The 56,915-nt window shown below is 63.5% G+C and carries 46 protein-coding genes, 3 tRNA genes and 1 pseudogene (1 of these 50 running past the window's edge); 32 read left to right on the top strand and 18 right to left on the bottom strand.

Annotation, left to right across the window (positions count from 1 at the left end; translation table 11 throughout):
- The 8 genes from ACIQ3Q_RS08660 to ACIQ3Q_RS08625 form a co-directional block, all read right to left on the bottom strand.
- Positions 1-3,306 carry the 5' portion of a hypothetical protein gene (locus ACIQ3Q_RS08660; protein ID WP_396268675.1) on the bottom strand. Its footprint begins 489 nt before the window's first position, so the window shows 3,306 of its 3,795 coding nt (coding positions 1-3,306); its start codon is at positions 3,304-3,306; the stop codon falls past the left edge of the window.
- 319 nt (positions 3,307-3,625) lie between these two features.
- On the bottom strand, positions 3,626-4,435 hold the full coding sequence (locus tag ACIQ3Q_RS08655; protein ID WP_396268673.1) for a 3-keto-5-aminohexanoate cleavage protein: 810 nt from the start codon (positions 4,433-4,435) through the stop codon (positions 3,626-3,628).
- Positions 4,436-4,495: 60 nt separating this feature from the next.
- Positions 4,496-4,903, bottom strand: coding sequence for a hotdog domain-containing protein (locus ACIQ3Q_RS08650; RefSeq protein WP_396268672.1), 408 nt, complete (start codon positions 4,901-4,903; stop codon positions 4,496-4,498).
- Positions 4,896-5,663 (bottom strand): OAM dimerization domain-containing protein, encoded by a 768-nt coding sequence (locus ACIQ3Q_RS08645; protein WP_396268671.1) that lies wholly within the window; start codon positions 5,661-5,663, stop codon positions 4,896-4,898. Before ACIQ3Q_RS08645 ends, ACIQ3Q_RS08650 begins: the two co-directional genes overlap by 8 nt.
- The gene (locus ACIQ3Q_RS08640; protein ID WP_396268669.1) at positions 5,656-7,212 is read right to left on the bottom strand and encodes a lysine 5,6-aminomutase subunit alpha; all 1,557 of its coding nucleotides are present in this window, start codon (positions 7,210-7,212) and stop codon (positions 5,656-5,658) included. Before ACIQ3Q_RS08640 ends, ACIQ3Q_RS08645 begins: the two co-directional genes overlap by 8 nt.
- Positions 7,209-8,273: a hypothetical protein gene (locus ACIQ3Q_RS08635; RefSeq protein ID WP_396268667.1), complete on the bottom strand. Its 1,065-nt coding sequence runs from the start codon at positions 8,271-8,273 to the stop codon at positions 7,209-7,211. The genes ACIQ3Q_RS08640 and ACIQ3Q_RS08635 overlap by 4 nt, the downstream gene beginning before the upstream one ends.
- Positions 8,266-9,315 (bottom strand): zinc-binding dehydrogenase, encoded by a 1,050-nt coding sequence (locus ACIQ3Q_RS08630; RefSeq protein WP_396268665.1) that lies wholly within the window; start codon positions 9,313-9,315, stop codon positions 8,266-8,268. Before ACIQ3Q_RS08630 ends, ACIQ3Q_RS08635 begins: the two co-directional genes overlap by 8 nt.
- Before the next feature lie 8 nt (positions 9,316-9,323).
- Positions 9,324-10,508, bottom strand: coding sequence for a KamA family radical SAM protein (locus ACIQ3Q_RS08625; protein ID WP_396268664.1), 1,185 nt, complete (start codon positions 10,506-10,508; stop codon positions 9,324-9,326).
- Positions 10,509-10,658: 150 nt separating this feature from the next.
- Here ACIQ3Q_RS08625 and ACIQ3Q_RS08620 point away from each other — a divergent pair, with 150 nt between their 5' ends.
- From ACIQ3Q_RS08620 to ACIQ3Q_RS08580, 9 genes are all read left to right on the top strand, one after another.
- Entirely contained in the window at positions 10,659-11,117 is a 459-nt protein-coding gene (locus tag ACIQ3Q_RS08620) for an Lrp/AsnC family transcriptional regulator (protein ID WP_396268663.1), read from the top strand.
- Between the two features lie 281 nt (positions 11,118-11,398).
- The gene (locus tag ACIQ3Q_RS08615; protein ID WP_396268661.1) at positions 11,399-12,415 is read left to right on the top strand and encodes a branched-chain amino acid ABC transporter permease; all 1,017 of its coding nucleotides are present in this window, start codon (positions 11,399-11,401) and stop codon (positions 12,413-12,415) included.
- Positions 12,416-12,684: 269 nt separating this feature from the next.
- Positions 12,685-13,956: an efflux RND transporter periplasmic adaptor subunit gene (locus tag ACIQ3Q_RS08610; protein ID WP_396268659.1), complete on the top strand. Its 1,272-nt coding sequence runs from the start codon at positions 12,685-12,687 to the stop codon at positions 13,954-13,956.
- 25 nt (positions 13,957-13,981) lie between these two features.
- On the top strand, positions 13,982-14,683 hold the full coding sequence (locus ACIQ3Q_RS08605; RefSeq protein ID WP_396268658.1) for an ABC transporter ATP-binding protein: 702 nt from the start codon (positions 13,982-13,984) through the stop codon (positions 14,681-14,683).
- A complete protein-coding gene (locus ACIQ3Q_RS08600; protein ID WP_396268657.1) occupies positions 14,683-15,987 on the top strand; it encodes a TolC family outer membrane protein in 1,305 nt (434 codons plus the stop codon). The genes ACIQ3Q_RS08605 and ACIQ3Q_RS08600 overlap by 1 nt, the downstream gene beginning before the upstream one ends.
- Complete coding sequence (locus ACIQ3Q_RS08595) at positions 15,987-17,294, top strand: ABC transporter permease (protein ID WP_396268655.1); 1,308 nt, start codon at positions 15,987-15,989, stop codon at positions 17,292-17,294. The genes ACIQ3Q_RS08600 and ACIQ3Q_RS08595 overlap by 1 nt, the downstream gene beginning before the upstream one ends.
- Positions 17,295-17,318: 24 nt before the next feature.
- Positions 17,319-18,539: an ABC transporter permease gene (locus ACIQ3Q_RS08590; RefSeq protein WP_396268654.1), complete on the top strand. Its 1,221-nt coding sequence runs from the start codon at positions 17,319-17,321 to the stop codon at positions 18,537-18,539.
- Between the two features lie 51 nt (positions 18,540-18,590).
- Positions 18,591-19,955 (top strand): sigma-54-dependent transcriptional regulator, encoded by a 1,365-nt coding sequence (locus ACIQ3Q_RS08585; RefSeq protein WP_396268652.1) that lies wholly within the window; start codon positions 18,591-18,593, stop codon positions 19,953-19,955.
- Entirely contained in the window at positions 19,933-21,363 is a 1,431-nt protein-coding gene (locus tag ACIQ3Q_RS08580; protein WP_396268651.1) for a sensor histidine kinase, read from the top strand. Before ACIQ3Q_RS08585 ends, ACIQ3Q_RS08580 begins: the two co-directional genes overlap by 23 nt.
- A 51-nt stretch (positions 21,364-21,414) precedes the next feature.
- Here the strand turns inward: ACIQ3Q_RS08580 and ACIQ3Q_RS08575 are convergent, their stop codons facing one another.
- The 4 genes from ACIQ3Q_RS08575 to ACIQ3Q_RS08560 form a co-directional block, all read right to left on the bottom strand.
- Positions 21,415-22,755, bottom strand: a complete 1,341-nt coding sequence (locus tag ACIQ3Q_RS08575; protein WP_396268650.1) for a glutamine synthetase family protein — start codon at positions 22,753-22,755, stop codon at positions 21,415-21,417.
- Positions 22,756-22,847: 92 nt separating this feature from the next.
- Complete coding sequence (locus ACIQ3Q_RS08570; protein WP_396268649.1) at positions 22,848-24,017, bottom strand: FAD-dependent oxidoreductase; 1,170 nt, start codon at positions 24,015-24,017, stop codon at positions 22,848-22,850.
- Positions 24,018-24,071: 54 nt separating this feature from the next.
- Positions 24,072-27,632, bottom strand: coding sequence for an indolepyruvate ferredoxin oxidoreductase family protein (locus tag ACIQ3Q_RS08565; RefSeq protein ID WP_396268647.1), 3,561 nt, complete (start codon positions 27,630-27,632; stop codon positions 24,072-24,074).
- A gap of 235 nt (positions 27,633-27,867) precedes the next feature.
- Positions 27,868-30,036: an EAL domain-containing protein gene (locus ACIQ3Q_RS08560; RefSeq protein ID WP_396268646.1), complete on the bottom strand. Its 2,169-nt coding sequence runs from the start codon at positions 30,034-30,036 to the stop codon at positions 27,868-27,870.
- Between the two features lie 241 nt (positions 30,037-30,277).
- On the opposite strand from ACIQ3Q_RS08560, the gene ACIQ3Q_RS08555 reads away from it, so the two are divergent.
- Both ACIQ3Q_RS08555 and ACIQ3Q_RS08550 read left to right on the top strand, forming a co-directional pair.
- A complete protein-coding gene (locus ACIQ3Q_RS08555) occupies positions 30,278-30,820 on the top strand; it encodes an Lrp/AsnC family transcriptional regulator (protein ID WP_396268644.1) in 543 nt (180 codons plus the stop codon).
- 107 nt (positions 30,821-30,927) lie between these two features.
- The gene (locus tag ACIQ3Q_RS08550; RefSeq protein ID WP_396268642.1) at positions 30,928-31,479 is read left to right on the top strand and encodes a hypothetical protein; all 552 of its coding nucleotides are present in this window, start codon (positions 30,928-30,930) and stop codon (positions 31,477-31,479) included.
- A 7-nt stretch (positions 31,480-31,486) separates the two neighbouring features.
- Here the strand turns inward: ACIQ3Q_RS08550 and ACIQ3Q_RS08545 are convergent, their stop codons facing one another.
- Complete coding sequence (locus ACIQ3Q_RS08545; protein ID WP_396268640.1) at positions 31,487-32,674, bottom strand: murein transglycosylase A; 1,188 nt, start codon at positions 32,672-32,674, stop codon at positions 31,487-31,489.
- On the opposite strand from ACIQ3Q_RS08545, the gene ACIQ3Q_RS08540 reads away from it, so the two are divergent.
- The gene (locus ACIQ3Q_RS08540; protein ID WP_396268639.1) at positions 32,673-32,831 is read left to right on the top strand and encodes a hypothetical protein; all 159 of its coding nucleotides are present in this window, start codon (positions 32,673-32,675) and stop codon (positions 32,829-32,831) included. The genes ACIQ3Q_RS08545 and ACIQ3Q_RS08540 overlap by 2 nt on opposite strands.
- Here ACIQ3Q_RS08540 and ACIQ3Q_RS08535 read toward each other — a convergent pair.
- A complete protein-coding gene (locus ACIQ3Q_RS08535) occupies positions 32,815-34,779 on the bottom strand; it encodes a site-specific recombinase (RefSeq protein WP_396268637.1) in 1,965 nt (654 codons plus the stop codon). The genes ACIQ3Q_RS08540 and ACIQ3Q_RS08535 overlap by 17 nt on opposite strands.
- Positions 34,779-35,153, bottom strand: coding sequence for a Co2+/Mg2+ efflux protein ApaG (gene apaG / locus ACIQ3Q_RS08530; protein WP_396268635.1), 375 nt, complete (start codon positions 35,151-35,153; stop codon positions 34,779-34,781). Before apaG ends, ACIQ3Q_RS08535 begins: the two co-directional genes overlap by 1 nt.
- Before the next feature lie 71 nt (positions 35,154-35,224).
- Here apaG and rpe point away from each other — a divergent pair, with 71 nt between their 5' ends.
- The 9 genes from rpe (at position 35,225) to gph (ending at position 46,807) form a co-directional block, all read left to right on the top strand.
- Positions 35,225-35,905: a ribulose-phosphate 3-epimerase gene (rpe, locus tag ACIQ3Q_RS08525; protein ID WP_396268634.1), complete on the top strand. Its 681-nt coding sequence runs from the start codon at positions 35,225-35,227 to the stop codon at positions 35,903-35,905.
- Positions 35,906-36,122: 217 nt separating this feature from the next.
- Positions 36,123-39,527, top strand: coding sequence for a type I restriction-modification system endonuclease (gene hsdR / locus ACIQ3Q_RS08520; RefSeq protein ID WP_396268632.1), 3,405 nt, complete (start codon positions 36,123-36,125; stop codon positions 39,525-39,527).
- Between the two features lie 18 nt (positions 39,528-39,545).
- Positions 39,546-41,144, top strand: coding sequence for an N-6 DNA methylase (locus ACIQ3Q_RS08515; protein ID WP_396268631.1), 1,599 nt, complete (start codon positions 39,546-39,548; stop codon positions 41,142-41,144).
- Positions 41,141-42,202: a YhcG family protein gene (locus tag ACIQ3Q_RS08510; RefSeq protein ID WP_396268630.1), complete on the top strand. Its 1,062-nt coding sequence runs from the start codon at positions 41,141-41,143 to the stop codon at positions 42,200-42,202. The genes ACIQ3Q_RS08515 and ACIQ3Q_RS08510 overlap by 4 nt, the downstream gene beginning before the upstream one ends.
- Positions 42,195-43,565 (top strand): restriction endonuclease subunit S, encoded by a 1,371-nt coding sequence (locus ACIQ3Q_RS08505; protein ID WP_396268629.1) that lies wholly within the window; start codon positions 42,195-42,197, stop codon positions 43,563-43,565. Before ACIQ3Q_RS08510 ends, ACIQ3Q_RS08505 begins: the two co-directional genes overlap by 8 nt.
- Positions 43,555-44,100, top strand: a complete 546-nt coding sequence (locus tag ACIQ3Q_RS08500) for a hypothetical protein (RefSeq protein ID WP_396268628.1) — start codon at positions 43,555-43,557, stop codon at positions 44,098-44,100. Before ACIQ3Q_RS08505 ends, ACIQ3Q_RS08500 begins: the two co-directional genes overlap by 11 nt.
- The gene (locus ACIQ3Q_RS08495; RefSeq protein WP_396268626.1) at positions 44,097-45,071 is read left to right on the top strand and encodes a DUF5655 domain-containing protein; all 975 of its coding nucleotides are present in this window, start codon (positions 44,097-44,099) and stop codon (positions 45,069-45,071) included. The genes ACIQ3Q_RS08500 and ACIQ3Q_RS08495 overlap by 4 nt, the downstream gene beginning before the upstream one ends.
- Before the next feature lies 1 nt (position 45,072).
- A complete protein-coding gene (locus tag ACIQ3Q_RS08490) occupies positions 45,073-46,107 on the top strand; it encodes a DUF4145 domain-containing protein (protein ID WP_396268624.1) in 1,035 nt (344 codons plus the stop codon).
- Positions 46,108-46,138: 31 nt separating this feature from the next.
- Entirely contained in the window at positions 46,139-46,807 is a 669-nt protein-coding gene (gene gph, locus ACIQ3Q_RS08485; protein ID WP_396268622.1) for a phosphoglycolate phosphatase, read from the top strand.
- A 187-nt stretch (positions 46,808-46,994) separates the two neighbouring features.
- Here the strand turns inward: gph and ACIQ3Q_RS08480 are convergent, their stop codons facing one another.
- On the bottom strand, positions 46,995-47,522 hold the full coding sequence (locus tag ACIQ3Q_RS08480; RefSeq protein ID WP_396268620.1) for a hypothetical protein: 528 nt from the start codon (positions 47,520-47,522) through the stop codon (positions 46,995-46,997).
- A gap of 298 nt (positions 47,523-47,820) precedes the next feature.
- Positions 47,821-48,588, bottom strand: coding sequence for a hypothetical protein (locus tag ACIQ3Q_RS08475; RefSeq protein ID WP_396268619.1), 768 nt, complete (start codon positions 48,586-48,588; stop codon positions 47,821-47,823).
- Between the two features lie 122 nt (positions 48,589-48,710).
- Between ACIQ3Q_RS08475 and ACIQ3Q_RS08470 the strand changes: the two are divergent.
- Positions 48,711-48,923: pseudogene (locus tag ACIQ3Q_RS08470) on the top strand (HAD hydrolase-like protein); the annotation flags it as partial.
- A 3-nt stretch (positions 48,924-48,926) separates the two neighbouring features.
- Here ACIQ3Q_RS08470 and ACIQ3Q_RS08465 read toward each other — a convergent pair.
- Positions 48,927-49,766, bottom strand: a complete 840-nt coding sequence (locus ACIQ3Q_RS08465) for an energy transducer TonB (RefSeq protein ID WP_396268618.1) — start codon at positions 49,764-49,766, stop codon at positions 48,927-48,929.
- Between the two features lie 491 nt (positions 49,767-50,257).
- Between ACIQ3Q_RS08465 and trpE the strand changes: the two genes are divergently transcribed.
- From trpE to ACIQ3Q_RS08415, 10 genes are all read left to right on the top strand, one after another.
- Entirely contained in the window at positions 50,258-51,733 is a 1,476-nt protein-coding gene (gene trpE, locus ACIQ3Q_RS08460; protein WP_396268617.1) for an anthranilate synthase component I, read from the top strand.
- Between the two features lie 23 nt (positions 51,734-51,756).
- A complete protein-coding gene (locus ACIQ3Q_RS08455) occupies positions 51,757-52,347 on the top strand; it encodes an aminodeoxychorismate/anthranilate synthase component II (RefSeq protein WP_396268615.1) in 591 nt (196 codons plus the stop codon).
- Positions 52,344-53,420, top strand: a complete 1,077-nt coding sequence (gene ltaE, locus ACIQ3Q_RS08450) for a low-specificity L-threonine aldolase (RefSeq protein ID WP_396268613.1) — start codon at positions 52,344-52,346, stop codon at positions 53,418-53,420. The genes ACIQ3Q_RS08455 and ltaE overlap by 4 nt, the downstream gene beginning before the upstream one ends.
- A gap of 21 nt (positions 53,421-53,441) precedes the next feature.
- Positions 53,442-54,479 carry an anthranilate phosphoribosyltransferase gene (gene trpD, locus ACIQ3Q_RS08445; RefSeq protein ID WP_396268611.1) on the top strand — a complete coding sequence of 346 codons (1,038 nt, stop codon included), beginning with the start codon at positions 53,442-53,444 and terminating at the stop codon, positions 54,477-54,479.
- An 11-nt stretch (positions 54,480-54,490) separates the two neighbouring features.
- Positions 54,491-55,288 carry an indole-3-glycerol phosphate synthase TrpC gene (gene trpC / locus ACIQ3Q_RS08440; RefSeq protein WP_396268609.1) on the top strand — a complete coding sequence of 266 codons (798 nt, stop codon included), beginning with the start codon at positions 54,491-54,493 and terminating at the stop codon, positions 55,286-55,288.
- A gap of 7 nt (positions 55,289-55,295) precedes the next feature.
- Positions 55,296-56,054 (top strand): uracil-DNA glycosylase, encoded by a 759-nt coding sequence (locus ACIQ3Q_RS08435; RefSeq protein WP_396268608.1) that lies wholly within the window; start codon positions 55,296-55,298, stop codon positions 56,052-56,054.
- A 52-nt stretch (positions 56,055-56,106) separates the two neighbouring features.
- Positions 56,107-56,191 (top strand) — tRNA-Tyr (locus tag ACIQ3Q_RS08430).
- Positions 56,192-56,267: 76 nt separating this feature from the next.
- Positions 56,268-56,341, top strand: a tRNA-Gly gene (locus ACIQ3Q_RS08425).
- A gap of 98 nt (positions 56,342-56,439) precedes the next feature.
- Positions 56,440-56,514 (top strand) — tRNA-Thr (locus tag ACIQ3Q_RS08420).
- Positions 56,515-56,584: 70 nt separating this feature from the next.
- Positions 56,585-56,915 (top strand): GTP-binding protein (locus tag ACIQ3Q_RS08415; protein WP_396268606.1); only part of this gene is annotated, 331 nt, incomplete at its 3' end.

The following is a 56,915-nucleotide window of genomic DNA, read 5'->3' as shown; positions in this document are numbered from 1 at the left end:
TAGCACCGCAATGGGGTGTACTTCAAGCAAAGCACGAATCAAGTCTGTATGGTCGAACGCACAGACGCGATTCGCGAAGAGGTCGCTGACCAACTGCCGGGCAAACTGTTGAGCCGCCACCTCTCCGTCCGCGCCTTGCAGCGTCCGTCGGATCAGGTCGGACAGTTCATACCCTGAATTGAAAGTGAACTGGCTCCTGTCCAACCTCACTCTGCTTAGCAAATGGCGCGCTGCATCAAGCAGAGCGGGATGCAGTAGTTCATGATCTGGTTGCGTGCTCCAAACACGCATTGACAGAATTTTTAACGCGACATGCGTCCCCGGCTGATCAGTGGCGATCGCAATCAGGAACGCGCGCAGAGCTTGCGGATCGACCGACTTGGAAGCATGGCCGATGGACGTCAACTGAATGGCCGACACAGTGCCCGCTGCCCAGGCCGCATGCAGTCGATTCAGCGCCTGTGCATCAAGCGAGACCCCGAGCTGCAGTTCCACCAGGCTTTCAGCGAGCGAAGTATCTTGCCATGCTAGGTCCAGAAGCTTGGATGCCAGAGCCCGGTCACCTTTGTCCAGTTCGGAAAGAAAACCTTTCAGCACGCTGGGATCGAGCTCAGTCGCCGGCAGCAACTTAAAGCCTGCCAGCAAGCATCGCCAAAGGTCTTCAGCGTTGACCGAGCCCTGTGCTAGGCCCTGGCCCAACGGGTAGGCCCAAACACCGCCCTGATGCATCACTGCAATGAGCCGGTCGACCAGCGCAGTGTCATTCGCGACGGCTGCGCCGAGCTCCTTCGCGGCTTCAGCACGTCGCTCGTAAGCACTAGTCGCAGTTGGCGACACGCTGCCCAACTCAAGGTCCATGCTCCAGTCCGTCGCTTGCAGCACCGCCAAGATCTGCTGTTCAAGTCCCGCCGGACGCAAGGCAGACTCCAGACTAACGATTCGGTCGTCGGCATGGCCCTCCGCCTTCTTCTGCTCAAAGCGCAGGATGCGGCGGCAGGCCAGCCACCCCTCCAGCCAGAACTCGTCGGCCGCGACGCGCCGCGCCAGCGCGTCGACCTGTTCGTGCATCCCTGCGCGACTCCACAACCCCTGCATATGGCGGCCAAGCGCAGACCGCATCGCATCGCGGTGGTCAACGAGCCGACTTTCGCACATTTGCATCACGGCAGAGAACCAGGCGCAGATTTCGTCCGGAGTGCGTGCTTCATAGCCATAGTCCCGCGACCTGGCGCCAAACTCATAAGTGATACTGGAATGAAAGTTTGACGTGGCCAGCAACTGATTGATGGCGGCGTATCCCATAGCGTGGCTTGGGCTGTCGGCGGCATCCAACAGCGAGTGGACGAGCGCTAGCCGCTGTGCAAGCGTGGCGTGAGTGCCCGAGCCCAGAATCTGGAATAGCGACACCCATTGCGCCTTGGCCGGATTTTGTTGCGGCGTCGCTGCCCCTGAGACGGCGACCTGATAGAGCATCGCAGCGCAGCGCTCGAACATCTCCGCCTCATAGGCGAGCGACCGAATCACCTGCACGAACTCACGCCACACGCCAGGCGAGCTCGCACGCTCCAGCGCTTGCACTGCGCCCATCTGATCGACCGAGGCAATATTGGCGAACATCTGGCGTCCGCGCTCGTCCAGTAATGACAAATCACCGAGCAGCCCACCCGGCGCTAACCAGCGTGCTGCGATCTCTAAAGCCTGGGGATGGGTGCCAATCATCGACAGTCGTCGCGACAACGAACGAAGCAACCTCGGCGATCCGCCGAGGCCTTGCGGGCCATCAATCCACGTGGCTGGAATTTCGTCCAACGCCCAACTGGCCAGCCGATTGGTGATCGCGTGCGGCAATACCGCCCGATAGGGGCCACGTCGCTGCAGCAAATCACGGGAAACTAGTTGGCTGCATGCCATGATCAATTGGCGGGGCGTTTGTTCGGCCAGTTTTCCCAGCGCCTCAAGCTCTGCGACATCCGGCTCTGTGTCGACATTGAATGAGTACACCAAGGACAAGAACTTCGCGGCCTGCAGCAATTGCTTATCGACCGCATGGCGCTGCCAGAACAGGCGCTGGAACAACTCTTCGTCCGTGAGGCTCGTGATCTCCCCAAAGCGGTGTGCCACGTCGGCCAGGACGATGGCGATGCGCGCATTCCCGCCAGCCGCTACGGTGATGCGACGAGCATCGACGCCGCTGAGATCAGGAAAGCGTCGCCGCAGCAAGGTATCGATCAGCTCCTCCGACGCCGGCTCTAAATCCAACACCTCGGTGCCCTCGGGTTGGTCCTCGCGCACGTCGTACTCGATGGTCAGCAAACTGACCGCCGAGCCCGACACCGCGCAGAGTTCCGCCAGTTGGCGATGCAGGGCCGACGTGCAGTTGTCGACGATCAGCACCGCGCGCTGCGCTGAGGCAATCAGGTTGGTGGCAATGGCCACTGGCTGGGGGCTGGGGCCATCGTTCATGTTGGTGTAAAGCGCTAGCGCGGGGTCCAGGGATTTGGCCGTTACCGCATGTTCGAACAGCGCCTGCGCGAACCTCGTCTTGCCAACGCCAGATAGACCGACAAGGCGGACGGCCTTGCCCGGTTGGGCGAGAACCTCACAAGCCCAATTCAGTGCCGCAGCGGTCGACACGATCTCGTTGCCTTGTCGCGCCCGCAGCGCCTCGTCCAAGATGAACCTTTGCGCTTGCTCCGGTGCGCCGGTCCAGGCACCCCAGGGACGCCAGCCGGTGATCGCCCGTCCCGCCCTCTCCCGCGCCCAAACGACGACACCAGGAAAAGCATTGACCCAGGTCGCCAGGCGACGACGATCGTAGAAATCGAGATGCAGTTCCTGTCCGCCTGCGAGATCGTCAACAGCCTCGCGCATGGCCTGCCTGCGGTCACTCAATCCAGTATGGGAAGTGGTGCCGCTTGAGCTGACGATGACGTAGGCACCCTGGACAGCGGCAAGGTCGGCGATGACTGAGCGCAACGCGCCGCCCGGCCTCATCTCCTCCTTGACAGCCTTAGCCGCCATGTCGGGCTTCTTCACCTGAAACCCAGTCACGCGACGAGGGACGAACCCCTCGGCCCACGCCACAGCGGCGGGCAATGCGACGTGGACGTCAACCCCTCCATCTTTGCTCGTTTGGCTGCCACCCCATGTGACCGCAGCCGGCGACTCGCCCGCGCGCCGCACCTCAGCCTCGCAGAGGCGCGCCACCAATTCACGCAGGTCGGTGTCGTTGAGTGCGAAGATGTCTTCAGGGGTGATTTCGAGCACGGTTGTGTTGGCAAGTGGTGGTAGCTTACCTAGCATCATAGAAGCCGTAGGCCATTGCCTGCTGCTGGCCGAACGGATCGTTGCTGATACCTAGCACTCTCGATGCAATGCACCTCACGATGGATCTGGGGTGCGCGACCACATCAGGAGAGCTACGCGACGCCGGCCACGGGGCGTCGTCTAAAACGGTGCCCCAGCGAGTGACAGTCGATTGGCTAATGTTTGGTGATGCAGATCGGGTGAGGCTATGGCCAGCGAATGACCGCTGTTTCGCGAACAGTGTCGTTCACGCGAAGAAGCCCAATGTCTCAGATCAGCCTATTGCCGACATTCACAATGAATGAGGTTTGCTAAACCTTTAGAGCCGCAACAAGCGCCGTGCTTCGGCGGGGCTGGCCAGCGGGCGCTCCAGCTCTTGGGCGATGCGCGCCACGCGCGCCACCATCTGCGCATTGCTCTGGGCCAGCTCGCCCTTGCGGTAGTAGACATTGTCTTCAAAGCCCACGCGCACATGGCCGCCCAACACAATGGCCAAGGTGTTCAGCGGCAGTTGCGCCGCGCCAATGGCGGCCACTGTCCAGGTGGCGTCCGGGGGCAACTGAGCCCGCAAGAACATCAGTGACTCTGGCGTGCCGGCCATGCCGCCCGGAATGCCCAGCACCAGGTCAAAGTGGGCCGGGCTGGGCAGCAGGCCCTTTTTGAGCCAGCGCAGCGCGGTGCTGAGCATGCCGCTGTCAAAGATCTCCAGCTCCGGCCGCACGCCATGCTCGGCCATGACGCGGGCAAACTCGGTGATGTCGTTGGGCGCATTCAGGAAGACATCGTCACCAAAGTTGACGCTGCCCATGGAGAGCGTGGCCATCTCGGGCTTGAGGGTGACGGGGGCCAAACGCTCGGCCGCTGTCATGCCCACCGCGCCGCCGGTGGAGACCTGCACGATGACATCGCTGCGGGCTTTGACCTCGGCGATGATCTCGCGATAGACCTCGCGGTCTTGCGTGGGCGTGCCGTCGGCCAAGCGGCCATGCACATGCACCATGGCGGCCCCCGCCTCGGCGCACTCGGCCGCCGCAATGCCGATCTCACGCGGCGTTAGCGGCAGGGCAGGTTGCTGCGCTCGGGTGACTTCGGCCCCCGTCAGTGCCGCTGTGATGATCAGCTTGTCCATCCAAATGCCCCTGGTTTTCTCTGTGTCTCAGTGCCTCTGTGGCGGTATCCGTCTTCCGGCTCAACGCGCCAGACGCTGAAACCCCACCGGCACCACACAGGTGCCCGAGGCGCGGCACACCACCACGGGCGGGTCCAGCACATCGGCGGCAGACACTTGGCCCGGCACTTGCGCTGCGCTGATGACCTTGCGCGCTTCAAACTCCATCTTGCGCGAGCTCTTGCCCATCTGCGTGATGCGGCCGTGGGCCTCGATGAAATCACCGGCCATCACGGGGGCCAAGAACTCGACTTTGTCGTAGGCCACGAACAGGCCTTCATCGCCGTCGCTGCGGATCAGCAGCTCGGTGGCCACATCGCCAAACAACTGCAGCATCTTGGCGCCATCGACCAGGTTGCCCGCATAGTGGGCATCGTGCGAGCCCAGGCGCAGGCGGATCATGCTGGTGATGGTGGAGGTGTCAGACATGGGCAGGCCCTTTGAAGCGTTGAATCCACTCGTGGATGGCAAAAGAGGCGACATCCTCGGCATAGGTCTTGGTGCCAAAACCGGCGTCGTAACCCAGTTCTTTGGCCAGCTCATGGCTGATGCGGGGGCCGCCCACAATCAAGACGATTTTGTCGCGCAGGCCTTCGGCCTCCAAGATGTCGGCCAGGCGGGTCAGGTTGTCGAGGTGGATGTTCTTTTGCGTCACCACCTGAGAGACCAGAATCACATCGGCTTTCTCTTCAATGGCACGCGCCACCAGCACCTCAGAGTCCACCTGCGCGCCCAGGTTCAGGGCGCGGATTTCGTGATAGCTCTCCAGCCCTTTGTGGCCGTTATAGCCCTTCATGTTCATGATGGCGTCGATGCCGACGGTGTGGGCGTCGGTCTCGATAGTGGCGCCGATCACCACCATGCGCCGGCCCATGTGCTGCGCGATCTTGGCATTGATGCCGTCTTTGTCCAGCACCTCAAACTCAGGCTTGGCCACCTGCAAGCCGGAGAGATCGACCTGGTATTTGCATTGCCCATAGACCACGAAGAAGCTGAAGCCCTGGCCCATGCTCTCGGCATGCACCACGGCGGGCTCTTCCAGGCCCATTTGCAAGGCCAGGCGTTTGGCGCCTTCCTTGGCAGTTTCGTCCAAACTCACCGGCAAGGTGAAGGAGAGTTGAACCCGGCCATCCCCCAGCGTGTCGCCGTAGGGCTTGACCCATTGCTCTGGCAGTTTGATCTCAGACATGGTGTGCGGCGCCGCCTTGCATGCGGGCAGGGAAGGGGTTGTAGTACTCAGCGGTCTTGGTAATCACACCGTCCAGGCCTTTGCCGCCGGTGGGGGTGCGGGAGATGTCAGCAAAGGTGCCTTCGCCAATGGCGGCAGCCAGGCCGATGCTTTCAATGCGGGCCAAGATGGCTTCGGTCTCGGCCAGCACCGCTTGGGCGCGGCGCTCAATCTGGCCACCGGGCTTGACCTGCAATTCGCTGTGCAAGTCCTTCATGGTGCCAAACACATACTTGGCATTCTGGATGGCCAAAAAGCGGTCTTGAATGAAGGGCGTGTGAATGGCCTCGGTCATCATGCCCAGCAGGTGGATGTGCTGGCCTGTCACCGTGCTGATCACGTTGAACAAGGTGTCCTGCACCTGGCCTTTGAAGATATTGCCCGTCATGTGCTTGGTGGGCGGCATGTACTTCAGCGAAGCCTCTGGGAAGACCTGGCGCACCAGTTGCGCATGGGCCAATTCCCACAAAAAGCCGTTCTCCAACTCGGGGTTGATTTCAAACGCGTGGCCCAGGCCCATCTGGTCGGGCTTCAGGCCTGAGAGATAGGCAAACTGCTCGTTGATGAGCTGCGAGGCCAGCACGGTGTGGGCGGCTTCCACGGCGTCCGCCGTGGTCAGGTAGTTGTCTTCGCCGGTGTTGATGATGATGCCGGCATAGGCGTTCACCATGCGCGAGAAGAACTGGTCGATGAAGGTCCGCTTCATATTGATGTCGCGGAAGATGATGCCGTACATGGAGTCGTTGAGCATCATGTCCAGCCGCTCCATCGCGCCCATGGCGGCGATCTCGGGCATGCACAGGCCGGAGCAGTAATTGGTCAGCCGGATATAGCGGCCGATGCGCTGCCCCACTTCGTCCAAGGCGGTGCGCATCAGGCGGAAGTTTTCTTGCGTGGCAAAGGTGCCGCCAAAGCCTTCGGTGGTGGCGCCGTAGGGCACGTAATCGAGCAGGCTTTGGCCAGTGGAGCGGATCACGGCAATGATGTCCGCGCCTTGCTCGGCCGCTGCGCGGGCTTGCGCCACATCTTCATAGATGTTGCCGGTGGCCACAATCAAATACAGCCAGGGCGTGGGCGCATCGCCTTGGGTGCTCAAGAACTGCTGGCGCTGGCCGCGCTGGCCCGCAATGTGCTGGCACATGCGGTCGGCCAAGGCGTCGGCCTGCTGGCGTGCGGCGCTCAGGTCAGAGGGCATTCGCAAGGTGAGTTGTCCGGTGGCCACGCCCTCGGCTACTTGCTGGGCGCTGAGCTGGTGCTGTTGCATGGCCGCGCCCACGATCAGGCCCGCACCATGGGCCAGCAGGCCTTGAGCTTGCAGGTGCTCGACCACGCGGTTGGGCAGGGGCACTTCGTTCTCGTCGATACCATCAATGCCCATCAGGCGCAGGGTGGCGCGCTCCACCGTGGTGGTGGTGAAGGCTGACATCTCGTCATAGACCTGGCGCGCAATGCGCCGGGCCGAGCCCCTGGCGCGGTCAATTTGCGCCGTGTCTAACTGCAAGGGGTTCATGCTGAAACTCCGTCAAATTCAAGCAGCACATCGCTGACGCACAGGCCGGGAAAGGCGTGCTGAGCAGTGGCTAAAAAGTCGTCGGCCTGGAAGCTGCCGCCGTAAGGTGAAAATGGGTTGACAGTCAGGCCCATCAAACGGATGGCGCGGTGAGCCAGAAGCTGCGCGCCCAGGCGTTGCAGTTGAGCCAGGTCGCCCGCCTCCACAAACAGCTTGGTGCCGTCTGCCACGATCACGCTGAGGCCGGGGTTGGCTTGAGCCAAGCTCAGCAAAGCGGCCCACAGTGAGCGCCCCACCGCACCGCTGACCGCCACCAGCGCCACGGCCCGGCCCTGGGCTTGGGACAGCAGCGTGGTGCCGGCATTGAGCGTGGCAATCGGTGCTTGAAACACGGTCTCGCCCGCTGGGCCCCACAGGCCCACGCCGCCGTCTTCAAACACCATGGCGCAGCGCTGCTGCATCTCGGCGGGTGCAGCGGCCAAGTTCAGAATAGCGAGGCGGTCACGCGTTTTGCGCAGCACATCGCCCATGCCGCCGCCCAAGGCCGCGCCCGTGGCCAGGACTACCCCATCGGCGATGGCCGGTGAGGCATGGTGGCTGCGGCCCAAGGCGCCGTCCAGCATCACGCGGTCGGCGCCGCACTGCTGCAGCAGGGCAATGGCGGTGCGTTGATCCGCGCTGCGCGAAGCACCGGCAATTTCCATCTCGCCTTGCTCAAGCACTTGCACCAGCAGGATCTCGCCCATGGGGCTGGAGATGTCGGTGCTGCCCAGATAGCGGGTCTTGACCTTGGCGCGTTGCAGCGTGGTGCGTGCGGTGGCCACCAAGCTGCCCGGCCACACCATCACGGGTGGCTTGGGCACTTGGAAGACTTGGTCGCGGTCTTCGCCATCGCGGCCAATGCTGGTGACGCCCGCGGTGCAGCCGGCTTGCGCCGCAGCCGCCAAGACATGGTTCAGCGCCACCGTCTTGCCGGTGTTCTTGGTCATGCCCATGAAGGCGACGGTACGAACGTCGGCCTCGGTGATGCAGCGCCACAGCGCCGATGAGGTCTCAGACATACAACTCTTCAAACAGGCTGCGTAAGGTGGCGCTTTCGCGCAGCAGGCCCAGCGCATGGTCGGCGTGGCCGGTGGCATAGCCATTGCCCACAATCATCTGCACATCTTTGCCCACGCCTTCCGCGCCCAGGGCGGCGGCGGTGAAGCTGGTGGCCATGGAGAAGAAGTAAATGGTGCCGTGCTGGCGCGTGGCCAAGATGCTGCCCATCTCGGTGTTGGGGATGTTGACGCAGTTGATCACCACATCGGCCAGGCGACCTTGGGTGACGCCAGCTACCGCTTCCATCAAGCCCAGCGCATCGCGGGCATCGACCTGCAAAGTGTGGTCGGCCCAGCCAAGCTGGCGCATGCGCGCGCAGTCTTTCTCGAAGGGCGAGACACCGATGACGCAGCCGGTGGGGCCTGCGCGCTTTTTGGCTTCGTAGACGCACAGCGTGCCGGACTTGCCGCCGCCGCCAATCACCACCACGGTTTGGCCGGGCTGCACCAGGCGGGCGGTTTGTGCGGGGGCACCGGCCACGTCCATAACCGCCAAAGCCAGCTTCTCGTCGATGTCGGCAGGCAGCTTGGCATAGAGCCCGGTTTCAAACAACACGGCCTGACCTTGGATGTCGATCTGGTCTTTGTCCAGGTGGATCTTGACGATCTGGTCAATGCGCAGCGGTGTCAGTGACAGCGACACCAGGGTGGCGATCTTGTCGCCCACCTTCAGATCGATCTTGTCGCGCAAGGCCTCGCCCACTTGGGCGACGGTGCCGATCAGCATGCCGCCCGAGCCCGTCACCGGGTTGTGGTGCTTGCCGCGTGTCTCCACAATGCCCAGCACGATCTTGGCCACGCGGTCCACCTCACCGCCGGCCTCTTGCTTGATCTGGGTGAAGCTGGCGGCATCAATATTGAGCGCCAACACATCAATGAGGATCTCGTTGTCAAAGATCGGCAGGGTGTTGTCGATCTTCCAGGCGCCCTGTGGCATCACGCCTTGGGGCTCCAGCACGCGGTGCGTGCCGTAGGGCGACCCTTTTTTGCTGACTGCTTGCATAGGCGTCTTCAGTTGCTGATGCTGGGCAGGCTGAAGTCCTGGCCCAGGCCTGGCATTTCGACGGTTTTGCCGGCGTAGTTACGGCACTTCACGGTGGTGCCGCTGCCGTCAGGCAGAGGCTCTTCACGCACATAGCTGGGGATGATGGGCAGCTTGCCCAGCCCACCCAAGCCGTCCACGATGAAAGTGGGCACGGCCGGGCCACTGATCCAGCCGCGCAGGCCTTCGTAGAGCTCGATCATGCGGTGATGCGGCACGATGAAGTGGTGGGCGCCTTCGACCATGTCGGTCGAATACACATAGTAGGGCCGAACCCCCATTTCAATGGACTGCAAGAACAGTTCACGCATCACCTCGACATCGTCATTCACACCCTTGAGGCAGACGGTCTGCAGGCCCATCATGATGCCGGCCTTTTGCAGCAGCTTGACGCGCTGGCGCAGCAGCGGGGTGATCTCTTTGGGGTGATTGATGTGGATGTTGACCATTTGCACACGGTGCTTTTCCAGCACGGCGCACAACTCGGGCGTCACCCGCGTAGGCAGTTGCACCACCATGCGCGAGCCCATGCGCAAGAAGCGCACATGCGGGGCGCGGCGGCGCAGCTCGCCCAAGATGTAATCCAAGCGCTCGTCAGAGAAGGTCAGGGGGTCGCCACCCGACAGCAGCACATCCTGAATTTGGGTGTTGCCCGCGATGTAGTCGATGGAGGCTTCAATCTCGTCCTTGGCCACCGAGCCTTCAGGCTGCGACACCATGCGCTTGCGGGTGCAGAAACGGCAGAGCGTGGCGCAGGTGTTGGAGACCAAGAAAAGCACCCGGCGCGGATAGCGGTGAACGACGCTGGTGCCAGGCACAGTGTCGCCTTCTTCGCCCAACTGGTCGAGCATGGTCGCAAACTGAGGCTTGGTTTCCTCCGAGAACGTGGGCATGTACTGCATACGCACCGGGCACTTGGGGTCGTCGCGGTCCATCAGCTTGGCCATATAGGGCGTGACCGCCACGGCAAACTTGCTGTAGACCGTCTCGTCCACGTTCTCGACGTTGTTCAACACCCCCATCAGCTCCGAGTGGTGGGTGTAGCGCCGGGCAAACTGCTTTTGCCATTCTTCGCTCTCCGGGTCATAGGCTTGCAGCGCCTCATAGGTCAGCAGCTTCTTGGGGGAAGTAGCGAAATCGACTTTTTGCAGCATGGTGAGCCTCGACCAAAAAAGAGTGTGCGCAACCCTGCCGCTCGCAGGGTGATGTGCCGTCAGTGTAGAAATCCAAGGCGCCGAATAAAACTGGCAAAGTGAATGATTCAAGTGCCAGAATTCAGTCACTTTGACTGACAGTCATCCACAATGAAAAAAGCGCCTTCCATCGCCCAAATGGACGCCCTGGATCACCAGTTGATCGAGCTGCTCAAGGTCAACGCCCGCCTGCCCTTGGCCAGCATCGCCAAGGCCTTGGGTTGCGCCCGCAGCACGGCACAGTTGCGCCTCAAGGCGCTGGAGGCAACGGGGGTGATCACCGGCTACACCGTCAGCGTGGCCAGCACCCGCGGCAGCAATGTGATCCGCGCCATGGTGCTGATGTCCATCGACACGCAAAACGAGGCCGACGTGATCAAGGCCCTGTCCAAGCGCCACGAAATCACCAAGCTCTACACCGTCAGCGGCCGCTACGACCTCTGCGCCCTGCTGCTCACCGAGTCCACCCAAGAGCTGGACGCCGTGATCGACAAGATCCGCATGGTCAAGGGGGTGCGAGACACCTTCTCGACCATTTTCTTAACGGCGAAGTTGGACAGGCCGGAGTGATGTCTCACGGACACAATGCCTGCTACAAGATATCCCGCTAGCCCGTCCACCCTCCCCAAGTCAGACAGTCCTGCGATCTGGAACAAAAGCGTCGCACCCGGTTTTTCATTACAAAGGTCATCCGCGTGAAGCGTCCTCTTCAGGCTCATCGGCATCAGTCAGTGCATGACCAGCACCAACGCAGGGCGGTGTGTGGCGGAGTCGCTTTCTGGCAAAAACTCTTGTTGGGGGCGGCGCTGTTTGTTCTTCCTTTGCTCTTGCAATCCTGGGGACACCATTGGGTGCGCATCGCAGACATGTGCTTGCTCTACCTTTTGCTGGCCCTCGGCATGAACCTCATCGTCGGCTATGCCGGTCTGCTAGAACTGGGCTTCGTAGGGTTCTACGCGATGGGGGCCTATGTCGTAGCCTTGCTCTCATCGCCGCATCTGTCCGACACCTTCGCGGGCTTGCTGCTTTGGTTTCCTCTGGGCCTGCATGCCCCGCCGTGGCTCACATTGCCTCTGGGCATCGGGCTGGCCGCCCTGCTGGGTATGGCCTTCGGAGGCCCGACCTTAAAGTTGCGCGGCGACTACTTGGCCATTGTGACCTTGGCGTTCGGCGAGATTGTTCGCCTGTTGCTGGTCAACCTGGGTGACGCACCCCTTAACCTCACGAACGGGGCTCGCGGCGTTGGACCCATGGACCCCTTGCGCATCGCAGGGTGGCCTCTGGATCAATCCATGCAGCTGGGTCCACTGACACTGGCGCCTGTGACCCTGCACTTTTACGTGTTCGCCGTTTGCGTCGTTTTGGTGTTGGTGCTGTGTCGCCGCCTTGAACAATCTCGCTGGGGGCGGGCGTGGCAAGCGATTCGGGATGACGAGGTGGCCGCCGAGGCCATGGGATTGCCAGTCAGTCGTCTCAAGCTCTTGGCTTTCGCGCTGGGTGCCGGCATTGGCGGGTTGGCAGGCGGGCTGTTTGCTTCGTTCCAGGGCTTTGTGTCACCAGAAGCGTTCAGTCTGCAAGAGTCTGTCTTCATCGTGGCCATGGTGGTTTTTGGAGGAATGGGCCACTTGTCCGGGGTCCTGCTGGGGGCCTTGATACTGACGGCACTCCCGGAAGTATTACGTTATGTGGTGGGGCCCTTGCAAAGCATGACAGAGGGTCGCTTGGATGCCGGGATGGTGAGACCCCTGATGATCGCCATCGTGATGATCGTCACCATGCGCCTGCGCCCTCATGGTCTTTGGCCCAAACCTGACTGGCGAGGCGGTGTCACACCTGAGGCAACAAGAACTGCCGCTCTCACGCGCTGATCTCGCGCAGGGTGCTGTCGTGGGCCACACAGAAAGCTGTGTGCCAAGTCGGCGGCTCAAAAGCTCAAACCAGGGCAATGCCCCTCTGCGCACTGTCCGCGACCACGTCGGCCACTGTCTGCGCTTGTCCGCGGACAATTGGATTGCTCATGCCGCAACGGCTAAGTTATTGTCGGATAAGGAATTTTTGCATTCACTGGGATGGGCGCACATCTTGCTTTGGATGAGCAGTCCCGCGCCTAGCGGATTTGCCAGCGAGTCCTATTCCCATGATGAGAGACACCTCTGCACAAGACCGCCCCCTACCGCCAGCACCGCACCGCCTAAGACGGCTACTGCCTTGGCTTGCTGCATCGGCGGCCCTGGGTTTGTTGGTGTGGGCCGCACCAACGGTGCGCCAGCAACTCGGTGCAGACGCCTCCTTCAGTCGCCAGCGCCTCAGCCTGGCCACGGTGGAGCAGGGTCCGCTGGTGCGCGATGTCGCGGGCGAGGGCAAGGTGGTGGCCGCTGTCAGCCCCACTCTGTATGCGGCCAATGCCGGTACGGTGAGCCTGAAAGTTCAGGCGGGCGATGCGGTGAAGAAGGGTCAGGTCTTGCTGACCCTTGCCAGCCCCGAGCTGCAAGCGAGACTGGCCCAGGAGCGCTCCAATGCCGATGGCTTGAAGAGCGAATCCCTGCGCGCCGAAGCCGGCATACGGCAAAGCCAAGCTCAAGCGCAAAGCGCGCTGGACACGGCCGCCATTGCCTACAAATCAGCGCAGAACGATCTGAACCGTCAGGCCCAGGCTTTTGCGGCCGGTGCCACGGCCAAAGCCCAGGTCGACCAAGCCAGCGATGCCCTGGCCCGTGCTGAGGTAGCTTTGAAGCAGGCTCAGTCCCTGCAAGGCCTGCAGCTCGAAGCCACCCGTTTTGAGCTGCAAGCCAAGCGCCAAGCTTTTGAGCGCCAGCAGCTGATGGTCAAGGATCTGGAACGCCAGTTGGACGAGCTGCAACTGCGCTCGCCGGTGGACGGCCAGGTTGGCCAGCTCTTTGTCAGCGACCGCATGAGCGTGGCCAAGGACGGCAAGCTGCTTTCTGTCATCGACCTCTCGGCCTTGGAGGTGCAGATGCAGGTGGCTGAAAGCTTTGCCCGCGAGTTGCAGGCCGGCATGCCTGGCGAGATCACGGGTAACGGCAAGCAATGGGCCGGGCGGGTCAGCTCCATCTCGCCCGAGGTGGTGAACAACGAGGTGGCCGCCCGCCTGCGCTTTGATGGCGCGCTGCCGGAGCAGCTGCGCCAGAACCAACGCCTGTCGGTGCGGGTGCTGCTGGACCGTCGCGAGAGCGTGCTCACCGTGGCGCGCGGCAGCTTCATCGAAGAGGGCGGCGGTCACAGCGCGTACGTGCTGCAAGACGGCCAAGCGGTCAAACGCGCCATCCGTCTGGGCGCACAAAGCCTAAGCAAGGTCGAGGTGCTGTCGGGCCTCAAACCCGGCGACCAGGTGGTGGTCTCGGGGGCGGACGCTTTCCGCGGTGCTGAGCGCGTGACGATTGCTGACTAGTTTACAAACTCAACGGAGTGTTTCCATGCTGAAGATGACATCCTTGGCCAAGGTTTACCGCACCGAGATGGTGGAAACCTATGCCCTGCGCGACTTCAATCTGACGGTCAAGGCGGGCGAGTTCGTGGCCGTCACCGGCCCTTCGGGCTCGGGCAAGACCACGTTTTTGACCATTGCCGGCTTGCTGGAGGCCTTCAGCGCGGGCAGCTATCTGCTGGACGGGGTGGACGTCAGCCAGATGGATGATGATCGCCGCTCGCGCATCCGCAACGAGAAGATCGGCTTCATCTTCCAGGCCTTCAATCTGATCCCGGATCTGAACGTGCTGGACAACATCGAGGTGCCGCTCAGATATCGCGGCATGCCAACGGCCGAGCGCAAAAAGCGCGCCGCCGAGGCCCTGGCCCGCGTCGGTCTGTCGGCCCGCGCCAAGCACTACCCGGCCGAGTTGTCGGGCGGCCAGCAGCAGCGCGTGGCCATCGCCCGCGCCCTGGCCGGCAGCCCCAAACTCCTGCTGGCGGATGAGCCCACCGGCAATCTGGACAGCCAGATGGCCCGCAGCGTGATGGACCTGCTGGAGGAGTTGCACCGCGAGGGTGCCACCATCGTGATGGTCACCCACGACCCTCAGCTGGCTGCGCGCGCCCAGCGCAATGTGCATGTGATAGACGGCCAAGTGGTAGACATGGCCGCCGAGCTGCCCGGCTTCAAGCTGGAGGTGGCGTGATGCGCATCGCGGTCTTCGCTTTGCTCGGTCTGAGCCTGGCCTGGCCTGGCCACAGTGCGGCCGAAGATCTGTTGCAGGTCTATACCCGCGCCCGCAGCAGCGATCCGGTGCTGGGCCAGGTGCAGGCCGCCCGCGGCGTCCAGGAGGAGCAGGCACTGCAGGCCCGCGCCGCCTTGTTGCCGCAGTGGCGGGCCGAGGCCACGCAAAGCCGCCTGAGTCCTGACGGCAGCCAGCGGCTTGATCTGGCCAGCCGCTTGAGCCAGGTCTTGCTGGATCTGGGCCAGCTGCGCAGCTGGGACGCTGCGCAGACCCTGCTCTCCGCTCAGGACGCGCGTGTGCGGGCGGCTGAGCAGGCCTTGTGCGCCCGGGTGGCCACGGCCTACTTCGGCGTGCTGACAGCGCAGGCCAGCCTGGCCACGGCCCAGGCCAATGAGGCCGCTTTTGCCGAGCAGGTCAGGCAGGCGCAGAGCCGCTTTGAGGCGGGGCTTTCAGCGCAGCTGGATGTGGACCAGGCACGCACTTATCACGCCCTGGCCCAGGGCAGCAGCGCCGATGCCCAAGAGCTCTTGGCCGATGCGCGCCAGGCTCTGCGCCAAGTGAGCGGAGAAGGCGGCGATGGCCAGTTGGCGCCGCTGGCCGCCGAGCTGAATCTGGGCGACGATCAGCGCAGCGAGGACGGGCCCCAAGCCTGGGTCGAACAAGCCCTGCAAAACAACCCCGGCTTGATGGCCTTTCAGCTGGGCCTGCGCGCCGGTGAGCAGCGGGTGGATGCGGCCCGTGCCGCCCATCTGCCCACGTTAAGCGTCGGCCTGGACAGCGAGCGCTACAACAACAGGCCCAGCCAGATCAGCGACATGAACCAAGGTCGCTGGGTCAACACCCTGGGTCTGCGTTTGACGATTCCGCTCTTTGCCGGTGGCGCTACCGAGTCGCAAAAGCGCCAGGCCCTGTACCAGCGTGATGCGGCCCGTGAAGAACTGGAAGCGGCGCGGCGCGCCCTGGTGCGCGAGACCCAAGCCCAGTACCAAGCGCGGCTGATCAGCCGGGCCCAGTTGCAAAGCTCGGCGCGTGCCGTGGCTGCGGCTACTCAGGGCCTGGCCGCCACCCGAGCCGGCCAGGCCTTGGGCACCCGCACGATGACCGATTTGCTGCTGGCCATACAAAGCCAGTCGGCGGCGCAGAACGCATTCAACCAAGCGCGCCATCGCCATGTGCTTGCTGTCCTGCTCCTGCAGCAGGCTGCAGGCCGACTGGGCGAGCCTGAGCTGGCCGCCGTCAACCTTCTTTTGCAGGGGAATTCCTGATGTTGGCTTACTACCTTGACCTGGCGCTTCGCAGCTTCAGGCGCAGCCCCGGTCTGAGCGTGTTGATGGTGCTGGCCCTGGGTCTGGGCATCGGTGCTTGCATGACCACGCTGAGCGTCTATCACGTGCTTGCGGCTGACCCGATCCCGTCCAAGAGCACTCGCCTGCTCAATGTGCAACTGGACGCTGAGCTTCGCGACGCTGACTACCGGCCTGGTGCCGAGCCCACCCTGCAGCTGACCCGATATGACGCTGAAGCCTTGCTGCGAGAGAAGCGTGGGGCGCGGCAGGTGATGATGACGGCAGGCTTTGTGCCGCTGCAGCCGGACGACGCCAAGATCAAACCCTTCTTCAGTTCGGCCCGTTTCGCGTCGGCGGATTTTTTCGCCATGTTTGAAGCGCCCTTTGCCCACGGCGGCGCTTGGGACGCCCAAGCCGATGCCGAGGCTGCGCGGGTGGTGGTGATCTCGCACAGCCTCAACGAACGCCTGTTCGGTGGTGGCGATAGCCGGGGCCGTATGGTCACGGCCAAGGGCGTGCCCCTGCGGGTGATCGGCGTTTTGAAAGCCTGGCGGCCATCCCCGCATTACTTCGACCTGACCCAAGGCAAGTACAACCAGGCGGCTGATCTATACCTGCCTTTTCAAACCGCCATGCAACTCAAGTTCGGCAGCTCGGGCAATAGGAATTGTTGGGGTGATAGCAACCCGGCGAATCGGCAGGGCGTCAACGCGCCTTGCGCCTGGCTGCAGTACTGGGTGGAGCTGGCCAGCCCGGCCGAGGTGCCGGCCTATCGCGACTATCTGCGCGACTACTCCAAGACCCAGCTTGAGGCCGGCCGCTTTCAGCGCCCGCCCAATGCCCGCGCCTGGCCGGTGATGGACTGGCTGAGCCAGCAAGAGGTCTTGCCCGAGGATGTGAAGCTGCAGGTCTGGCTGGCCTTCGGTTTCCTGCTGGTGTGCCTGACCAATACCGTGGGGCTGCTCTTGGCCACGGCCTTGCGGCGCTCGGGCGAGATCGGCGTGCGCCGCGCGCTGGGCGCCACCCGCAAGGACATCTTTGTGCAGTTTCTGGTGGAGGCGGGCGCCTTGGGGGCGGCGGGTGGCGCTTTAGGCTTGCTGCTGGCCTGGGGCGGGCTGTGGCTGGTGCGCCTGAGCCCCAACAGCTATGCCTCGGCGGTGCAGATGGACTGGCCCATGTTGGGCCTGAGCCTGGCCTTGTCTTTGGCCGCCAGCTTGCTCGCGGGGCTGCTGCCGGCTTGGCGCGCTGCGGGTATCACGCCGGCCTTGCAGCTGAAAACTCAATAAACAAAAAACTCAGGAACAAAGATCATGGACTTGATGCCGATTCTTTCCACCCTGCGCCGCCACAAGACGGCCGCAGCCCTGATCGTGCTGGAGATCGCCCTGAGCTGCGCCATCGTCAGCAATGCCTTGCATTTGATTTCGCAGCGGGTGGATTCCATGTCCCGGCAAAGCGGGCTGGCGGAGTCTGAATTGCTGGTGCTGGAGGTCGCCGACATCAGCCGCAGCGAGGACCAAGACGCTGTCAGTGCGCGCGATCTGCAAGCCCTGCGGGCCTTGCCCGGCGTGCGCGGGGCGATGCTGGCGAATCAGGTGCCTTACGGCGATAACAGCAGCAATAGCGGGGTGGCGGTGGAGCCCGGCGAGGGGGTGAACAAGGAGAGCGTCTCCACCTATATCGTGGGTGAGTCGGCCTTGGAGGTGATGGGCCTGCGTCTGCTGGAGGGGCGGGACTTCACGCCACAGGAGTTTCAGCTGCAGTCCAAGGTCGAGTTTGACCCGGAGCTGGCCATCCCCAGCGTCATCCTGAACCGTGCGGCGGCGCAGAAACTGTTTCCCGGGCAGTCCGCCCTGGGCAAACTGGTTTATGTCTTTGGTGAAAAACCCCAGACCGTGGTCGGCGTGGTGGAGAAGTTGCAGCCTCCGCACCCCAAGGGCGGCAGCTTCCTGATTGAGGACGCCGCTATGCTGCTGCCGGTGCGGCCCAGCTTTGGCACCGGCAACTATCTGCTGCGGGTGGACCCGGCTCGCCGCGCGGAGCTGCTCAATCAGGCCGTGGCGAGCATCGAGAAAGTGGACAGCCGCCGCATCATCAATCGCAAACAGACCCTGAGTGAGATGCGCGACGAGTACTTCGCGCCCGACCGCTCCATGGTCGGCCTGCTGAGCGGTGTCTGCCTGGCCTTGCTGGTGGTGACGGCCTTTGGCATCGTGGGCCTGGCCAGCTTCTGGGTGCAGCAGCGCAGCCGAATGATTGGCACGCGCCGCGCTTTGGGTGCCACACGAGGGCAGATCTTGCGCTACTTCCAGCTGGAGAACCTGCTGCTGTCGGGTCTGGGCATTGTGATCGGCATGGTGGGAGCCTATGCCTTGAGCCTGCTCCTGATGCAAAGCTATGAGATGCCGCGCCTGCCCTGGAGCTATCTGCCCATCGGCGCCCTGTTGCTCATCCTCTTGGGCCAGATGGCCGTGCTGGCGCCGGCGCGCCGGGCCGCAGCCTTGCCCCCGGTGGTGGCCCTGCGCATGTGAGCGTCGTGGCCCTGAAAATGCCCTTATGCTCGCCCTCACTTTTGAGATCCTATGCGCAGCGTTCTGATCATTGACGACAACCCCGGTGTGGGCGAGGCCCTGAGCCTGCTGCTGTCCTTGCAAGACATCACGGCCCATTACGCTGCCAGCCCGGAAGCCGGCTTGGCCCTCTTGGCCCGAGAGCCCGTGGACCTGGTGATTCAGGACATGAACTTCCGCGTAGACACCACCTCGGGCGAGGAGGGCGTAGCCCTTTTTCGCGCCCTGCGCGCGCGCTGCCCCGATCTGCCGGTGATTTTGTTGACCGCCTGGACGCGGCTGGAGAACGCGGTGGAGCTGGTCAAGGCCGGTGCGGCCGACTATCTGGCCAAGCCCTGGGACGACCGCAAGCTTTTGGCCACGGTGGAAAACTTGCTGGAGTTGGCGCAGAGCAATCGCGATTTGCAACACCAGCGCCAAGAGCGCCAAGCACGGCGCGATGCCCTGGCTGCCCGCATCGATTTAGGTGGCCTGGTGTTCGCGTCCGACGCCATGCTGGCCACGCTGGAGCTGGCGGCGCAAGTGGCGCGCACCGAGCTGCCGGTGCTGGTCAGTGGGCCCAATGGCAGCGGCAAAGAGAAAGTGGCGGCCATCGTGCATGCCAACTCGGCCCGCCGCAGTGGGCCCTTCGTTGCGCTGAACTGCGGCGCGCTGCCAGCCGACTTGATCGAGGCGGAACTCTTCGGCGCCGAGAGCGGCGCCTTCACCGGCGCGCACAAGGCTCGCGAAGGGCGCTTCGAGGCGGCCCATGGCGGCACCTTGTTGCTGGACGAAATCGGCACCTTGCCGCTGGCCGGTCAGGTCAAGCTGTTGCGGGTGTTGGAGACGGGCCGTTTCGAGCGCCTGGGCTCCAGCCGCACCCGTGAATCAAACTTGCGCATTATCAGCGCCACCAATGCCGACCTCAAAGCCATGGTGGCGCAAGGAACTTTTCGCGAGGATTTGTACTACCGCCTCAATGTCTTTGAGCTTCGCCTGCCCGCCCTGGCCCAGCGCCGCGACGACATCCTGGCCCTGGCCCAGCATTTTCTGCATGAGACGCGAGCCCAGCTTTCGGACGCGGCGCGCGAGGCCTTGCTGTCGCACCGCTGGCCGGGCAATGTGCGTGAGCTCAAAAATGTGATGGCCCGCGCCGCCTTGCTGGCGGGGGAGGGGCTTTGGATCACGCCCATGCATCTGGGCTTGGAAGCGGCGAGCGGCGCACTGGTGGGGCTTGCCCCGCCGACACGCAATCTGGACGAGCCCAGCCGCGAGGCCGTGCTCGCCGCCCTGAGCCAGCATGGCGGCGTGGTCAGCCGGGTGGCCCAGCAGTTGGGTTTGTCGCGTCAGGCCTTGTACCGGCGCATGGAGCGCTATGGTCTGGACCAAGGTGCCTGATCTGTTCAGCTTCAGCCTGCGGCAGCGTTTGTTGCTGCTGCTGATGCTGACGGCTGCTCTGGCCTTGGCCGCTCATGCCGCCATCGCTGTGTGGCCGCTGCCCGCCGCGCTGGCTTGGGCGCAGCAGCATTGGGGTTGGACTTGGGCTGCGCCACCACCCTGGAGCCTGGCTTCTCTGGGCTTGAGCCTGGCCCTGATCCTGCCTTTGCTGCTGATCCTTTCCGCGCGGTTCATGGCGCCGCTGCTGCGCTTGCTGCGGGCCTTGGAGGGCGCGGTGCTGAGTTACCGGGACGGCGACTTCAGTCTCTCCATCAACGCCACCGGCCCGGAGGCGCGGGGCGAGTTGGGTGACTTGCTGCGCTTGCATAACGAGTTGGGAGTCGCGCTGCGTGAACAACGCCAGCAGCTGGCCCAGCGCGAACTGCTGCTGGACACGGTGGTGCAAAACACGCCCCTGGCGCTGCTGCTCTGCGACGAGCAAGGCCGGGTGGCCTACGCCAATATCGCGGCTCGGGCTCTGCTGGCAGGGGGCCGCAGCCTGACGGGTAGCCTTCTGAGCGAATGGCTGGCTCTGGCCCCCGAGGCCATGCGCAGCGCCTTGGCGGAGCGCCAGGATCAGCTCTTCTCGATCGAGGAAGGCGGCATGGAGGAGCGCTTCCATCTCTCGCAACGCGAGATTGTTTTGCAGGGGCGGCCGCATCGCCTCTTACTGCTGCGGCGCATGACCCATGAGCTGTCACGCCAGGAGGTGGCGAGCTGGAAGCAGGTGATCCGCGTCATCAGCCACGAGCTCAACAACTCGCTCGCGCCCATTTCTTCGATGGCGCACAGTGGGGCGGAGCTGTTGCGGCGCGGCCAGACCGAGCGTCTGCCCCAGGTCTTGCAGAGCATTGGGGCGCGGGCCGGTCATCTGCACCAGTTCTTGTCGGGCTATGCCCAGTTCGCCAAGTTGCCTCAGCCGCACCTGGAGGCGGTGGATTGGTCGGTGATTCTGGGTAGTCTGGCTGCGCATCAACGCTTTGTGCTGGAGGGGGAGTTGCCCAGGCGTGGCGCGCGTTTCGATGCCGGTCAGATCGAACAGGCCTTGATCAATCTGATCAAGAACGCCCATGAGGCGGGTGGACCCGCAGAGCAAGTGAGCCTGCGCGTGGAATGCCCCAGCCGCCAGCACCCGCAGCAGCTGCGCCTGATCGTTTCCGACCGAGGCTGCGGCATGAGCGAGGCGGTGTTGAGCCAGGCCATGCTGCCGTTTTACTCGACTAAGCGCGGCGCAGGTGGTCAGGCCAGCGGCACGGGCTTAGGCCTGGCCCTCAGTCGCGAGATCGTCGAGGCCCATGGCGGCCGAATCACATTGGCTAAGCGCGAAGGTGGCGGGATGTTGGTCAGCCTGGTCCTACCGCTGCGCTAGCCTCCACTGGCTGTGGCCAAAGTCCTTTGGCATCGGAAAACGCCGCTCGCCTCACACCTGCGGCAACAAAAACCGCCGCTCCCACGCGCTGATCTCGCGCAAGTAGCTGTCGTGCTCCATGTGCTTGACGGCCAGGTAAGCACGCACGAAGTCGGCCCCTAAAAGCCGGGCGGCGTGGGTGCTGTGTGCCAGTTGGTCGTGGGCCATCAGAAAGCTGCGCGCCAAGGTGTGGGCCTGGTCGTAACCATTGCCTTCAATCGGCGCGCTGGGGGCCAATTGCTCTTGCATGCCAGCCAACCCGGCAGCCAGTGAGGCCGCAATGGCCAAGTAGGGGTTGGCGTCGGCCCCGGCAATGCGGTTCTCCACGCGCCGGGCCTCGGGCCCGCTCAAGGGAATGCGCAGGCCGGTGGTGCGGTTGTCGTGGCCCCAGTCCAGGTTAATGGGGGCTTGGCTGCCCGTCACATAGCGCCGGTAGCTGTTCACGAACGGTGCGTAGATCAACATCAGGTCCGGCCCATAGGTTTGCAGGCCACCCAAATAGTGGCTGAACGCGGGCGTGGCGCTGCCGTCTGCCGCGCTGAAGACATTGCGGCCCTGGGCGTCGACGATGCTCTGGTGCAGGTGCATAGAGCTGCCCGCCTCGCCCGAGAGCGGCTTGGCCATGAAGACGGCGTTGAGCCCGTGTTTGAGCGCCACTTCCTTGGCCGCCATCTTGAACAGAAAGGCCTGATCGGCCACGGCCAGCGCGTCGCCGTGCAGCAGGTTGATTTCGTACTGGGTCGGGCCGACCTCGTGGATCCAGGTGTCGGCGTGAATGCCCAAAGCGTCGATGGCGGCATGGAATTCATCCCAAAAAGGCGCCAGCTCATTGAGCATGTTCATGCTGAAGGCCGACTGCCCCACCTCGGCCCGGCCGCCTCGGCCCACGGGCGCGCGCAAGGCCTCAGCAGGGTCGGTGTTGGCGGCGGTCAGGTAGAACTCAATCTCGGGGGCGACCACAGGCGTCAGCCCCGCCTGAGCATAGCGCGCCAGCACGGTCTTGAGCACCGAGCGCGGCGCAAAGGCGCACAGCTCGCCGCTCATTTCCACGCAATCGTGGATCGCCATATAGCGCGGCACGCTGGCCCAGGGCACGGGCTTGAGCGTGCTCATGTCGGGCACCAGGCGCACGTCCGGGTCGGCGTCCGGGAAGATGGGGTCGTAGGAGTACTCGCCCGTCACGCATTGCATGGGAATGGCCTGCGCAATGCGCAGCTCCTGCCCTTTGGCAAAGCTGGCGGCTGGCATGAGCTTGCCGCGGGGGTAGCCCGAGACATCGGGGAACAGGCATTCCACGTCGCGCACGCCTTCGGCGCGAAAGCGTTGGGCGAGGTCTGAAGCAGCGTCGGTCATGCAGCGGGGCTGCTCGTCAGGGAGCAGTGTGATGGAGAGGTGCCCATGCTGACACAAGTTCGGCCCGCTGCGCGGGCGGCCACGTCAGCCCTTCAGGGGGGTGCCCCACCCAGCGGCGGCAGCATGTTCCCCGACACCAAGGCCGTCAGCACCTGCTTGATGCCCGGCAGTTGGGCGCACGGTGCCAAGACATGGTCGCGCAGCAGGGGCAGCACGCGGCTGCCCGACTGGTACATGGGCGTGAAGACGGCGCTCATGGCTTGGTAGCTGCGCACATGCCAGCGCCGCATCGCGGCATAGCGGGGCAGGGCTTGCTGCAGCGGGTGGTGTTGCAGGGCGGTGAACAAGGCCAGGGCATCGAGCAGCGCCATGTTGGCGCCTTGGCCCAATTGCGGGCTGGCGCGGTGGGCGGCATCGCCGATGAACACCAGGCCGGGCTCAAACGGGCGGCGCAGCGTGCCATGGGCATAGCGGGCCGGGGTCATCTGCGCGGTGTCGGTGATTTGCGTGATGAAGGGGTGTAACTCAGGCCACAGGGCCAGGGCTTCGGCTTGCCATGCGGTGACATCGGTCTGCGCCCAGCCGTCCAAGGCGCTCGCGGGCATGGACCAAAACAAGGCAGCGCGAGGCTCAGGCTCACCGGGCAGGCGCCCCACAGGCAGCACGCCCACCATGTGGCTGGCGCCTTGATAGCGTTGGCGCAATTCATTGAAGGGCAGGGCGGTATCACTGGGCCAGCGCACCGTGCCCCAGATGGCGCCATAGCCCAGCGGCCGAGCGTGCAGGGGCGACAGGCGCGAGCCCGCGCCGCTGGCGTCCACCACCAGGTCCACGGCCTCCAAGGCCTGGCCCTGGGCGTCGCGCAGCACCCGCTGGCCGCCCTCCAGCGTGGCGCTGTGGATGGCGGTGCTGGTGCGCACCGGCACGCCTGCGGCTTGCGCAGCCTGCCACAGCACCTCAAACAGGGCCGAGCGGTGCAAGGCCAAGCCCGGCTGGTGGGGGCGGTAGGCCACGTCCAACACCGAGCGGCCTTGAGGCAGATGCCCTTGCATGCGCACGATGGGCGCGCCCATGGCCCGGGCTTGATCGCCCACGCCCAGGTGGTCCAGCACCGCCAGCCCGACGGGCTGGATCACCAGCCCCGAGCCCACCGGTCGAGGTTGATCAAAGCGTTCCCACAGGCAAACTTGGTGCCCAGCCCTTTGGGCCAAGGTGGCCAGGGCCAGGCCACCAATGCCTGCGCCCACGATGGCGATGTTCATCTGCTCCCCAACGATCTCAACACAATATTGTGGCGCGAGACCGATGGGGTAGGTTCAGGCCGCCTTGCGCTGGCTCGCCCCGCTCTGCCATTGGTTCATCAAGGCTTGCCATTGCGTGCGCACGCCAGCCAAGTGGCGGGCTTTGACATGGCCATAGCCGCGGATGTTCTCGGGCAAGCGGGCGATCTCCAGGGCCAGCGGCAGCTTCTCGGCGTTCAGGCCTTGCAGCACGGTCTGGATGGCGTCGCGGTACTCGCCGATCAGGGCGCGCTCGGTGCGGCGCTCTTCGGTGCGGCCGAACGGGTCCAGCGCGGTGCCGCGCAGACCTTTGAGCTTGGCCAGCAGGCCAAAGGCGCTGCGCATCCAGGGGCCGTAGGCCTTCTTCACCAGCTCACCTTTGTCGTTGGTCTTGGCCAGCAGCGGCGGGGCCAGGTGGTGCACCAGCTTGAAGTCGCCCTCAAACTGCGCATTCAGCTTGGCCAAGAAGCTGGGGTCGGTGTGCAGGCGGGCGACCTCGTACTCGTCCTTGTAGGCCATCAGCTTGAAGAGGTAGCGGGCCACGGCTTCGGTCAGGCGGGTGCTGGACAGCGGCGCTTCGGCCGCGCGGACTTGCTCGACAAAGCTGCGGTACTGGGCGGCATAGGCCTCGTTCTGGTAGCCGGTCAAGAAGTTGACGCGCTGGGTGATCATGTCGTCCAGGCTGGTGCGCTTGACGAACTGGATCACCTGGGCCTTGGCGAACAGGGCCTTCACAGCGGCCAAGTCATGGGCGCAGCGACGGCCCCACTCGAAGGCAGCCTTGTTCTTTTCCACCTGCACGGCGTTCAGCTCCATGGCGCGCATCAGCGCGGCGTGGCTCAGCGGCACCCGGCCCTTTTGCCAGGCAAAGCCCAGCATCAAGGGGTTGGTGTAGATGGAGTCGCCCAGCAATTGGATGGACACCTCTTCCGCATCAAAAGCGGCGAAGTGCTGCGGGCCCACGGCCGCCGCAATCGCGGACTCGCAGGCCTCTGCGGGGAAGCTCCAGTCCGCGTCCAGCACAAAGCTGGCGGTCGGCGTGCGGTGGTTGTTCATCGCCACAAAGGTGCGCTCGGGGTGCATCACCGACAGCGTGGTTTTGTTGGCGGTGGTGATGGCCTCGCAGCCGATGATCAGGTCGGCCTTGGCCGTGTCCACCTTGGTGGTGTGGATGGCCTCCAGCGTGTTGGCGATCTGCACATGGCTCCAGGTGGCGCCGCCCTTCTGGGCCAGGCCCGCCGCGTCTTGGGTGATGATGCCCTTGCCTTCAATGTGCGCAGCCATGCCCAGCAACTGGCCAATGGTGATCACGCCCGTGCCGCCAATGCCAGCCACCACAATGCCCCAGGCTGTGTCGCAGGCGGGCAGGGTGGGCTCGGGCACCGGGGGCATGGCGGCCACGCCACCTTGGGCGGGCTTGGCCTTTTTGAGCGTGCCGCCTTCCACCGTCACAAAGCTGGGGCAGAAGCCTTTGACGCAAGAGAAGTCTTTGTTGCAGGTGTTTTGGTTGATCTGGCGCTTGCGGCCGAACTCGGTCTCTAGCGGCTCGACGGAGACGCAGTTGCTCTGCACGCCGCAGTCGCCGCAGCCTTCACAGACCAGCTCATTGATGACCACGCGCTGCTCGCTTTCGGCCATGGTGCCGCGCTTGCGGCGGCGGCGCTTTTCAGTGGCGCAGGTTTGGTCGTAGATGATGGCCGTCGTGCCCTTGATCTCGCGGAACTGGCGCTGCAGGGTGTCCAGCTCATCGCGGTGATGCACGGTGACGCCGGGCAGCAGGCTCACGCCCTCGTATTTGCCGGGGTTGTCGCTGACGATGATCAGCTTGGCCACGCCCTCGGCCGTCAGGCTTTGCATGATCTGCAGCACCGTGTGGCCTTCAGCGCGCTCGCCCACGCGCTGGCCGCCCGTCATGGCCACGGCGTCGTTGTAGAGGATCTTGTAGGTGATGTTCACCCCCGCCGCAATGCTTTGGCGGATGGCCAGCAGGCCAGAGTGGAAGTAGGTGCCGTCGCCCAGGTTGGAGAAGATGTGATCTTCTTTGGTGAACGGCGCTTGGCCCACCCAAGGCACGCCCTCGCCGCCCATTTGCGTGAAGGTGCTGGTGCTGCGGCCGGGCATCCAGCTGACCATGTAGTGGCAGCCAATACCCGCCACGGCGCGCGAGCCTTCAGGCACGCGGGTAGAGGTGTTGTGTGGGCAGCCCGAGCAGAACCAAGGTGTGCGATCACCCGTCTTGACCTCCAAGGTGGCCAGCTCGCGCTCCTTGGCTTCGATGACGGCGACGCGCTGGTCCATGCGCTGGGCCACATCGGCGGGCACGCCCAGCTTCTTCAGGCGCTTGGCAATGGCCTTGGCGATGATGGCCGGGGTCAGGTCGGCCTTGGCGCGCAGCAGCCAGTTTTCGCTGGGGTTGGGGCGGCTCCACTCGCCGCCGGTGTTGTCACCCTCGGCTTCTTCAAACTTGCCGATCACATTGGGCCGCACATCGGCGCGCCAGTTGTACAGCTCTTCCTTGACTTGGTACTCAATGACCTGGCGCTTTTCTTCGACGACCAGAATCTCTTGCAGGCCTTCGGCAAAGTCGCGCGTGATGGTGGCTTCCAGCGGCCACACCACATTGACCTTGTGCAGGCGCAGGCCAATGGCGCGGCAGACCTCATCCGTCAGGCCCAGATCGGCCAGGGCTTGGCGCGTGTCGTTATAGGCCTTGCCGCTGGAGATGATGCCGAAGCGGTCGTTGTGGCCTTCAATGACGTTGTAGTTGAGCTTGTTGGCCCGCACATAGGCCAGGGCCGCGTACCACTTGTAGTCCATCAAGCGGGCTTCTTGCTCCAGGGGCGGGTCGGGCCAGCGGATGTGCAGGCCACCGGCGGGCATCTGGAAGTCTTCGGGCAGGAGGATCTTCACGCGGTTGGGCGAGACATCCACGCTGCTGCAGGACTCGACCACCTCCTGGATGGTCTTCATGCCGGTCCAAACGCCGGCAAAGCGGCTCATGGCAAAGGCGTGCAGGCCCATGTCCAGAATGTCTTGTACGCTGGAGGGGAAGAAGGTCGGGAAGCCGCAGGCCTTGAAGACGTGGTCGCTCTGGTGCGGGGCGGTCGAGCTCTTGGAGACATGGTCGTCACCGGCAATGGCGATCACGCCGCCATGCTGAGCCGTGCCGGCCATATTGGCGTGCTTGAACACGTCCAGGCAGCGGTCCACGCCGGGGCCCTTGCCGTACCAAATGCCAAACACGCCGTCGTGCTTGGCTTTGTCTTTGTACAGGTCGAGCTGCTGCGTGCCCCAGACGGCGGTCGCACCCAGTTCTTCATTCACGCCCGGCTGGAAGACGATGTGCTGCTGGGCCAAATGCTTTTTGGCGGCCACCAGGGCCTGGTCGTAACCGCCCAGCGGCGAGCCCCGGTAGCCGCTGATGAAGCTGGCGGTGTTCAGGCCCACGGCGGCGTCGCGCACCCGCTGCAGCATGGGCAAGCGCACCAAGGCCTGCACGCCGCTCATGAAGGCACGGCCCTCGGGCAGGGCGTACTTGTCGTCCAGGGTGACTTTTTCCAGGCTCAAGCGGATGGAATCAGGCAGCGGTGCGTTCATGGTGTTTGTCTCCGTGAGGTCGCGCAGGCCGGGCGCACGGGAGACAGGCTTGTGACCCGGCCGCAGCCCCACACCTGCGTTAAGGGCGTGTGGGCCAGAGTGTAGGCTCAAGCAGGCGACAGGTGCTTTCTTTCGATTGCTTGCCTAAGCAACTGATAGCAATGTTGTTGCCATTTAACTCCATTTTGAGAAAGAATAATGCGTCGCCATCGGGGTTTCGGGTAAACCACGAGGTTCAGGCTGGGGCCTGAACCCGTGCCAGGTATGCTGGCAGTTCTGCGGCAGGCAGCGCTGGGCTGTAGAGCCAGCCCTGAAAGAGGTCGCAGCCCAAATCTTGGAGCAGATCACGTTGGTCTTGGTGCTCGACGAACTCGGCCACAACACACACTCCTTGCGACTTCCCCAAGCGGGCGACGGCCCTGATGATGTCTTGATTGACCGGGTTGTCCAGCACGTCGCGCGTCAGGCGGCCATCGAGCTTGATCGAATGCATGCGAAACCGCTGCATGTAGAGCAGCGAGGTGCAGCCCATGCCAAAGTCGTCCATGGAGAGTTTGAGATGCAGCGCCTCCAGCTCGGCCAAGGTGGCGTCGGCCTGCTGCGAGGAGGAAATCATCCGGCCCTCTGTGATCTCCAAGTCCAGCGAAGGCGCATCCAGTCCATGGCTTGAAAGCGCTTTGCGCACCACGGTGACCCACTCCGGGTTCTCGAGTTGAGTGGGCGACATATTGATGCCCACCACAAAGCCACTCCAGCCGGCACGCCGCCAATGGGCCAGGTCAGCGCAGGCCTGGTTGACCACCCAGTGACCAATGGTGTGGATCACATCGCACTCCTCGGCGATGTTGATGATGGCCGCCGTGGGGATGGGGCCATGGACGGGGTGGCGCCAGCGCAGCAAGGCCTCCACCCCCACCACCTGGCCCGCTGCATCATGCTGTGGCTGATAGGCTAGCGCAACGTTGGGGCCACCCAGGTCGTGGCGGAAGTCCTCTATCAGCGCTCGGGCAATTTCGCCCAGGTTGTCGGGGCGCTCCAGCAGCTTGGCGGGGGCTTGCGACGGCGTGGTCAGGAAATCCAGTGCTGCGCTCAAGGTGCGTTGGTTGCGCCGCAGCCGTTGAGCTTCCAGGCGCTTGAGGTAGGGCAGATAGATCAGCACCGAGCTGACCAGCGCCACCGCCTGCACCGCCGCCCCAGACCAGGAGTTGGTCATCACATAGCCCGAAATCAATATGGGCGTGGACCACACGGCGGCTTGCCCGTTCATGGCCATGCCCGCCCACTCCACGGCTGCCACAGCGATCAGGCAGTTGATGGCGGGCGCGGCGATGAACGGCACCAACAAGGCCCGACCGAACACCAAGGGGATGCCGAAGAGCAGCAACTCGTTGACATTGAGCAGGGCGGGCAGTGCAGAGAACAGGGCCAGTTTGCGCAAACCAGCGTCTTTGCAGCCCACGAGGCAAGCGAGGATCAAACCCCAAGTGGCGCCCGCGCCGCCCAGGTGGGCAAAGGCATTCACAAACGTGGGGCTGGCCGCGTTGGCGGCGTAGAGGACGGCTGGATCGGCGACATAGGTGGCGCCTGAAGCGCCTAGGCTCAAGAACAACTGCCCGCCATTGATGCCGACCAGCCACAGCATCTGGTTGACGATGACCTGCAGCAGGTTCATCAGCCATGCGCCGGGCAAGTGGGCTTGCAGGCTTTGATGCAAGGGCTCTACTACAGCGTGCAGCAGCCAGGGCCCCAGTAGACCGCTGAGGCCCTGGTGGGCCAGATAGATCAGGACCAAGACAATAGCGGCTTGCTCTGACAGCCTGAGGGCCTGCTGCAGCGGCACGCCGGACTCCAACGCGTTCAGGCCTTCATGCCGCGGCAGCCAGCGGCTGGCCCAGTGCATCAGCTCGGCGGTGGCTAAGCCGACCAGCAGGCCTTCCAAGATATGCATATAGCCCAGGGCATTCATGGTGCTGGGCTGGGTGGGCAAGACCACCAGCATGAAGCCGGCGGCCGCAACGGCGGCCACGCTGGCTTGCGGGGCTTCGGCGCGTGCGGCGCGCTCGGCCAGCATGGCCGACAAGCGCATCGCAATGACCATGGCGCTGGCCAAGCCCATGATGCCCATGGTGGCGTTCAGCGTCAGTGTGGCAACCGTGCCCCACTGTGCGCCAAAAACATGGCTCATCCAATCGTTATAGCCCCTGATCGGCAGGTAAGCCAGCACATTGGCCATTGCGCCCAAGAGGGTGAGCGGCAGCAAGGCCACAAAGCCCTCTCGGATGGCATGGGCCCACAGGCGGTGGCGCGGCAAACGCCGCGCATCACTGGGCACGTGCAGGTCCAGCAAGGTCGAGTCCGGCGGATCTTGCGCTGGCGCAGCGCTGAGCAGGGAAGAATGGGGCATCGGTGTGTGCAGTAACGCAAAGCTCGGGCACTCACGGCCAGGGCCTGAGATGCGCTTGCGGGAGTGAGCAGTTGGCACGCTTTGGCGGGGTACGCCGAGTTGCCAGTCTGTCTTCACGCCCCGTTGACTACGGTTTTTATGGGTATGCCGCAATCCTATACTAGCTGCTCGACCGCCCTGCGCCTAGCGGACATCTGTCCCTACAGCGCTCATTGACCTGACCACATGGGGCTTTGCAGCCATGACTCACAGCATCACGCCGCCCCAAGCCCTGACCTCGGTCGCGGCTGCATCTCAGCTGGACCGCTATGACATCGCCATCTTGGGCGTGTTGCAGCGCGACGCACGGATCTCTAATGCGGATCTGGCGGCGGCCATCGGCCTGTCAGCGGCCCCCACCTGGCGGCGGGTGCGGAGGCTCGAAGAGCTGGGCGTGATCACCGGCTACCGGGCCGAGATTGACCGACGCAAGATTGGCCTGGGCGTACTGGCCTTTGTGCGGGTGGATTGCGAGCGCGACAACGCCGAGGCCATGCGCGCCTTGGAGGCGGCCATTCGCGACCTGCCCGAAGTCATTGCCTGCCACTACATCAGCGGGGCAGGTACGTTTGAGCTGCAGGTGCTGGTGACTGACCTGGATGCCTATTCACGTTGGACCATGGACACGTTGTTCAAGCTGCCCAATGTGAAGGACTTGCACACCAGCTTCTCCTTGGGCGAGATCAAGGCTTCAGCGGCCCTGCCTCTCGGCCACTTGCTTCCAATGGGCGAGTTACCCAAGTAGGAGCGGCTCAAGCGCTCCGCCTTGCCGCCGATATCAGGCGCATGAAGCGTCTTCTTTGTTGGGTCCCGCTGTGGGCGTCCTTTGCGGCTGTGGCACAACCTTGTGAGGTGCCCGCGGCCCCTAAGGCAGCTAAGGTGCTGGCTGCGGAGTCCTTCCCGCAGGTGCGCCTGCGCCTGGAGTTGCGCGACAGCCTGCCCGGCGGCACCTCAGACACCGTGGTCTCCACCAAGGCGGGTGCTGGGCGCTCCGTGCTGACCTTGTGGACCGAAAACAACCAGGGGCTAGAAGCTCGGATGAGCTTGCAGGCGCCGACGCCGCAGGCGGAGCTGCACTGGATGTGGTCGGCGTCGCAGGGGGCGGTGGTCACACCGGCGGCCCCCCAAAGCCCTGTTTCACCTCAGGTGCGCTGGTGGTTTTGCCCCACCTGGCCCGGCGGCACGGCCTTGGTGCGTGTGAGCTATGAAACCCCCGCCACCGATGCCGCCGCCTTCAGCCCGGCGCGACCCGCGCTGCGCGGCCACATCAGCGTGCCAATGGATGAATGGGTGCCGCTGTGGGCGCCGCAGGCCGAGCCGCCCAGGACGGGTGGCGACACGGTGTGGCGCAGCACCCATGCCGCACCACTGCCGCGCCTGGACATGCGCTGGCGCCGCGAATAGGCGGGCGTTACTTGGGCCAGAGCACCCAGGTGCGCAGCGCTTGCTTGGTGCGCCCGGCTTGGGCTTCGGCCTCGTCGCCCCAGCCCCAGAAGTAATCGGCCCGCACCGCGCCCACAATCGCGCTGCCCGTGTCTTGAGCCACCACCAAGCGCTGCAAGGGTTTGGTGCTGAGCGGCTCGGTCGCGTCTAGCCACATCAGGCTGCCGTAGGGCACGCTTTGGGGGTCTACCGCCACCGAGCGGCCGGGCGTCAGCGGCACGCCTTGCGCGCCTTTGGGGCCGACGTTGGGGTCGGCTAAGGGCTCTTCGCGGAAGAACACCATGCGTGGGTTTTGCCACATCATTTCTTGCAAGCGCGCGGGGTTGCGCCGGGTCCAGTCCTTGATGCCGGGCCAAGAGGCCTCACTGGCTTTGAGTTCGCCTTGTTCAATCAGCCAGCGGCCGACCGAGCGGTAAGGGTGGCCGTTGTGCTCGGCATAAGCCATGCGCACCATGCGCTCGCTGCCGTCGGGCTCTTGCAGGCGCAGTCGGCCTGAGCCTTGAATTTGCAGCACCAGCGCGTCGAGTGGGTCGTCCAGATAGGCAATCTCGCGTCCCTTCACCGCGGCCTGGGCTGCGGGCAGGGATTCCAATTCCTGCCGCGTCCAATAGGGGCGGCGGCTGGCCAAGTCTGCGGGCGGCGCCCACAGCGGCACGCGGCGGGTCTCGGTGGGCAGGCGGCTGGCATTCATCAGTGGCTCGTAATAGCCGGTCAGCAGGCCTTGGGTTTCACCGGTCAGCGACTCCACCCGATAAACGCGGAGGTTGTCTTCCAGCCAGCGGCGGGTGGCGGCATCGTCTTTCAGCGTTTGGGTGCGCAACTGGGCGCACAGCATCAACCAGCCTTCGGCCGGGCGTACGCAGCTGCGGCGCAGGGCGGGCAGCACATCCGTCACGCGGTCAACGCCCCAGCCGGGCAGGTCGCCCCAGGCGGCGGGCACCCAGCGTGCGCGGGGGCGCTCCACCACGCCTGCGGGCCATTCCAGCTTGGGCGCCGCAGGCACTGCAGTGGGGCTGGACAAAGGCGGCGCAGGGGTGGCGGGCTGAGGCTTGGTCAGCCATTGGCAGCCCGTCAGCAGGGCCATGCACAGCAGCGAGAGACCGGCCAGCGAGAATGGGGTGGAACGCGCCTCGGGGCGCGAAGAGGTTTGGTTCATGACGATTCTGATTCTGGAAGCTTTGGGCGCTGGCGCCTTGCTGATCTTCATTGTCTGGTGGACGATGTTCTCCGGGCGCAAAGGGGGCGAGCCCCCAGACGATGCCACGCCGCCTGAAGCGCCCAAGGCCGAAAAAGACATCAAGCCGGGGGCCTGAAAAAACTGCCGGGGGCTTGGCGCCAGCGCTGGCGCAGCGCAGCGTACAAGCGGCCCCGCTCTTGCACCTGCAGCCCGCGTGAGGCCAAAGCCACCCGGAACGCCAGCGTGAAGCTCACGGCCAGGTTGAGTATGCCTGTCACGCCAATGCCTGCCAGGCACCACCAAAACTCAGGCTGCTGAAAGATCTCCAGCCCCAAAGCGCCCACCGCCGCTGCTAACTGGCCCATGCCCAAGGTGACATGGCGCACCTCCAGCGGCAAACCCACAAAGGCTGCCAGTGCCGGGATGACGCCCAGCATCAGCCCCAAGGACACATTGGCGGCCAGCCCCGAGATATTGGCCCGCCACCAACGCGCCCAACGCTGCGCCCGGCTAGGCCCCAGCAGGTCGGTGATGCGCGGGTTCCAGGCCAGCGCGCTTTCGAGCCGGTGGTACACAAACCAGTTTTCGACCCAGCCGGCGATCAAGCTGGAGGCAAACAAGAGCACGCCGGTGAACGCCGCGAAGAGCGCGGTCGGGCCCAGCAGGGTCAGCGAATGCAGCACATAGTGCGCGCTCTTCTCCCCCACCAGCGGCGCACCTTGCGACCACCAAGCCAGGCCTTGGGCCGCCAGCACCACCGGGGCGACCAGTGCGAGGTTGCCCACAATGCCCGCGATTTGCGAGCGAATGAGGTGGGTGACTTCGTCCACAAAGCCCTCCACCGCGTCTTCGCGTTGGCCCACGGCCTCCAGCTTGGCGGCCAAAGCCGGAGCCGTCATGGCCGGCTGTTTGGTGGCCACCGTCCAGTGCAGCAAGTGCACCAGCACAAAGCTCAAAGCGTAGTTAACGCCGGCCAAAAAACCCACCCAAAAGGCGCTGACCTGCAGGGCGGTGAGGGCAAATTTGGCCAGCCCGATCACCGCGCCGCCCCCCGCGGCCTTGCCCAGCATTTGGCGGTACTCGGCACGGTCGCGGGTGATGTAGTGCTCACCGGTTTCGGCGCTGCGCTCGGTCACCTTGCGGGCCAACAAGGCGTAGTGGCGGGTGAACAGCGCACCAATGCCTTGGCGGTCTTGGGCCGCGCCCAGCAAGGCCAGCCACAGGGTCTTGAAGGCCTGGGCGGGCGAGGGTGCCAAGGCCGCGTCCAGCAGTTGTTCAATGCGCCTAGCGCGGCTGCGCATCTGGTCCATCTGGAAGACCACATCCACCGAGATGCCCCACTCGTCCAGGTGTTGGCGGGCGCTGTTGGCGGCTTCTAGGCAGCGGCCCAAGATGGCCCGCAGGCTGGCCGCATGGGCTGCTAACGCTGGGGCATCGGCGCCTTGCTGATGGGCCGCTTGCAAGGCTTCGGCCAGCGCCACCACTTGGTGAAAAGGTCGGTCGGCCAATTGACTGGGCTCTATGCGCGAGCGCAGGGCTTTGCTCAGGCCATTGGCGCGGATCTGGCTGGCCAGCAGTTGCACGGCCTCCACCATCTCGTCCCGCCAAGCACTGGGCGTGCCGTGGCTGTGCTCTAGCCAGCGCAAGAGGCGGCTGAGCGTGGCTTCGTCCAGGGCGGCCACCCAAGCCGCATCGTCAGGCTGGTTGAACAGCAGTGAAAACAGCTCGCCCGCATCAGATGTTTGCGGCGTGCCGGGCAGCCAGGCCAGCCGCAGCCGGTCGCCCAGCTCGCTCACAAAACCCTGTCGTGGCGGAAAGCCGAAGTCGGCCAAGAGGCCATTGCTGTCCAGGTCGCGCAAGCTGTGGTGCACCACGCCGCCCACACGGTGGCTGATCTCGGGCTGGGTCTCCAGCACATCCAGCAGCAGCCCCATGCGCACCACGGGCCAGGGGGTCAAAGAGTGAGCGCCCTCCGGGGGCGGCTGGCGCAGCCAGTCGAAGAGGCGCACCAGCCAGAGATGGCGCTCGATCGCCTCCGCGGCCGGGTCAGCGCTGTGCAGCAGCGCGCTCAGGTCCCATGCCATCAGTGCAGGGCTTGTGCCTGCGCCAGCTCAAAGGCGGGCACGGGCGTGTCAAACCAGTGCGCGTCTTCGGTGATGCAGAAGAAGGTACCCTGCATACGGCCACGCGGCGTGGCCAAGCGGGTCCAACTGGTGTATTCGAACTGCTCGCCCGGCTTGAGCACGGGCTGATGCCCCACCACGGCCAGGCCGCGGACCTCTTCGGTGCGGCCCAGGGCGTCGGCAATTTGCCAGTGGCGCGCCACCAGTTGTGCGGTCACGGTGCCGGTGTTGCGAATGGTGATCGTGTAGGCAAAGGCATACACCGAGTCGGCGGCGGAGGACTGCTCGGGCAGGTATTGCGTGACGACCGAACAGGTGAATTGGGCTGTGCTCATGGGGGGATGCTAGCCCACCGTCTTTAAAATCGCGCTTTTAGCCTCTTTTCGCCCCTGTCGGCGTCCCAGCCATGAGCACCTACCGCATTGCCCCCAGCATTCTCTCTGCCGACTTTGCCCGCCTGGGTGACGAGGTGCGCAACGTGCTGGCCGCGGGTGCCGACTGGATCCATTTTGACGTGATGGACAACCACTATGTTCCCAACCTGACCTTTGGGCCCATGGTGTGCGAGGCGCTCAAAAAGCATGCGGTCAAGCCCGACGGCACGCCAGCTCCCATCGATGTGCACCTGATGGTGCAGCCGGTGGATGCCCTGGCCCAGGCCTTTGCCCGAGCCGGCGCCGACATCATCACCTTCCACCCCGATGCCTCGGCCCATGTGGACCGCACGCTGCAACTCATCAAGGCCGAAGGCTGCCAAGCCGGCTTGGTCTTCAACCCCGCCATGCCGCTGGACGTGCTGGAGTGGGTGATCGACAAGGTCGATGTGGTGCTGCTGATGAGCGTGAACCCCGGCTTCGGTGGCCAAAGCTTTATTGAGAGCACGCTGCGCAAGGCTGAGCTGGCGCGCAAGATCATCGACGCTTCGGGCCGCGACATCCGCCTGGAGATCGACGGCGGCATCAAGCCCGACAACATCCGCCGCGTGGCCGACGCCGGTGTGGACACCTTTGTGGCCGGCAGCGCCATCTTCGGCAAGCCCGACTACAAAGCTGTGATCGACGCGATGCGGGCGGAGTTGGCGCGTTGATCAAAGGCTAGGCGTTGAACCCTTCAGGCACTTTGCGGCGTCATTGGGCGCTGAATTTGCATTGAATCGGTCTATCGGGATTGCCCGAGCGGTGTAGGGCTGGATGTGGGAGAGAATCCACCAAAATAAATTCCGGAGCCCTTGTACAAGGGCGACGGCAGCCAATCAGGACAGGAGCAAGGGGGTCGCCGAATGGCGCCCCTTGAAGAGGCTGGACATGCCGCACACCATTCGCTCTAACTTCGACATGCTGCGGCCTTACGAGCCGCAGCTCTGGCGCCTTGGTGCGCTGGCAGAGCGCTATTTCGCGGACGACCCCAACACCAGCCTGCTCAAGCAGCGGCAGTTTGCAGAGTTACTGGCCCAATCTCTGGCGGCACGGGGTGGCCAGTTTGAGTCACCCGAGGAAAGCCAGTACGACCTCATTCGCCGCCTGCAAAACGAAGGCCTCTTGCCCCGCGAGATCAGGCAGGTCTTTGACCAGGTGCGCGTCACCGGCAATGCGGCGAACCATGCCCTAGAGGGCGACTACGCCAAGGCCTTGTCCACGCTCAAGCTGTGTTGGCAACTGAGCCTGTGGTTTCACCGGACGTTCAAGCAGGCCGACTACAGGTCAGGGCCTTTTGTACCGCCTGCGCCGCCGCTGGATGAATCCGCTGAGCTCAAAGCCGAGCTGGCGGCCTTGCGCAATGCTGCGGCCGACTACCAAGCCCAACATGCTGAAGTCGCCAGCGCGCTGCAGGCGGCCCACAGCCAGCTCTCCACCCTGAACCAAGAGCGCGACCTGTGGGAGCAAATCGCCACCGAGTCTGACCTTGCCAAGGCGCAGTTGGCTGGTCAACTGGCCAGCTTGCAGGCGCAGGCCGAGGCCGGGCCGCAGAGCGCGCTGGATCAGTTTGCCGCTGCCGCCCACCAGGCCGCCAACCTGGTGGAGCTGGACGAAAAGCAAACCCGCCGCATCATTGACCAGCAATTGCGCCAAGCCGGGTGGGAGGCGGACTCCGACACCTTGCGCTACAGCCAAGGCACTCGCCCGCAAAGAGGCAGAAACTTGGCGATTGCCGAGTGGCCCTGTGAGGGTAATTCCGCCGACTATGTGCTGTTCAGGGGCCTGGTCCCCATGGCGGTGGTGGAAGCCAAGCGCGGTGCCAAAGACGTGTCGGCTGTGCTGCAGCAGGCCAAGCGCTATAGCCGCTCGTTTTCTGCCTGCTCAGAGACACAGCTACACCCCCGCAACTGGGGCACCCAGTCTGAATTTCGGGTGCCCTTTGTGTTTGCCACCAATGGGCGGCCGTTTTTCAGGCAGTTGGCCACCAAGAGCGGCATCTGGTTTTGCGACCTGAGGCGGCCCGACAACCGCAGCGCCGCGCTGGATGGTTGGTACAAGCCCGACGGTTTGCAGGCGTTGATGAGCCAAGACGAAGACCGGGCCCATCAAGAGCTGGAGCACACGCCCTTCGACTATGGCTTCTCCCTGCGCCACTACCAGGAGGCCGCCATCCGCCACACCGAGTCGAGCATTGCCCAAGGGCAGCGTGCCATCTTGCTGGCCATGGCAACCGGCACGGGCAAGACCAAGACCTGCATTGCCTTGATCTACCGCTTGCTGAAGGCCAAGCGTTTCCGGCGCATTTTGTTTTTGGTGGACCGCTCCAGCCTGGGCGAACAGGCTGCAGACTCCTTCAAAGACACCCGCATGGAGCGGCTCCAGACCTTTGCCGACACCTTTGGCATCAAAGAGCTGAACGCCGCAGCGGCGGATGCCGACACGGCCCTGCACCTCGCCACCGTGCAGGGCATGATGCGGCGTGTCCTGATGCCTTCAGAAGGCGTGGCGCCGCCCACCGTGGATGACTACGACTGCATCGTGGTCGACGAGTGCCACCGGGGCTACACCCTGGACCGCGAGATGTCCGACACGGAAATGAGCTTCCGTGGTTTTGACGACTACATCTCCAAATATCGGCGCGTGCTGGACTATTTTGACGCCGTCAAGATCGGCCTGACGGCCACGCCCGCCCTGCACACCACGGAGATTTTTGGTGCGCCGGTCTATAGCTACAGCTACCGCGAAGCCGTGATCGACGGCTACCTGGTGGACTACGAGCCCCCCGTCCGCCTGCGCACGCGCTTGAGCGAAAACGGCATCACCTGGCAAGTGGGAGAAGAGGTCAAGGTCTATGACGCCACGCGCCAGCAGATCGACCTCTTTACCGCCCCAGACGAAATCAAGCTCAAGGTCGAAGACTTCAACCGCAAGGTCATCACCCGCCCCTTCAATCAGGCCATTTGCAACTACTTGGCTCGCGAGATCGACCCCGCTGGGCGACGCAAGACCTTGGTCTTTTGCGTCAGCAGCGACCATGCCGACCTGGTGGTCGAGGAGCTTAAAGCCGCCTTGGCCGCCCAATGGGGCAGCGTGGAAGATGACGCTGTGATCAAGATCACCGGCAACGCAGACAAACCGTCAGAGCTGATCAAGCGCTACAAGAACGAGCGCCTGCCCAATGTGGCCGTCACCGTGGACCTGCTCACCACCGGGGTGGACGTGCCAGAGATCTGCAATCTGGTGTTTCTGCGTCTCGTCAACAGTCGCATCTTGTTTGACCAAATGCTGGGCCGGGCCACGCGCCTGTGCAGCTTTGATGGCGAGCCCAAAGACAGCTTCCGGGTTTTTGATGCCGTGGGCATTTTTGAAGCTATCGGCGACATGACGGCCATGAAGCCTGTGGTCGTGAACCCCCAATTGACTTTTGCCCAACTGGTACGCGAGTTCTCCGAGGTCCAGTCCGACGATGCCCGCTTGCTGCTCAAGGCACAGTTTTTGGCCAAGCTGCAGGTCAAGAAGCGCCACCTCAAGCCCCAAGACGCCCAAGCGCTGGAGACGGCCACGGGGTTCAGCCCCACCGCCCTGATCCAGCACCTCAAGGCCTTGAGCCCCAGCGCCGCTGCGGCTTGGTTTGCACAGCACCCGCAAGTCGGCGACATCCTCGACCGCAAGTCCAAAGCCCAGGCCGCACCGGTTTACATCTCGGACCACCCCGATGAATTCGTGCGTGCTGACCATGGCTGGGGTGCAGGCGGGCGCCCGCAAGACTACCTGGACGAGTTCAAGGCCTTCATCACCAGCCACAGCAACGAACTGCCCGCCCTGATGGCCGTGCTGACCCGCCCGCGCGAGCTGACCCGCAAGCAGCTGAAAGAGCTGATGCTGGCGCTGGACCAAGCCGGCTTCAATGAAACCCGCCTGGCCAGCGCCTGGCGGGAAATGAGCAATCAAGATATTGCCGCCCGCATCGTCGGCTACATTCGCCAAGCCGCTTTGGGCGACCCGCTGTTGCCCTACAGCGAGCGGGTGGACCATGCCCTGCAAACCCTGCTGGCCCACCCACCCAGCGGACAGGCCTGGACGCGGCCGCAGAGTGACTGGCTCAAGCGCATTGCCGCGCAAACCAAGGCCAACCTCCTGGTGGACCGCGAAGCTTTGGACGACCCCGATTTGATCTTCAAGCGTGATGGCGGCGGCTTCGCCCGGCTCGACAAAACTTTCGATGGCCAGCTTCAAACCGTGCTGGCCGCCTTCAATGACGCGCTGTGGGAACCGCCTTCCCGCAGCGCTTGACCCTGCAGTACCTTTCCCATGGCCCATTCCCCTCACATTGCCCGCGACGTTGGCGCCAAGCTCTGGTCACTCTGCCATGTGCTGCGTGACGACGGTGTCACCTACCACCAATACCTCAGCGAGCTGACCTACCTGCTCTTTCTGAAGATGATGAAGGAGACGGGTCAAGAGGATCGTCTGGTTGTTTGCAGCCGTCCCAAGAAAGGCGAGACACCTGACATGAAGTCCGGCACCCTTTGGGATGATCTTCTGGCGGCCTCCGCCCCCGACCGGCTCGACCTCTACAAAGAAATGCTGCTGAGCTATGGCCTGTATGCCCGAGGCGCGGTGCAGCAGATCTATGCCAACGCCAACACCTTCATCACCAAGCCCGCTACGCTGAGCAAACTGGTGACCGACATCGACGCGCTGGACTGGTACAGCGTGCAGCGCGACGACCTGGGCGACCTCTACGAAGACCTGCTGGAGCGCAACGCCACCGAGAAGAAAAGCGGTGCTGGCCAGTACTTCACCCCGCGCTGCCTCATCGACAGCATCGTGGCCGTGATGCAACCCCACCTGGGCGATGTGATCCAAGACCCCGCAGCGGGCACCTGCGGCTTTTTGATCGCCGCCAACAACTACCTGCGCCAGCACAACGACTTTGACAGCCTGAGCGAAGACGCCCAGCGCGCCTATCGCCACAGCACCTTCCACGGCATGGAGCTGGTGCAAGACACCCACCGCCTGGCCCTGATGAACATGCTGCTGCACGGCATTGAAGGCGGCGTGGCCTATGGCGACACCTTGGGTGAAGAAGGCACGCGCCTGCCCCCCGCTACGCTCATCCTCTCCAACCCCCCGTTTGGCACCAAAAAGGGCGGCGGCCTGCCCACCCGCAAAGACCTTGTCTACGAAACCAGCAACAAGCAGTCTGCGTTTTTGCAGCACATCTACCGCAACCTGCGCGCCGGTGGCCGCGCTGCCGTGGTGCTGCCCGACAACGTGCTGTTCGAAAGCAATGTTGGCACCAGCATCCGCCGCGACCTGATGGACAAATGCAACCTGCACACCATCCTGCGCTTGCCCACAGGCATCTTCTATGCCCAGGGTGTCAAAACCAATGTGCTCTTCTTCACCAAGGGCGAGAAGCGCGACAAAGGCAACACCCAAGAGGTGTGGGTCTACGACATGCGCGCCAACATGCCCCAGTTTGGCAAGCGCACGCCCTTCACCCGCGACTACTTCCGCACACCCGCCGACGCCCCGGCCGATGTGCCGCGCGACAAATTTGAAGACGTGTTTGGCAGCGACCCTAAAGGCGGCCCCCAAGCACTGGCCCGGCGTGTGGACACGGGCGAGACAGGCCGCTGGCGCAAATACACCCGCGCGCAAATTACCGAGCGCGGCGACAACCTGGACCTGGCCTGGCTCAAAGACGACAGCGCCGACACCGCCCAGCAGCAACGCGAAGCCCCCGCCCTGCTGGCCCGCCTGGCCATGCGCGAGATGAACGCCGCCCTGCTGGAGCTGCGCGCGCTGGTCGAAGCCCTGGGCGAAGACCCCGACCTGGCCTTGGATGATCTATTGCCCGACGAGGCGGCCGATGAAAGCCCCACCGCAGGAGCCGGCGCGTGAGCCCTTCAGGCGCCAAAGTGCCCGCCCACAGCGCCCTGCCAGCGAGCCTGCACACGGAGCTGCGCGCGCTGATTACCAGCAGCCGCCAGCGCTTGGCCGGCGCGGTCAATGCCGAGCTCACCCGCCTGTATTGGACGGTGGGCCAGCGTATCCATGCCGAGCTTTTGCAAGGCGAGCGCGCTGCTTACGGGGCGCGCCTCATCAGCGAGCTGGGCACCCAACTGGCCCGCGAATTTGGCCGCGGCTTCGAGGCCAAAAACCTGCAGCGCATGCGCCAGTTTGCCCAGGCCTTTCCTGAGGCCGAGATTGTCGCGACACTGTCACGACAATTGAGCTGGAGCCACATCCTGGCCCTGCTGCCCCTCAAAAGCGCCCCGGCTCGGCAGTTTTATGCTGCGCAGTGCGCCGAGCAAACCTGGGGCGTGCGCGAGCTGCGCCGCCAAATCGAGCGCAAAGCCTTTGAGCGCAGCGAAATTGCTGCCGTCCAAACCAGCGCCGCAGCCTTGCCCGCCCTCACCACGCCCTCCCAGGTCTTCAAAGACCCGTACTTCTTAGACTTTCTCGGCCTGCACCAGGGCCATGACGAGGCTGATTTGGAAGGGGCCATCCTGCGCCAGCTCGAAGCCTTCATTCTGGAGCTGGGCCGGGGTTTTGCCTTTGTAGAGCGGCAAAAGCGCATGGTCATCGACGGTGAAGACTTTTACCTCGACCTGCTCTTCTTCCACCGCCGCCTGCGCCGCCTGGTGGCCATTGAGTTGAAGCTCGGCCGCTTCAAAGCCGCCCACAAGGGCCAGATGGAGCTGTACCTGAAATGGCTGGACAAGCACGAGCGCCACAGCGGCGAAGAAGCCCCTATCGGCCTGATCCTCTGCGCCGAATCCAGCCGCGAGCAAGTGGAGCTGCTGCAAATGCACAAAGACGGCATCACCGTGGCCGAGTACTGGACCGAGCTGCCACCCAAGGCCGAGCTAGAGCAGCGGCTGCATCAGGCGCTGGTGGAGGCGAGGGAGCTGATGGCGAAGCGGGGGGTGTTGTTGGAGGGGGATGGGGATGAGTGAGTTGCCTGCGGGATGGATGACCACGACACTGGAAGTGGCGACGAAGGTCATCCGCGGCATTACGTTCCCTGCCACTGCCAAGGAGCCTGTTCCAACTGCAGAAAACGTGTGTTGCCTACGCACTGCCAATATTCAGAAGGAAGTCACTTGGGGTGACGTTTACTACGTTGATCGGCAGTACGTTAAGCGCGAAGAGCAATTTGTCCAGGCAGGGGACATTTTGATGTCGATGGCCAACAGCTATGAGCTTGTTGGCAAGGTGGCGCACGTGAAGTCGGTGCCATCGTCTACTGCGTTTGGCGCATTCCTTTCTGCGGTTCGACCGACACCAGTGATCGACGGTCGATACCTTTTTCATTTCTTGCGATCGGATCGAGTTCAACTTGAGTTGCGCGAGGGGTCAAGCCAAACGACCAACATTGCGAATATCTCGGTTGGGAGGCTCAATACCATTGCGCTGCCGTTGGCACCTCGCGCAGAACAAACCCGCATCGCCGACCAACTCGACACCTTGCTGGCCCGCATCAAGGCCTGCAACGACCACCTCGACACCATCCCGGGGCTGCTCAAGCGGTTTCGGCAGGCGGTGTTGGAGCTTGGTTTGTCGGGTGATCTCAACACTGTGTTGCGCGAAGGTTCCGCCATCGAGAGAGATGCTTGGACCCCAACGACGCTTGGTGAAATTGCAGGCATAGGTACGGGTTCGACGCCATTGAGATCAAACGGTAGCTACTTTGCGCCGTCGGGAACACCTTGGATCACAAGTGCCGCGACGGGATCGCGGTACGTCGATCAAGCCCAAGAATATGTGACCCCCGCCGCCATTGCTGCCCATCGTCTAAAGGTGTATCCGCCAGGTACGTTGTTAGTCGCCATGTATGGTGAAGGGAAAACCAGGGGCCAGGTCTCAGAGCTCCGAATTCATGCCACGATCAACCAAGCCTGTGCAGCCGTGACTGTTGACACGGCACTTGCGAGAACCGCTTTCGTGAAACTGGCCTTGCTGGTTCAGTATGAGCAAATGCGCGCAATGGCTGAGGGCGGCAACCAGCCCAATCTGAACCTTTCAAAAGTGAAGGCAATTCCTATCCTGCTGCCACCTTTGCGGGAGCAGGATGAAATCATTCGGAGCGTCGAATCTTTGCTCCGGCAGGCTGAAGCCATTGAGGTGCACTACAACGCTATCCGTGAGCAAGCTCACCGTCTTCCCTCCCAAGTTTTGACCAAAGCCTTTCGCGGCGAATTAGTCCCCCAAGACCCCAACGACGAACCCGCCAGCGCCTTGCTGGCGCGCATCTCAGCGGCAACTGTTCAAGCTGCGGCCCCGGCTCGGAAGCGAAAGCCCAAGACCCATGCAAATTGACGCCCCCACCGCCCGGCGCTTCATTCAGGCCTATATGGCGTTTTTGGGCAGCCTGCTGCCCGAGCAGCGCAAGCAAGGCCTGCAGACCACCCAATGGCTGGTGCAGGCCCGCGAGGTGTGGCAGGCAGACCCCAGCCTGCTGTTGTCGTATCGCCGCGCTCAGGCCGATCAGGCCGTGGCGTTGGACGAGCCCATGCTGGACGCCATCGCCCAGATGCGCATGGGCCGCTGGATCTATTTGAAAGACACGCGCAGCTACTCGGTGTTCTTGGACGCCCAGGCCACGCAGGCCTACGCCGTGCTGGGCTTGACCCAGCGCCTGCGCGATGTGGGGCTGGGCGGCAGTGGGGTGACGTTCACGGCGGGGCTGGTGCCGTTGAACGGGCGTTGGGTGTGTGACGGCCTCTTGGCCGAGCCGCTCACCCTAGGCCCCAACTACCGCCGCGAGTTCAACGCTCAGGCTCAAGCGCTGCGTCAGCAGGGCTTGTTCAGCGAACGGCCCAAGAACGCTGACTCGGCCAAGGAGACTTCATGAGCGACATCAAACTCTTCCGTCTCCAATCCGGCCGGGCCACCGAGCTGCAAGGCGATGCCTCCGACCTGGAAAAGCCGCTGCAAAACCTGATTGAAGCGAACCTGGAGGTTTTGCTAGGCATCCGCTTCTTGGCCACCGAATATTCCACCGGCAAAACCCACGGCGGCCGCATCGACACGCTGGGCCTGGACGAGAACCACTGCCCAGTGATCTTGGAGTACAAGCGCTCGGTGGGTGAGAACGTCATCAACCAAGGACTGTTCTACCTGGATTGGCTGATGGACCACCAGGCCGAGTTCAAGCTCTTGGCGCTGGAAAAGTTTGGCAAGCTGGTAGCGGACCAGATCGACTGGAGCGCGCCGCGTCTGGTGTGCATCGCCGCAGACTTCACCAAGTACGACGGCCATGCGGTGCAGCAGATCAACCGCCATATTGAGCTGATCCGTTATCGCCGCTTTGGCGACGAGCTGCTGTTGTTTGAGCTGGCCAATGCCTCATCGGCCTCCAGCACCAAAGCGGGTGCCCCAAAGCCGCCCAAACCCTTGAAGGCCGGTGCTGCAGCAGCGGTGGCAGAAAGGACCGTGGGGCCCGACAAACCCTACCCGGAGGTGGTGGCGGCCTTGTCCCCCGTGTTGGCGGATGTATTGGCCTCGCTGGAGGACTACACCCTGTCTTTGGGTGACGATGTGCAGCGCAAGGAGTTGCGCTTGTATGCCGCCTTCAAGCGCCTGAAGAACTTTGCAACCTTGGTGCCGCAGAAGGGCAAGCTCTTGCTCTATCTGCATCTGGACCCCGCCCGTGTGATGCGGCAATTGCCCAGCGCCAAAGACGTGTCGCAAAAAGGGCATTGGGGCACTGGTGATGTGGAAGTGCCACTGACAACGATGGCTGATTTGGAGGCGGTGAAGCCCTTCATCGCCGAGGCCTATGAGGGACGCTCGCAAGCGAGCCGGGCCAGCGATGGGGCCTGACATGTCGCAACTTGGGGCGCTGGCTCCCCAAGACGCCTTGGTGCTGATGGCGCTCTTCAATACCACTGGCCCAGCTTCGCCTTGGGTCGAGAAGAAGGCGTTTCGGCACGATCAACTGGCGCACCGCCAGGCCGTTGATCGCTTGAAGCAAGAGGGGTACATCCGCGAGGAGCGCCAAGGCGACACGGAGTGCTATGGCCTGAGCTTGACCGCGCTGTCGCAGCTGCGTGAACAACCAGCAGTTGCCGAAGTGCTGGACACGGCAGAGCGCATGTGGGGTGAGTTTCAACGCCATTTCAAGAAGTCTATGGATGCGCCCATCGCCCTGCTGGAGATCGCGCGCTCTATTGGCAAGCCGATAGATCATGTGACCTTGGTTCACACCTACATGCGCGAGTGGTGGCACACGCCTTATGCCATTTTTGCCCCCGACGCCTTGTACCAGTCGGTCGTCGTCAGTGAAAAGGTTTTTGACCACGGCTCATTCGGCGACTGCATTCGAGCGCTTGGCCACAGTCAGGCGGAGCGCGCGCAAGCGGCACCCCATGCTTTCAGAAGTTTGGCGATGCAGGGAGAGGCTCCGGCACATCAGGTGGATTCCCAGCGGCCCGTTTTCCAAGAACCCTCTTGGTTCACCCGTTTGCCGCCCCACGCTCAGGCAGTGATGCGGGAGGTCCATGTCGCCCAGCACGAGGGCCTGCTGGCATTGACCGCCATGGGGGTTCGGGCCGTGATTGATGTGGTGGCCGACGATTTGCTGAGTTCGGCAGGCTGGACATTCGGTAAAAAGTTATCTGAGCTTCGCAATGCAGAGCACCTGACACAGGCGCAATTCGAAGCGATTCGTGCCGTGGTGGAAGTGGGGCACGCTGCAGCACACAGGGCCCATGTGCCCAGCGAGCGAGACGTTCAGTTGATGCAAGAGGCCCTCAACAACGTGCTGTGCTCAGCCTATGGCCTGCAAGGCACGCCGCAGGAGTTGAATTCCAGAACACCCCCCAACCCCAATGCTGCCAAGGGCAGCAAGGGGCCATAGATGCTGCGTGATCCGTGGCAAACACGCTTCCATGTTGACGGACACCATGTTGTTGAACTTATCTACCCTGCGCGCCGCCATCGTCGACCTCGACGGCACGATGGTCGACACCCTGGGCGACTTTGATCTGGCGCTCAACCGCACACTGAAGGCGCTGGGTTTGCAGGGTGTGAGCCGCGCCTTCATTGAGCGCACGGTGGGTAAAGGCGGCGAGCACTTGGTGCGCCAGACCCTGGCCCATGTGGGCGCCGATGCGGCCCTGTTTGTCGCGGCTTGGACGGCGTATCAACAGCACTATGCCGAGGTCAACGGCCAGCATTCCCAGGTGTTTGAGGGTGTGGTCGAAGGCTTGGAGAAACTGCGTGCGCGCGGCTGGCGCCTAGCTGGTTTGACCAACAAGCCTCGGGCCCCGGCGCTGGCGCTGCTGCAGGCCAAGGGCTTGGCGGGCTACTTTGAACTGTGCTTTGGCGGTGACAGCTTTGAGCGCAAGAAGCCCGACCCCTTGCCCCTCCTGCGCACCTGTGCCGCTCTGGGCGTAGCGCCCGCGCAGGCGCTGATGGTGGGAGACTCCCGCAATGACGCCGAGGCCGCGCGGGCCGCGGGCTGCCCCGTGGTGCTGGTGAGCTATGGCTACAACCATGGCGAGCCGGTGCAGGCGGTGGGAGCGGATGCGGTGGTGGACCGTCTGGATCACTTGTGACCCTAATAGGTCGTGCTTGAGCCGACTTCCGCCACATCGGCTTGGTCGAGGTGATAGACCCAAAGCGCCATTGGCCTATTGCCGTCAAGGCCAACACCACCAAGCGGCATTGGAGTACGTCGGGGCCTGGGGCTCGAGCTAATCCAGCAGTCTCAAACTTGCAGACGCGCCAGTAACCGGTGCAAGGTCACTCAATGGATGACTTCATGCTCTTCCATTGCACCCGGATGTCCTGCCCCCATAGCAAGCCAGAAGCACGCACCGCTGCATGAAGTACACGCTTCATACGCTCCAAATTGATGTTGGTATCTAAGTACCAGCCTTTAGCCAGCACGCGGCTATGCTTCTTCGCCCAGGCGCCACTCTGACCCGAGAACAGATCCTCACGCGTCGTGGCGACGTACTTGCGTGTGGTCCCGCAGGACGACATGGCTGACGCCATGTCGTGCCTTAGGTCAGGACGCTCGTTCCAAAGAAACTCAAGAGCACAGGTGTACAGATCAATCAGGCTGTACTTCAGACGCGTTTCGCCTTTGAACTCAACTCTTGGAGAGAGCCATCTTGTGGTCGGTGTCGAATGCGGCGGGATCGGCCGAGTCAAATGATCTAGATCCTGAAGGAGCCGATCTCTTCGCTGTTCGAGCGTTTCCAGCATCCGACGGGATGCATTGATCACAACCTCCAACTCATCCAACTCCTGGATCGGGTAGGTCATGGCGCTGACGTGTTGTGGTTGAGCCTGCATTACTTCCTCCAGATATGTCGAGTGCGGTAGCCCAAAGTGATGGTGATGCCATCGATGGTCACGATTCTTTATGCATCGAGCCATTCGGCTAATCGCGCCACAGGGCGCCGGCCCATGTCTCGTTCCATTGCTCGAATTGACGACTTACTCAGATACCGAACCATGGCCCCGTGACCGTCATGTGCCTCTTGTCCGTAGAGGTCTAGCAGTTGATCCACAAGTGGTGGGATACCTCTCTGATGCGCTCGAGTTGCTGCATGCCGAGTGTTCACGTGAGATCTCCAAGTGATGCCAACAACTCGTCGAGCTTCATTTTGTGAGCACGTTCTTCTGTAGTTCCCGGGACGAGGAAGTCGGGCAAGTGGCATGACAAGCCCACAAGACTAGCGCTCCCAACTTTCTTGTCTAATACCTTGGTATACAGGCTTTCGACGGGCACCTCTTGGCCGCATAAGTCTCGGGTGACTTTGCCTTCGATGCCAGTCGCTGGGTTGATGAGTCGCTTGACTTCCCCTGCATCGGACTCGGCGAGTTTCAGCGCGCATCTCATCGCCCAAAATGGATCAACAGGTGCCTCCAGAGGGTAAAAGCCGCTTTGAAAAAATGGCCCTTCATGTCTGTACTCGCTCCAGACCAGACTTCGCCAGTCCTCCTCCCACGAAGAAAAAAAGAGTGCGTCGATAGTCTTCGGGCCTGCAGCCAGAAGCAAAAAGAGTCTGTTGAAGAACGCGTCTCGGACTATGCATTTGCGGTCACAGACTTCCTTCAGGCGCAGGGCCGTCGGGGCGGGCAACGCAAGGCTTATCAGCTTTCTGTCCAGCTTGTCTAGTTCTTCAAAGACGTGATCGTGGGCTGCTTGAGAGTTGGGTACGCAGACCTCACGATCAAGCGCCACCAGTTCACTCTCCAGCAGCTTCGCCAAAAAAGCGTCTCTGCGCAGGCAAGACGCCTCGATCTTGCTGTCAAGCTTTTCGATGATTGGTCGCCAAATCTTGACGGAGATTTTTTGAATGCTTTTAGGGTTTTGCTTGCTCATCATGTACCCACTTGTGATGTGATGCTGCAAGTCTATCCAAATGACGATGCAATTTGGATAAAGAATTTTCCGCAGATTGTGGATCGGGCGAGAAGTGTCGAAATTGCCTAGTTAGCTGCGCACGACAGCCCGACTCCTTGCCGCTGCTGCGCAGCTGCGAGGCCCTGGGTGTGGCCCCGGCTCAGGCGCTGATGGTGGGGGACTCCCGCAATGATGCCGAGGCGGCTCGGGCGGCGGGCTGCCCGGTGGTGCTGGTGAGCTATGGCTACAACCACGGCGAGCCGGTGCGGGCGGTGGGGGCGGATGCGGTGGTGGACCGCCTGGATGCCTTGTGACCCTCAGGGGTCGAGCTTGAAGCCGACCTCCACGACGCCGCCTTTGGGGGCGGCAATGGGCTCAAAGCGCCATTGAGCCACGGCCTCCAAGGCCGGAGCGTCTAGGCGCGGGTGGCTGCTGCGCAGCACGGTGAGCGCACTGACGCTGCCGTCGGGCAGCACGGTAAAGGCCACTTCCACCGACCCTTGGCGTAAGCGGCGCTGCAAGGCGCCCGGGAAGTCGGGCTCGACTTGGCTCAAGAGCTTGAGAGGGCCTGATGCCTGAGCGGCGTTGGAGACTGTGGCGAGCGTGTCGACCGACGGCGGTGGGCTGGAGACCGTGGCCGCAGAAGGTGTGCTGATGGCCGGTGCGGCGGTACTGGCGGCAACGGCCGGGGGTGGCAGGCCTGCCGCTGGAGGGGCCTTTTCCAAAGTGGCGATCAGCCCGCTGGCGGCGTTGGTGGGCTCCGGCTCCGCAGAGGTCGCCAAGGCGGGGCTGTCGAACACCGGTTTGACGCGCTCGGTGATGCCGCTGGGCCGTTGTGGGGTGTTGCTGGGCCCTGGGGCGCTTGTGGCTGGTGCGTTGGCGGCCTTAGGTACGGGTCGAGCCACGGCTTTGGGGCGCTGTGCTGCCGCCTCGGTCGGTAGGGCGTTCAAGCGTATCCAGTAATAGGGCCGCTCTGCGGCGCGCTTCACATGGTCTGCAATGGGCGCCGATGCCGCAGGGCTGGGAGGCGTTTGGGCGAGCAGTGGCGTCGCGAAAGGGGTCAGCAGCGCCCACCACACCAGACCGCCCAAGCGGCGTAAGGTGGGCTTGGCCAGCAGGGGCGCCCTTCGACAATCAGCGTTCAGTGATCTCAACATCGTGGCAGGACAGGGGGCAAAAGCCGCTGCTGGATCACAGCATTGGCCATGAGCAGAGCGCTCCACAAGGGGTAAAGGGGGCGCAGCCAGAGCCTGCGCGAGGTCAGGCCAGGGCCAGTGTCGGTGCTGTGGCCGGGGCTGTCCATGCGGGATGCCTCGGTGTGTGCAGCAATGCGCAGTGTGACTGGCGCGATGTGACCGCGTGGGCACTGCTAAACTCCGGCTCTATGTTCACTTCGCGCAAACAGCTGTCGCTCACGCACCCCCGTGGGCACGACCGGGGAGCCTGGCCCTGGCGTCGCTGGTCTTCGACGACTGCGCTGTTTGCCGCCTGAGCGGCGCGGGCCACGAGCCCCGCTGCATTGCGGCTTCCTGGTGTGGGTTGAGTCTCCACCCTCCCCACATCGCTCTCTTGCATTTATGGCGCACTGCTTGGCGGCCGCCCAAGGGCTTGGCTGTCGGGCGGTGGTGCCCCTCCAGAGGATTCCGCTGTGATCACCGAACTTGAATTCAAAAGCCTGGCTGCCCAAGGCTTCAACCGCATCCCCTTGATCGCCGAGGCCTTTGCCGACCTCGAAACCCCACTCTCGCTCTACCTGAAGCTGGCCGGTGGCCAGCGCAACAGCTTTTTGCTGGAGTCGGTGGTGGGCGGCGAGCGCTTTGGCCGCTATTCCTTCATTGGCCTGCCGGCCCGCACCCTGCTGCGGGCCACGGGCCAGCGCAGTGAGATCGTCACCGACGGCAAAGTGATGGAGACCCGCGAGGGCAACCCGCTGGACTTCATTGCCGAGGTGCAAGCACGTTTCAAGCCCGCGCTGCGGCCAGGCCTGCCGCGCTTTTGCGGTGGTCTGGCGGGCTACTTTGGCTACGACACCGTGCGCCACATTGAGCCGCGCCTGCAAGGCGTGAAGAAGCCGGGCGGCATCGGCACGCCCGATATTCAACTGCTGCAAACCGAAGAGTTGGCGGTGATCGACAACCTCTCAGGGCGGCTGTACCTGATCGTCTGGGCCGACCCCGCTAAGCCCGAGGCTTGGTTTGAGGGCAAGCGCCGCCTGTCCGAGTTGGTGGACAAGCTGCGCTACAGCGTCACCGCCCCGCAGGTCAAACGCGGCGCCAGCCATGCGGTGGAGCGCGAGTTCGACAAGACCGCGTTTTGCGCGGCCGTGGACAAGGCCAAGGCCTATATCGCTGCGGGCGATTGCATGCAGGTGGTGCTGGGTCAGCGCCTGCAAAAGCGCTTCACCGAAAGCCCCTTGAGCCTGTATCGCGCACTGCGTTCGCTCAACCCCAGCCCTTACATGTACTACTACGACATGGGCGACTTCCAGATCGTCGGCGCCTCGCCCGAGATCTTGGTGCGCCAAGAGACACGGGACGAGGGCGAGGTGGTGACCATTCGCCCCATTGCCGGCACCCGCCCGCGCGGTGCCACGCCGGAATTGGACAAGGCCCTGGAGGCCGAGCTGCTGGCCGACGCCAAAGAGCGCGCCGAGCATGTGATGCTGATCGACTTGGCCCGCAACGACATTGGCCGCATTGCCCAGACCGGCAGCGTCAAGGTGACTGAGGCCTTTGGCATCGAGCGCTACTCGCATGTGATGCACATCGTCAGCAATGTGGAGGGGCAGCTCAAAGACGGCCTGTCCAGCCTGGATGTGCTCAAGGCCAGCTTCCCGGCGGGCACGCTCAGCGGCGCGCCCAAAATTCGCGCCATGGAGATCATTGACGAGCTGGAGCTGACCGAGCGCGGCATCTATGGTGGCGCCTGCGGCCACCTCAGCTTTGCCGGTGACATGGACGTGGCCATTGCCATCCGCACCGGCATCGTCAAGAACAACACCTTGTATGTGCAGGCGGGCGCTGGCGTGGTGGCGGACTCCGTACCCGAGCTGGAGTGGAAAGAAACCGAAGCCAAGGCCCGTGCGGTGATCCGCGCGGCCGAGTTGGTGGAAGAAGGTTTCTGACGGCGGGCCACGAGGAGCACAACATGCTATTGATGATCGACAACTACGATTCCTTCACCTTCAACCTGGTGCAGTACTTTGCCGAGCTGGGCGAGGACGTGAAGGTGGTGCGCAACGACGAGATCACGCTCGACGAGATCGCCGCCTTGCAGCCAGACCGGCTGGTGTTTTCGCCGGGGCCTTGCTCGCCGGCCGAGGCGGGCATTTGCGTGCCGGCCATTCAGCGCTTTGTGGGGCAGCTGCCGATTCTGGGCGTGTGCCTGGGCCACCAGAGCATTGGTGCTGCGCTGGGTGGCCGCATCGTGCGGGCCAAGACGCAGATGCACGGCAAGACCAGCGTGCTGCGCACCGATGGCCGCGGCGTCTATCAAGATCTGCCCGAGCAGTTCACGGTGATCCGCTACCACTCGCTGGTGATCGAAGAGGCCAGCCTGCCAGCGGACTTGGAGGTGACCTCGCGCTCGGAGGACGGTGAGATCATGGGCGTGCGCCACAAAGGCTTGGCCGGTGGGCCTGCGCCTCTGGAAGGCGTGCAGTTTCACCCTGAGTCCATCCTGTCGGAGCATGGTCACGCCATGCTGCGCAACTTCTTGAACATGGGGAGCGCCGTATGACGATCGTGGACCTTCGCAGTGACACCGTGACCCGGCCGACTGCCGCCATGCGCGAGGCCATCGCCCGCGCCGAGGTGGGCGACGATGTGTTTGGTGACGACCCCACCGTGCTGGCGCTGCAAGCGCGGGTGGCTGCGCTGACGGGCAAAGAGGCGGCGCTGTTCATGGCCTCGGGCACTCAGAGCAATCTGTGCGGCATGCTGGCCCATTGCCAGCGTGGCGATGAATACATCGTGGGCCAGCTGGCCCATACCTACCGTTATGAAGGCGGCGGCGCGGCGGTGCTGGGCAGCATACAGCCCCAGCCTTTGGTGCAAGACGCGCAAGGGCGCATGGCGCTGGCGGACATTGCCGCTGCCATCAAGCCCGATGACCCGCACTTTGCCCGCACCCGCCTGCTGTGCCTGGAGAACACCTGGAACGGCCAGGTCATGAGCCACGACTATTTGGGGCAGGCCACGGCCCTGGCGCGCCAGCATGGCTTGGCCTGCCACTTGGATGGCGCGCGCGTGTTCAATGCGGCGGTGGCCGACGCGGGGCCTGGCGGCGATGTGCCCGCTGCGCTGCGTCGCATCACGGACTACTTCGACAGCGTCTCGGTCTGTTTCAGCAAGGGCCTGGGCGCGCCGGTGGGCTCCATGCTGTGCGGCTCGCGCGAGCTGATCTCCCGCGCGCACCGGGTGCGCAAGATGGTGGGCGGCGGCATGCGACAAGTGGGCCTGCTGGCGGCGGCGGTGGACCATGCGCTGGACCAGCACGTGGAGCGCCTGCGCGACGACCACCGCCGAGCGGCGCTGTTGGCCGATGGCCTGCAAGGCCTGCCCGGCCTGACCGTGCGCTCGGCTGCCACCAACATCGTGTTTGTCGATGTGGCTGGTGGCCTTGGGGGCGAGTTGCTGGCCCTTCTCAAGGCGCGCGGCATTTGGGCCACCGGCCTGATCGGCCTGCGCTTTGTGACCCACCTGGATGTGGACGACGAGGGCATTGCGCGCACCCTGGCCGCGGTGTGTGAGTTCTGCGCACAAGGCGCTGCGAAAGCCACCGCGCCCGCTGTGGCTGCAGGCCCCTACTGAATCTGATTTTTTGGAGCGATCATGCCCATCACCAACACCGAAGCCCTGACCCGCCTGATTGACCACCGCGAGATCTTCCATGACGAGATGCTGGCGCTGATGCGTCGCATCATGAGTGGCGAGATGTCGCCGGTGATGATTGCGGCCCTGTCCCTGGGCTTGCGCGTTAAGAAAGAGAGCATTGGCGAGATTGCCGCAGCGGCCCAGGTGATGCGCGAGTTTGCGACGCCTGTGCCCGTGGCCAACCGCGAGCACTTGGTGGACATCGTGGGCACAGGCGGCGACAGCTCCCACACCTTCAACATCTCCACGGCCTCGACCTTTGTGGCGGCGGCGGCCGGCGCGCGCGTGGCCAAGCATGGCGGGCGCAGCGTGTCGTCCACCTCGGGCAGTGCCGATGTGATGGAGGCCCTGGGCGCCTACATCAACCTCAGCCCCAGCCAAGTGGCTGATTGCCTGGAAGAGTGCGGCATCGCCTTCATGTTTGCGCCCAATCACCATGCGTCGATGAAGCATGCGGCGCCGGTGCGCAAGGAGCTGGGTGTGCGGACCATCTTCAACATCCTGGGCCCCTTGACCAACCCAGCCGGCGCGCCCAACCAGTTGATGGGCGTGTTCCACCCCGACTTGGTGGGTATCCAAGTGCGGGTGCTGCAGCGCTTGGGCTCAGAGCATGTGATGGTCGTCTACGGCATGAACGGCATGGACGAAATTTCGCTGTCGGGCGAGACCTTGGTGGGCGAGCTCAAAGACGGCTCAGTCAAGGAGTACATGGTGCATCCCAGCGACTTCGGGCTGCCGGTTTATGACTCGCGCGTGCTGCGCGTGGCCAATCAGCAGGAGTCGGTGCAATGCATTCAGCGTGTGATGGCCAATGAAGACGGCCCGGTGCGGGATGTGGTGCTGCTGAATGCTGGCGCGGCCTTGTATTGCGCGGGCGTGGCGGCGTCGGTGACTGATGGGGTCAAGCTGGCCCGCGAAGCCGTGGCTTCGGGGGCGGCGCTGTCCAAGCTCTCGCAGTTTGTCGCCATCACCAACCGGCATCGCCCGGCGGTTTGAGGAGTTCTGGCATGAGTGGAACCCCAGACATCCTGCGCCGCATCGTCGAGGTCAAGCACCAAGAGATGGTGGCGGCCAAGGCCAGACGCTCGCTGGCCAGCGTGCGGTCTGAGGCCGAGTCGCGCCACGATGTGCGCGGCTTTGAGCGCGCCTTGCGCGCCAAGGTGGCACAAGGCCAGGCGGCCGTGATTGCTGAGATCAAAAAGGCCAGCCCCTCCAAGGGCGTGCTGCGCGAGGACTTCCGCCCGGCGGACATCGCCCGCAGCTATGAGCAGCACGGGGCGGCCTGCCTGAGCGTGCTAACCGACGAGCAGTTTTTCCAAGGGCATGCCGATTTCTTGCAGCAGGCCCGTGAGGCCTGTGCCTTGCCCGTGCTGCGCAAAGACTTCATGGTGGATGACTACCAAGTCTTTGAAGCCCGGGCTTGGGGCGCGGACTGCATTTTGCTGATCGCGGCCTGCCTGGATGATGCGCAGATGGCAGACCTCGAAGCGACGGCTCAGGCGCTGGGCCTGGATGTCTTGGTCGAGGTGCATGACGCGCGTGAGCTGGAGCGTGCCCTGCGCTTGAAAACACGCCTGGTCGGCATCAATAACCGAGACTTGCGCAGTTTTGAGGTGTCGCTGCAGACCACCCTGGGCATGCTCAAAGAGGTGCCTGGCGACCGCCTGTTGGTGACGGAGTCCGGCATCCTGAGCCGTGCTGATGTGGCGTTGATGCGGGCGGCTGCGGTGCACAGCTTCTTGGTCGGCGAGGCCTTTATGCGAGCGCCCGAGCCCGGCGAGGCCCTGGCGGCCTTGTTTGCCTGAGGCTGGGATGGCGCAAGGCGACTTGTTTGGCGCGCCGCCCTCGGCCGCAGCCTCGACGCAAGGCTTGAATGCCCCCTTGGTGGCCTTGATGGAGGCGGTGCCGACGGACTGGCAGCCGGTGCTGCAAAACTGGGCGGCTTCTTCGGCGGGCCAGGGCTTGCTCAGCTTTGTGGCGCAACGCCAGGCGCAAGGTGCGCTGATCTACCCAGTCACCCCCTTCAAGGCCTTGCAACTCACGCCGCTGGCCTCGGTGCGGGTGGTGATCCTGGGCCAAGACCCGTATCACGGACCGGGCCAGGCCGAAGGTCTGGCCTTCTCGGTGCCGGTGGGCCAGAAGATCCCACCCAGCTTGCGCAACATCCATAAAGAGTTGCAGCGCGACCTGGGGCTGCCCGCGCCCGCGCATGGGCATTTGGCGGGTTGGGCGCAGCAAGGGGTTTTGCTGCTCAATACCTGCTTGACGGTCGAAGACGGCCAGCCGGCCAGCCATGCCAAGCGCGGCTGGGAGGCTTTGACCGATGGCTTGATTGCCGCAGTGGCGGGCCTGGATCGCTCCGTGGTGTTCATGCTGTGGGGCGCGCATGCCCAATCGAAAGCGCCGCTGATCGAGGCCAAAGCGCCGGGGCGACACGTGTTGCTGCAAGCCAATCACCCGTCGCCGCTGTCGGCCCAGCGCCCGCCGGTGCCCTTTCTGGGCTGCGGGCACTTTTCTGCCTGCAGGCGAGCGGGCGTGGCGGTGGACTGGCGGCAAGCATTGCCCCTTTGAGGGCCGGTTTGCAAAACCTGAAAAAACAGTGCTATACTCTCAGGCTCGCTGCGGAGGGGTGGCCGAGTGGTTAAAGGCAGCAGACTGTAAATCTGCCCGCATAGCGTACGCTGGTTCGAATCCAGCCTCCTCCACCACAGCGAACGACTGGCGAAGCCGGTCAATGAATTTGGTCAGAATGCCTGTTGCTGAGGCTGTGTTAGCAGCCACTAGGCGGGAGTAGTTCAATGGTAGAACCTTAGCCTTCCAAGCTAATGACACGGGTTCGATTCCCGTTTCCCGCTCCAGTGAAGGCCAAGGTTTGCAGAGTTGGTTGAGTGTTAGGTCGGCACAGGCCTGAATGCAGAGTTTCATTGCGAAAGTCGGTTTTCAGCCCTGTGTCGATGCCCATGTGGCTCAGTGGTAGAGCACTCCCTTGGTAAGGGAGAGGTCGCGCGTTCGATCCGCGCCATGGGCACCATCCTCTTTGAAGTTTGTCTGACGTTTTTGAACTGACTTGGCCCTCGCGGGCACATGATTAGGAGCGCAAGATGGCAAAAGGTAAATTCGAGCGGACCAAGCCGCACGTGAACGTGGGCACCATTGGTCACGTGGACCATGGCAAGACGACGCTGACTGCAGCGATCACCACGATCTTGTCGGCCAAGTTTGGTGGCGAGGCCAAGGCCTACGACCAGATTGACGCAGCGCCTGAAGAAAAGGCACGCGGCATCACCATCAACACCGCTCACGTGGAGTACGAGACCGCCAACCGCCACTACGCGCACGTTGACTGCCCCGGCCACGCTGACTATGTGAAGAACATGATCACCGGTGCCGCCCAGATGGACGGCGCGATCCTCGTGTGCTCGGCCGCTGATG

It is taken from the genome of Ideonella sp., assembly GCF_044358605.1.
Lineage (GTDB): Bacteria > Pseudomonadota > Gammaproteobacteria > Burkholderiales > Burkholderiaceae_C > Ideonella.
Note: the sequence above shows the minus strand (reverse complement) of the source record. Positions and strands in the feature narration are given on the sequence as shown.

Excerpts from the sequence above, each read along its gene's own strand:
- ACIQ3Q_RS08655 (WP_396268673.1), bottom strand. The coding sequence starts at position 4,435 with ATGGACAAGCTGATCATCACAGCGGCACTGACGGGGGCCGAAGTCACC.
- ACIQ3Q_RS08650 (WP_396268672.1), bottom strand. The coding sequence starts at position 4,903 with ATGTCTGACACCTCCACCATCACCAGCATGATCCGCCTGCGCCTGGGC.
- ACIQ3Q_RS08645 (WP_396268671.1), bottom strand. The coding sequence starts at position 5,663 with ATGTCTGAGATCAAACTGCCAGAGCAATGGGTCAAGCCCTACGGCGAC.
- ACIQ3Q_RS08640 (WP_396268669.1), bottom strand. The coding sequence starts at position 7,212 with ATGAACCCCTTGCAGTTAGACACGGCGCAAATTGACCGCGCCAGGGGC.
- ACIQ3Q_RS08635 (WP_396268667.1), bottom strand. The coding sequence starts at position 8,273 with ATGTCTGAGACCTCATCGGCGCTGTGGCGCTGCATCACCGAGGCCGAC.
- ACIQ3Q_RS08630 (WP_396268665.1), bottom strand. The coding sequence starts at position 9,315 with ATGCAAGCAGTCAGCAAAAAAGGGTCGCCCTACGGCACGCACCGCGTG.
- ACIQ3Q_RS08625 (WP_396268664.1), bottom strand. The coding sequence starts at position 10,508 with ATGCTGCAAAAAGTCGATTTCGCTACTTCCCCCAAGAAGCTGCTGACC.
- ACIQ3Q_RS08620 (WP_396268663.1), top strand. The coding sequence starts at position 10,659 with ATGAAAAAAGCGCCTTCCATCGCCCAAATGGACGCCCTGGATCACCAG.
- ACIQ3Q_RS08610 (WP_396268659.1), top strand. The coding sequence starts at position 12,685 with ATGATGAGAGACACCTCTGCACAAGACCGCCCCCTACCGCCAGCACCG.
- ACIQ3Q_RS08605 (WP_396268658.1), top strand. The coding sequence starts at position 13,982 with ATGCTGAAGATGACATCCTTGGCCAAGGTTTACCGCACCGAGATGGTG.
- ACIQ3Q_RS08600 (WP_396268657.1), top strand. The coding sequence starts at position 14,683 with ATGCGCATCGCGGTCTTCGCTTTGCTCGGTCTGAGCCTGGCCTGGCCT.
- ACIQ3Q_RS08595 (WP_396268655.1), top strand. The coding sequence starts at position 15,987 with ATGTTGGCTTACTACCTTGACCTGGCGCTTCGCAGCTTCAGGCGCAGC.
- ACIQ3Q_RS08590 (WP_396268654.1), top strand. The coding sequence starts at position 17,319 with ATGGACTTGATGCCGATTCTTTCCACCCTGCGCCGCCACAAGACGGCC.
- ACIQ3Q_RS08585 (WP_396268652.1), top strand. The coding sequence starts at position 18,591 with ATGCGCAGCGTTCTGATCATTGACGACAACCCCGGTGTGGGCGAGGCC.
- ACIQ3Q_RS08580 (WP_396268651.1), top strand. The coding sequence starts at position 19,933 with ATGGTCTGGACCAAGGTGCCTGATCTGTTCAGCTTCAGCCTGCGGCAG.
- ACIQ3Q_RS08575 (WP_396268650.1), bottom strand. The coding sequence starts at position 22,755 with ATGACCGACGCTGCTTCAGACCTCGCCCAACGCTTTCGCGCCGAAGGC.
- ACIQ3Q_RS08570 (WP_396268649.1), bottom strand. The coding sequence starts at position 24,017 with ATGAACATCGCCATCGTGGGCGCAGGCATTGGTGGCCTGGCCCTGGCC.
- ACIQ3Q_RS08565 (WP_396268647.1), bottom strand. The coding sequence starts at position 27,632 with ATGAACGCACCGCTGCCTGATTCCATCCGCTTGAGCCTGGAAAAAGTC.
- ACIQ3Q_RS08560 (WP_396268646.1), bottom strand. The coding sequence starts at position 30,036 with ATGCCCCATTCTTCCCTGCTCAGCGCTGCGCCAGCGCAAGATCCGCCG.
- ACIQ3Q_RS08555 (WP_396268644.1), top strand. The coding sequence starts at position 30,278 with ATGACTCACAGCATCACGCCGCCCCAAGCCCTGACCTCGGTCGCGGCT.
- ACIQ3Q_RS08540 (WP_396268639.1), top strand. The coding sequence starts at position 32,673 with ATGACGATTCTGATTCTGGAAGCTTTGGGCGCTGGCGCCTTGCTGATC.
- ACIQ3Q_RS08545 (WP_396268640.1), bottom strand. The coding sequence starts at position 32,674 with ATGAACCAAACCTCTTCGCGCCCCGAGGCGCGTTCCACCCCATTCTCG.
- ACIQ3Q_RS08535 (WP_396268637.1), bottom strand. The coding sequence starts at position 34,779 with ATGGCATGGGACCTGAGCGCGCTGCTGCACAGCGCTGACCCGGCCGCG.
- apaG (WP_396268635.1), bottom strand. The coding sequence starts at position 35,153 with ATGAGCACAGCCCAATTCACCTGTTCGGTCGTCACGCAATACCTGCCC.
- rpe (WP_396268634.1), top strand. The coding sequence starts at position 35,225 with ATGAGCACCTACCGCATTGCCCCCAGCATTCTCTCTGCCGACTTTGCC.
- hsdR (WP_396268632.1), top strand. The coding sequence starts at position 36,123 with ATGCCGCACACCATTCGCTCTAACTTCGACATGCTGCGGCCTTACGAG.
- ACIQ3Q_RS08515 (WP_396268631.1), top strand. The coding sequence starts at position 39,546 with ATGGCCCATTCCCCTCACATTGCCCGCGACGTTGGCGCCAAGCTCTGG.
- ACIQ3Q_RS08505 (WP_396268629.1), top strand. The coding sequence starts at position 42,195 with ATGAGTGAGTTGCCTGCGGGATGGATGACCACGACACTGGAAGTGGCG.
- ACIQ3Q_RS08500 (WP_396268628.1), top strand. The coding sequence starts at position 43,555 with ATGCAAATTGACGCCCCCACCGCCCGGCGCTTCATTCAGGCCTATATG.
- ACIQ3Q_RS08495 (WP_396268626.1), top strand. The coding sequence starts at position 44,097 with ATGAGCGACATCAAACTCTTCCGTCTCCAATCCGGCCGGGCCACCGAG.
- ACIQ3Q_RS08490 (WP_396268624.1), top strand. The coding sequence starts at position 45,073 with ATGTCGCAACTTGGGGCGCTGGCTCCCCAAGACGCCTTGGTGCTGATG.
- gph (WP_396268622.1), top strand. The coding sequence starts at position 46,139 with ATGTTGACGGACACCATGTTGTTGAACTTATCTACCCTGCGCGCCGCC.
- ACIQ3Q_RS08480 (WP_396268620.1), bottom strand. The coding sequence starts at position 47,522 with ATGACCTACCCGATCCAGGAGTTGGATGAGTTGGAGGTTGTGATCAAT.
- ACIQ3Q_RS08475 (WP_396268619.1), bottom strand. The coding sequence starts at position 48,588 with ATGAGCAAGCAAAACCCTAAAAGCATTCAAAAAATCTCCGTCAAGATT.
- ACIQ3Q_RS08465 (WP_396268618.1), bottom strand. The coding sequence starts at position 49,766 with ATGTTGAGATCACTGAACGCTGATTGTCGAAGGGCGCCCCTGCTGGCC.
- ACIQ3Q_RS08455 (WP_396268615.1), top strand. The coding sequence starts at position 51,757 with ATGCTATTGATGATCGACAACTACGATTCCTTCACCTTCAACCTGGTG.
- ltaE (WP_396268613.1), top strand. The coding sequence starts at position 52,344 with ATGACGATCGTGGACCTTCGCAGTGACACCGTGACCCGGCCGACTGCC.
- trpD (WP_396268611.1), top strand. The coding sequence starts at position 53,442 with ATGCCCATCACCAACACCGAAGCCCTGACCCGCCTGATTGACCACCGC.
- trpC (WP_396268609.1), top strand. The coding sequence starts at position 54,491 with ATGAGTGGAACCCCAGACATCCTGCGCCGCATCGTCGAGGTCAAGCAC.
- ACIQ3Q_RS08435 (WP_396268608.1), top strand. The coding sequence starts at position 55,296 with ATGGCGCAAGGCGACTTGTTTGGCGCGCCGCCCTCGGCCGCAGCCTCG.